Annotated in this window: 53 protein-coding genes and 4 pseudogenes (2 of these 57 only partly in view); 17 read left to right on the top strand and 40 right to left on the bottom strand. The window is 35.3% G+C overall.

What is annotated here, in order from left to right; all coding sequences use genetic code 11:
- The 3 genes from AAGD62_RS02355 to AAGD62_RS02345 all read left to right on the top strand — a co-directional run.
- Positions 1 to 623, top strand: partial view of a ribonuclease D gene (locus tag AAGD62_RS02355; protein WP_151808068.1) — the 3' portion only. The gene continues 556 nt to the left of window position 1, outside the view; only the last 623 of its 1,179 coding nucleotides appear in the window; the start codon falls outside the window, past its left edge; its stop codon occupies positions 621 to 623.
- A gap of 310 nt (positions 624 to 933) precedes the next feature.
- Positions 934 to 1,521: a dephospho-CoA kinase gene (gene coaE / locus AAGD62_RS02350; RefSeq protein ID WP_155968973.1), complete on the top strand. Its 588-nt coding sequence runs from the start codon at positions 934 to 936 to the stop codon at positions 1,519 to 1,521.
- A gap of 252 nt (positions 1,522 to 1,773) precedes the next feature.
- The gene (locus AAGD62_RS02345) at positions 1,774 to 3,177 is read left to right on the top strand and encodes an NAD(P)H-dependent flavin oxidoreductase (protein WP_213863474.1); all 1,404 of its coding nucleotides are present in this window, start codon (positions 1,774 to 1,776) and stop codon (positions 3,175 to 3,177) included.
- Positions 3,178 to 3,268: 91 nt separating this feature from the next.
- Here the strand turns inward: AAGD62_RS02345 and AAGD62_RS06855 are convergent, their stop codons facing one another.
- On the bottom strand, positions 3,269 to 3,433 hold the full coding sequence (locus AAGD62_RS06855) for an IS3 family transposase (RefSeq protein WP_010082072.1): 165 nt from the start codon (positions 3,431 to 3,433) through the stop codon (positions 3,269 to 3,271).
- Positions 3,426 to 3,587, bottom strand: a complete 162-nt coding sequence (locus AAGD62_RS02340; RefSeq protein WP_010082071.1) for a DDE-type integrase/transposase/recombinase — start codon at positions 3,585 to 3,587, stop codon at positions 3,426 to 3,428. The genes AAGD62_RS06855 and AAGD62_RS02340 overlap by 8 nt, the downstream gene beginning before the upstream one ends.
- Before the next feature lie 161 nt (positions 3,588 to 3,748).
- Here AAGD62_RS02340 and AAGD62_RS02335 point away from each other — a divergent pair, with 161 nt between their 5' ends.
- Positions 3,749 to 4,096 (top strand): IS630 transposase-related protein, encoded by a 348-nt coding sequence (locus AAGD62_RS02335; RefSeq protein ID WP_155968342.1) that lies wholly within the window; start codon positions 3,749 to 3,751, stop codon positions 4,094 to 4,096.
- 19 nt (positions 4,097 to 4,115) lie between these two features.
- A complete protein-coding gene (locus tag AAGD62_RS02330; RefSeq protein WP_155968340.1) occupies positions 4,116 to 4,607 on the top strand; it encodes an IS630 family transposase in 492 nt (163 codons plus the stop codon).
- 6 nt (positions 4,608 to 4,613) lie between these two features.
- Here the strand turns inward: AAGD62_RS02330 and AAGD62_RS02325 are convergent, their stop codons facing one another.
- The 4 genes from AAGD62_RS02325 to AAGD62_RS02310 all read right to left on the bottom strand — a co-directional run bounded on the left by AAGD62_RS02325 (position 4,614) and on the right by AAGD62_RS02310 (position 7,446).
- On the bottom strand, positions 4,614 to 4,808 hold the full coding sequence (locus AAGD62_RS02325; RefSeq protein ID WP_341812774.1) for an IS3 family transposase: 195 nt from the start codon (positions 4,806 to 4,808) through the stop codon (positions 4,614 to 4,616).
- Positions 4,809 to 4,930: 122 nt separating this feature from the next.
- Positions 4,931 to 5,233, bottom strand: a complete 303-nt coding sequence (locus AAGD62_RS02320; RefSeq protein ID WP_213863658.1) for a transposase — start codon at positions 5,231 to 5,233, stop codon at positions 4,931 to 4,933.
- A 162-nt stretch (positions 5,234 to 5,395) separates the two neighbouring features.
- Positions 5,396 to 6,568, bottom strand: coding sequence for a porin (locus AAGD62_RS02315; RefSeq protein ID WP_155969591.1), 1,173 nt, complete (start codon positions 6,566 to 6,568; stop codon positions 5,396 to 5,398).
- A 62-nt stretch (positions 6,569 to 6,630) separates the two neighbouring features.
- Positions 6,631 to 7,446: a hypothetical protein gene (locus AAGD62_RS02310; RefSeq protein WP_065095129.1), complete on the bottom strand. Its 816-nt coding sequence runs from the start codon at positions 7,444 to 7,446 to the stop codon at positions 6,631 to 6,633.
- A gap of 233 nt (positions 7,447 to 7,679) precedes the next feature.
- Between AAGD62_RS02310 and AAGD62_RS02305 the strand changes: the two genes are divergently transcribed.
- Positions 7,680 to 8,465 carry an enoyl-ACP reductase gene (locus AAGD62_RS02305; protein ID WP_341812760.1) on the top strand — a complete coding sequence of 262 codons (786 nt, stop codon included), beginning with the start codon at positions 7,680 to 7,682 and terminating at the stop codon, positions 8,463 to 8,465.
- A gap of 16 nt (positions 8,466 to 8,481) precedes the next feature.
- Here the strand turns inward: AAGD62_RS02305 and secD are convergent, their stop codons facing one another.
- The 6 genes from secD to AAGD62_RS02280 all read right to left on the bottom strand — a co-directional run bounded on the left by secD (position 8,482) and on the right by AAGD62_RS02280 (position 12,271).
- Positions 8,482 to 9,987, bottom strand: coding sequence for a protein translocase subunit SecD (secD, locus tag AAGD62_RS02300; protein WP_155968978.1), 1,506 nt, complete (start codon positions 9,985 to 9,987; stop codon positions 8,482 to 8,484).
- A 247-nt stretch (positions 9,988 to 10,234) separates the two neighbouring features.
- Entirely contained in the window at positions 10,235 to 10,405 is a 171-nt protein-coding gene (locus AAGD62_RS06850) for a DDE-type integrase/transposase/recombinase (RefSeq protein WP_080717647.1), read from the bottom strand.
- 255 nt (positions 10,406 to 10,660) lie between these two features.
- Entirely contained in the window at positions 10,661 to 10,801 is a 141-nt protein-coding gene (locus tag AAGD62_RS02295) for an IS3 family transposase (RefSeq protein ID WP_160142645.1), read from the bottom strand.
- Between the two features lie 65 nt (positions 10,802 to 10,866).
- Positions 10,867 to 11,001: a hypothetical protein gene (locus AAGD62_RS02290; protein WP_259349141.1), complete on the bottom strand. Its 135-nt coding sequence runs from the start codon at positions 10,999 to 11,001 to the stop codon at positions 10,867 to 10,869.
- Positions 10,998 to 11,132, bottom strand: a complete 135-nt coding sequence (locus tag AAGD62_RS02285) for an IS3 family transposase (protein WP_007548354.1) — start codon at positions 11,130 to 11,132, stop codon at positions 10,998 to 11,000. The genes AAGD62_RS02290 and AAGD62_RS02285 overlap by 4 nt, the downstream gene beginning before the upstream one ends.
- Positions 11,133 to 11,341: 209 nt before the next feature.
- Positions 11,342 to 12,271, bottom strand: a complete 930-nt coding sequence (locus AAGD62_RS02280; RefSeq protein WP_006279391.1) for an AEC family transporter — start codon at positions 12,269 to 12,271, stop codon at positions 11,342 to 11,344.
- A gap of 593 nt (positions 12,272 to 12,864) precedes the next feature.
- On the opposite strand from AAGD62_RS02280, the gene AAGD62_RS02275 reads away from it, so the two are divergent.
- A protein-coding gene (locus tag AAGD62_RS02275) for an IS5-like element ISWpi1 family transposase (protein WP_094189578.1) occupies positions 12,865 to 13,697 on the top strand; the annotation gives its coding sequence in 2 pieces (ribosomal slippage) (positions 12,865 to 13,234 and positions 13,234 to 13,697; 834 coding nt in all).
- A gap of 5 nt (positions 13,698 to 13,702) precedes the next feature.
- Here AAGD62_RS02275 and AAGD62_RS02270 read toward each other — a convergent pair.
- From AAGD62_RS02270 to ispH, 5 genes are all read right to left on the bottom strand, one after another.
- Positions 13,703 to 14,080, bottom strand: a complete 378-nt coding sequence (locus tag AAGD62_RS02270) for a hypothetical protein (protein ID WP_341812759.1) — start codon at positions 14,078 to 14,080, stop codon at positions 13,703 to 13,705.
- Positions 14,081 to 14,118: 38 nt separating this feature from the next.
- The gene (locus AAGD62_RS02265) at positions 14,119 to 15,819 is read right to left on the bottom strand and encodes a hypothetical protein (RefSeq protein WP_341812758.1); all 1,701 of its coding nucleotides are present in this window, start codon (positions 15,817 to 15,819) and stop codon (positions 14,119 to 14,121) included.
- Between the two features lie 38 nt (positions 15,820 to 15,857).
- A complete protein-coding gene (gene htpG / locus AAGD62_RS02260) occupies positions 15,858 to 17,753 on the bottom strand; it encodes a molecular chaperone HtpG (protein WP_155969111.1) in 1,896 nt (631 codons plus the stop codon).
- A 608-nt stretch (positions 17,754 to 18,361) separates the two neighbouring features.
- A complete protein-coding gene (locus AAGD62_RS02255) occupies positions 18,362 to 18,565 on the bottom strand; it encodes a hypothetical protein (RefSeq protein WP_231115829.1) in 204 nt (67 codons plus the stop codon).
- 726 nt (positions 18,566 to 19,291) lie between these two features.
- A complete protein-coding gene (gene ispH / locus AAGD62_RS02250; protein ID WP_010963148.1) occupies positions 19,292 to 20,221 on the bottom strand; it encodes a 4-hydroxy-3-methylbut-2-enyl diphosphate reductase in 930 nt (309 codons plus the stop codon).
- Between the two features lie 20 nt (positions 20,222 to 20,241).
- On the opposite strand from ispH, the gene AAGD62_RS02245 reads away from it, so the two are divergent.
- Complete coding sequence (locus AAGD62_RS02245; RefSeq protein ID WP_155969114.1) at positions 20,242 to 21,789, top strand: peptidoglycan D,D-transpeptidase FtsI family protein; 1,548 nt, start codon at positions 20,242 to 20,244, stop codon at positions 21,787 to 21,789.
- A gap of 2 nt (positions 21,790 to 21,791) precedes the next feature.
- Here AAGD62_RS02245 and AAGD62_RS02240 read toward each other — a convergent pair whose 3' ends face one another.
- The 7 genes and pseudogenes from AAGD62_RS02240 to AAGD62_RS02210 all read right to left on the bottom strand — a co-directional run bounded on the left by AAGD62_RS02240 (position 21,792) and on the right by AAGD62_RS02210 (position 26,138).
- Positions 21,792 to 22,100, bottom strand: coding sequence for a hypothetical protein (locus AAGD62_RS02240; protein WP_010081942.1), 309 nt, complete (start codon positions 22,098 to 22,100; stop codon positions 21,792 to 21,794).
- Between the two features lie 146 nt (positions 22,101 to 22,246).
- Positions 22,247 to 22,954, bottom strand: coding sequence for an isoprenoid biosynthesis glyoxalase ElbB (gene elbB, locus AAGD62_RS02235; protein WP_039963711.1), 708 nt, complete (start codon positions 22,952 to 22,954; stop codon positions 22,247 to 22,249).
- A 195-nt stretch (positions 22,955 to 23,149) separates the two neighbouring features.
- A pseudogene (locus tag AAGD62_RS02230) lies at positions 23,150 to 23,982 on the bottom strand (IS5 family transposase).
- A gap of 60 nt (positions 23,983 to 24,042) precedes the next feature.
- Positions 24,043 to 25,125, bottom strand: a pseudogene (locus AAGD62_RS02225) (phage tail tape measure protein); the annotation flags it as partial.
- Between the two features lie 115 nt (positions 25,126 to 25,240).
- Positions 25,241 to 25,495, bottom strand: a complete 255-nt coding sequence (locus AAGD62_RS02220) for a phage tail assembly protein (RefSeq protein WP_341812757.1) — start codon at positions 25,493 to 25,495, stop codon at positions 25,241 to 25,243.
- A gap of 140 nt (positions 25,496 to 25,635) precedes the next feature.
- Positions 25,636 to 25,926: a type II toxin-antitoxin system RelE family toxin gene (locus tag AAGD62_RS02215; RefSeq protein WP_155969103.1), complete on the bottom strand. Its 291-nt coding sequence runs from the start codon at positions 25,924 to 25,926 to the stop codon at positions 25,636 to 25,638.
- Complete coding sequence (locus AAGD62_RS02210) at positions 25,902 to 26,138, bottom strand: hypothetical protein (RefSeq protein ID WP_155969101.1); 237 nt, start codon at positions 26,136 to 26,138, stop codon at positions 25,902 to 25,904. Before AAGD62_RS02210 ends, AAGD62_RS02215 begins: the two co-directional genes overlap by 25 nt.
- 176 nt (positions 26,139 to 26,314) lie before the next feature.
- On the opposite strand from AAGD62_RS02210, the gene AAGD62_RS02205 reads away from it, so the two are divergent.
- Positions 26,315 to 27,147 (top strand): IS5-like element ISWpi1 family transposase gene (locus tag AAGD62_RS02205; RefSeq protein WP_094189578.1). Its coding sequence is split into 2 segments (ribosomal slippage): positions 26,315 to 26,684 and positions 26,684 to 27,147, totalling 834 coding nucleotides; the frame shifts between segments, so codons are not numbered across the junction.
- Positions 27,144 to 28,166 (top strand): hypothetical protein, encoded by a 1,023-nt coding sequence (locus tag AAGD62_RS02200; RefSeq protein WP_155969183.1) that lies wholly within the window; start codon positions 27,144 to 27,146, stop codon positions 28,164 to 28,166. The genes AAGD62_RS02205 and AAGD62_RS02200 overlap by 4 nt, the downstream gene beginning before the upstream one ends.
- Positions 28,167 to 28,346: 180 nt before the next feature.
- Here the strand turns inward: AAGD62_RS02200 and uvrB are convergent, their stop codons facing one another.
- Complete coding sequence (uvrB, locus tag AAGD62_RS02195) at positions 28,347 to 30,254, bottom strand: excinuclease ABC subunit UvrB (RefSeq protein WP_155969180.1); 1,908 nt, start codon at positions 30,252 to 30,254, stop codon at positions 28,347 to 28,349.
- A gap of 395 nt (positions 30,255 to 30,649) precedes the next feature.
- A pseudogene (locus tag AAGD62_RS02190) lies at positions 30,650 to 30,928 on the bottom strand (transposase); the annotation flags it as partial.
- Between the two features lie 127 nt (positions 30,929 to 31,055).
- Here AAGD62_RS02190 and AAGD62_RS02185 point away from each other — a divergent pair.
- Positions 31,056 to 31,869 (top strand): annotated as a pseudogene (locus tag AAGD62_RS02185) (IS982 family transposase).
- Between the two features lie 11 nt (positions 31,870 to 31,880).
- Entirely contained in the window at positions 31,881 to 32,129 is a 249-nt protein-coding gene (locus AAGD62_RS06845) for a transposase (protein WP_182309100.1), read from the top strand.
- Positions 32,130 to 32,473: 344 nt separating this feature from the next.
- Here the strand turns inward: AAGD62_RS06845 and AAGD62_RS02180 are convergent, their stop codons facing one another.
- From AAGD62_RS02180 to AAGD62_RS02165, 4 genes are all read right to left on the bottom strand, one after another.
- Complete coding sequence (locus AAGD62_RS02180) at positions 32,474 to 32,860, bottom strand: cytochrome c-type biogenesis protein CcmH (RefSeq protein WP_015589263.1); 387 nt, start codon at positions 32,858 to 32,860, stop codon at positions 32,474 to 32,476.
- Complete coding sequence (locus AAGD62_RS02175) at positions 32,844 to 33,884, bottom strand: hypothetical protein (protein WP_155969178.1); 1,041 nt, start codon at positions 33,882 to 33,884, stop codon at positions 32,844 to 32,846. The genes AAGD62_RS02180 and AAGD62_RS02175 overlap by 17 nt, the downstream gene beginning before the upstream one ends.
- 2 nt (positions 33,885 to 33,886) lie before the next feature.
- A complete protein-coding gene (locus AAGD62_RS02170; protein WP_155969176.1) occupies positions 33,887 to 34,246 on the bottom strand; it encodes a ferredoxin family 2Fe-2S iron-sulfur cluster binding protein in 360 nt (119 codons plus the stop codon).
- Positions 34,247 to 34,342: 96 nt separating this feature from the next.
- The gene (locus tag AAGD62_RS02165) at positions 34,343 to 34,465 is read right to left on the bottom strand and encodes a hypothetical protein (RefSeq protein WP_007549233.1); all 123 of its coding nucleotides are present in this window, start codon (positions 34,463 to 34,465) and stop codon (positions 34,343 to 34,345) included.
- Positions 34,466 to 35,217: 752 nt separating this feature from the next.
- Here AAGD62_RS02165 and AAGD62_RS02160 point away from each other — a divergent pair.
- From AAGD62_RS02160 to AAGD62_RS02150, 3 genes are read left to right on the top strand one after another with little or no spacing between them, the layout of a single operon-like run.
- Positions 35,218 to 36,771 carry a Mur ligase family protein gene (locus AAGD62_RS02160; RefSeq protein WP_155969174.1) on the top strand — a complete coding sequence of 518 codons (1,554 nt, stop codon included), beginning with the start codon at positions 35,218 to 35,220 and terminating at the stop codon, positions 36,769 to 36,771.
- Between the two features lie 6 nt (positions 36,772 to 36,777).
- A complete protein-coding gene (locus tag AAGD62_RS02155; protein ID WP_155969172.1) occupies positions 36,778 to 37,368 on the top strand; it encodes a COQ9 family protein in 591 nt (196 codons plus the stop codon).
- Between the two features lie 4 nt (positions 37,369 to 37,372).
- The gene (locus AAGD62_RS02150; protein ID WP_006279274.1) at positions 37,373 to 37,705 is read left to right on the top strand and encodes a hypothetical protein; all 333 of its coding nucleotides are present in this window, start codon (positions 37,373 to 37,375) and stop codon (positions 37,703 to 37,705) included.
- Here the strand turns inward: AAGD62_RS02150 and rsmD are convergent.
- The 8 genes from rsmD to AAGD62_RS02110 form a co-directional block, all read right to left on the bottom strand.
- Positions 37,663 to 38,211 carry a 16S rRNA (guanine(966)-N(2))-methyltransferase RsmD gene (gene rsmD / locus AAGD62_RS02145; RefSeq protein WP_006280837.1) on the bottom strand — a complete coding sequence of 183 codons (549 nt, stop codon included), beginning with the start codon at positions 38,209 to 38,211 and terminating at the stop codon, positions 37,663 to 37,665. The two genes, AAGD62_RS02150 and rsmD, sit on opposite strands and share 43 nt — an antisense overlap.
- Before the next feature lie 122 nt (positions 38,212 to 38,333).
- Positions 38,334 to 38,966: a hypothetical protein gene (locus tag AAGD62_RS02140; protein ID WP_010082417.1), complete on the bottom strand. Its 633-nt coding sequence runs from the start codon at positions 38,964 to 38,966 to the stop codon at positions 38,334 to 38,336.
- Complete coding sequence (locus AAGD62_RS02135) at positions 38,956 to 42,660, bottom strand: type IV secretion system protein (RefSeq protein ID WP_155969170.1); 3,705 nt, start codon at positions 42,658 to 42,660, stop codon at positions 38,956 to 38,958. Before AAGD62_RS02135 ends, AAGD62_RS02140 begins: the two co-directional genes overlap by 11 nt.
- A gap of 89 nt (positions 42,661 to 42,749) precedes the next feature.
- Positions 42,750 to 45,695, bottom strand: coding sequence for a type IV secretion system protein (locus AAGD62_RS02130; protein WP_155969168.1), 2,946 nt, complete (start codon positions 45,693 to 45,695; stop codon positions 42,750 to 42,752).
- Positions 45,692 to 48,079, bottom strand: coding sequence for a type IV secretion system protein (locus tag AAGD62_RS02125; RefSeq protein ID WP_155969165.1), 2,388 nt, complete (start codon positions 48,077 to 48,079; stop codon positions 45,692 to 45,694). The genes AAGD62_RS02130 and AAGD62_RS02125 overlap by 4 nt, the downstream gene beginning before the upstream one ends.
- Positions 48,080 to 48,088: 9 nt before the next feature.
- Complete coding sequence (locus tag AAGD62_RS02120) at positions 48,089 to 50,653, bottom strand: type IV secretion system protein (protein ID WP_213863603.1); 2,565 nt, start codon at positions 50,651 to 50,653, stop codon at positions 48,089 to 48,091.
- On the bottom strand, positions 50,646 to 53,051 hold the full coding sequence (locus AAGD62_RS02115; RefSeq protein WP_155969161.1) for a VirB4 family type IV secretion/conjugal transfer ATPase: 2,406 nt from the start codon (positions 53,049 to 53,051) through the stop codon (positions 50,646 to 50,648). Before AAGD62_RS02115 ends, AAGD62_RS02120 begins: the two co-directional genes overlap by 8 nt.
- Before the next feature lie 9 nt (positions 53,052 to 53,060).
- Positions 53,061 to 53,357 (bottom strand): type IV secretion system protein VirB3, encoded by a 297-nt coding sequence (locus AAGD62_RS02110; RefSeq protein ID WP_007548615.1) that lies wholly within the window; start codon positions 53,355 to 53,357, stop codon positions 53,061 to 53,063.
- Positions 53,358 to 53,465: 108 nt separating this feature from the next.
- Here AAGD62_RS02110 and AAGD62_RS02105 point away from each other — a divergent pair, with 108 nt between their 5' ends.
- Positions 53,466 to 55,001 (top strand): lysine--tRNA ligase, encoded by a 1,536-nt coding sequence (locus AAGD62_RS02105; protein WP_155969159.1) that lies wholly within the window; start codon positions 53,466 to 53,468, stop codon positions 54,999 to 55,001.
- Between the two features lie 301 nt (positions 55,002 to 55,302).
- Here the strand turns inward: AAGD62_RS02105 and AAGD62_RS02100 are convergent, their stop codons facing one another.
- Positions 55,303 to 55,479 (bottom strand): hypothetical protein, encoded by a 177-nt coding sequence (locus AAGD62_RS02100; protein ID WP_179945715.1) that lies wholly within the window; start codon positions 55,477 to 55,479, stop codon positions 55,303 to 55,305.
- Between the two features lie 156 nt (positions 55,480 to 55,635).
- On the opposite strand from AAGD62_RS02100, the gene AAGD62_RS06840 reads away from it, so the two are divergent.
- Complete coding sequence (locus tag AAGD62_RS06840; RefSeq protein WP_410529788.1) at positions 55,636 to 55,782, top strand: hypothetical protein; 147 nt, start codon at positions 55,636 to 55,638, stop codon at positions 55,780 to 55,782.
- A 280-nt stretch (positions 55,783 to 56,062) separates the two neighbouring features.
- Here AAGD62_RS06840 and alaS read toward each other — a convergent pair whose 3' ends face one another.
- Positions 56,063 to 57,671 carry the 3' portion of an alanine--tRNA ligase gene (gene alaS, locus AAGD62_RS02090; protein ID WP_155969157.1) on the bottom strand. 1,034 nt of this gene lie beyond the right edge of the window, so the window shows 1,609 of its 2,643 coding nt (coding positions 1,035-2,643); its start codon lies beyond the right edge, outside the window — the gene reads right to left on this strand; its stop codon occupies positions 56,063 to 56,065.

Below are 57,671 nucleotides of genomic sequence, written 5' to 3'. Positions count from 1 at the left end.
TGGAATCAATAGTTGATATAAATAAGTATTTACATAGCCCAAAAGATGCATGGAAGAGGATTAAATTTAATTATGAAGTAAATCCAAGATTGATACTAACTGTTAAAGCAGTTAGTGAGTGGCAAGAAACCTTAGCACAGCGCTATAATATGAACCGTAATAAAATAATCAATAATGCTGTAATAGCTGATTTTATTGAAAAAAATATAGAGCATGTTGATGAAATTTTAGATGATCTCAAGAGGAATGCAAAAAATATAAAAGATGCAGATTTACTAGAGTTTGTGAATATTTTTAATGAAAATGAGAGAAATTGGATGCAGCAAAACAACACCTTATCGAGTAATTATGACAAATCTGTACTTGATATACTCTCAATTATTTTAGATAGTAAATGTAAAGAAAGTAACATATCAAGGAAATTAGTTTCTTCAAAAGATGAGTTAACCGGGTCAATATCTGGACAGACAGATAAATTATTCAAGGGATGGAGATATGATTTTTTTGGCAGGTCAGTTGAATCATTTTTGAACACAAGCTCAAAATTTGAGATTTCAGCAGTGAAATCCGCAAATAATATAACCAAAATTCAGAGTAATTTAGTGGAGAATAACTGTTGCTAAAGTAACTTAGATTTATCGACAATCGTCATCCCGCTACGTGTTAGTGGCTAAGAGATACCGCGGCGGTATGACGGTTAAGTAGGGTGTCATTCCAGTGCTTGACACTGGAATCCAGGAAAATTGATTGTAAACGAGCAAACATTTTCGATAAAATTACCAAAAAGCTAGATCCCAGACTGGAATGACACCACCTACAAATTGCAATGTTCGTATAGTTATGTGCTTGACACTGGGATCTAGAAAATCTAGTTAATATATATAGAGAAACCTTAGCTATAGTTTCGAAAGAAGTCTAATGTGTTTTTGTTATATGATTATAGGTCTAACAGGCGGAATTGGGGTAGGAAAGAGCTTTGTAACTAATTGCTTTCAAGAGTTTGGTGCTGCTGTATTTGATGCTGATTCTGTTGTACACCAACTTTATAAAGTGGATAAAAGCATAATAAGTTATGCAGAGAAAAATTTTCCTGGAGTGGTAGTAAATGGTGAAATAGATAGAACAGTACTGTCTAAATATTTCTTAGCCTACGATGAAAATTGGAAACAATTTCAATCTTTGGTTCACTCTACTGTGCTGCGTGAATTAGAATTTTTTATTGCTAAGGAAAAAAAGATCGATAGAAAACTTTTAGTTTTAGATGTGCCACTTCTATTAGAAACAAAATTTTATTTATATTGCGACCTTATTGTTTTTGTTCATGCAGATAGCGTTGTGCAAGCTCAAAGACTTAACGAACGCAACATAGATAAAGAAAAGCTTAATCTAATCTCCGATGTTCAGTTATCTATTGAGGAGAAAAGGAAGATAAGTGACTTTATTATCGATACCAGTGTAAGCAAAGAGTATGTTTTTTCTCAAGTAAAAGATATAGTGGATTCATTAAACCTAAACACGTAGCTCTACGTCATACCGCCGCGGTATCTCTAGATCCCGCTAACAAGCAGCGGGATGACGGTTGTCAGGATCCCAGCAGCCTCCCTCCCCTGTCATCCCAGTGTCAAGCACTGGAATGACACCCTTCCGGTGGGAACTGCTCTCAAACTACAACAGCGTGAGTAGCTATAGAAGCTCTAATGATACAAGAAAAAATAAACAGCTATCATTTTTTTAGTAATTAAGTAAAATAGAGTGAAAGATTGCGAGGAAGTTTTGAAAAATAAGATAAAAAAGATAGTAATTTCAGGAAAGGAAGTGTGGCCAATCATCGAGGGCGGCAAAGGCATTGCAGTTAGTGATGGAAGATCAAGCGGAGCATTTGCTGCAGCAGATGCTGTGGGTACGTTTTCTGGTGCAAATGCTAAGCTTATTGATGATAACGGCGAGTTGGTGCCGCTGATTTACAAAGGCAGAACAAGAAATGAAAAACACAGCGAATTGATTGAATATAGTATTAAAGCTGGAATTAGTCAGGCAAGAATAGCAAATGAAATATCAAAAGGTCATGGAAGAGTACATATGAATGTACTTTGGGAGATGGGAGCAGCAGAACGCGTGCTTCATGGCATATTAGAAGGAGCGAAAGGTTTGATTCATGGTATTACCTGCGGTGCTGGTATGCCTTATAGGCTTGGAGAAATTGCAGCTAAATATCAGGTTTATTATTACCCTATTATCTCATCGGTGCGTGCTTTTAAAGCATTATGGAAGCGTGCTTACCAAAGAATATCTTCCTATTTGCTTGGTGGAGTAGTGTATGAAGATCCATGGCTTGCTGGAGGGCACAATGGACTGAGTAACAGTGAAGACCCAGAGCTACCACAGGCTCCATTTGAAAGAGTTGCAGAGCTTAGATCTTTCATGAACGAGATCGGTCTTTCAGAAACACCAATTGTTATGGCAGGAGGAGTGTGGCATTTGAAAGATTGGGAACATTGGTTTGACAATCTGCAAATTGGACCAATAGCTTTTCAGTTTGGCACTCGTCCACTTTTGACGAAAGAAAGCCCAATTTCTGCAGAGTGGAAAAAGAAGCTACTCACTTTAGAAGAAGGTGATGTATTTTTAAATAAATTCAGTCCAACAGGGTTTTACTCATCTGCAGTAAAAAATAACTTCATACGTGAGTTGCAGGAACGGAATTCACGTCAAATAAAGTTTTCAGAAAATGCTAGCGAAGAATTTAATAATGAATTTGCAATGGGTAGCAGAGGTAGAAAGATCTACCTTACTGCAAAAGACAAAGAACTGGCAAATACATGGACTAAAGCAGGGTATACAGAAGCAATGAAAACTCCAGATACAACTGTTATTTTTGTGACGCCAGGCAGGTTTGCAGAGATAAGACAAGATCAAATCAATTGTATGGGATGCTTAAGTCATTGTTTGTTTAGCAATTGGAAAGATCATGGTGACCATTCAACAGGACGAAAGCCAGATCCGCGTAGTTTTTGCATACAAAAAACACTGCAAAACGTTATACACGATGGTGATATTGAGAACGAACTCATGTTTTCCGGGCACAATGTGTACAAATTTAAGCAAGATCCATTTTATGAGAATGGCTACGTACCGGCAGTAAAAGAACTGGTGGAAAGGATATTGACTGGGTATTGAGTCAGTGACCTTACCCAGAAAAAGTGGAGAGAAAGTTTGGGATGTTTTTTACAAAAAGAATGATGCATCAAATTGTTCTGGAATGCAATAGTTAATAGTGACGTTGTTTGTTATAAAAAATTTCTATGTATTCAAATATTGCAGTTCTAGTTTGTTGAGCAGAGTGTTGTGAAGTATCAATAAGTATTTCTCTTTTCAATGAGCTAAAGAAGCTTTCTGCAACAGAATTGTCGTAACAACAGCCTTTATTACTCATCTATATTCTTTACAGCTAAGAGATATTGATACCCTTGCGCAGTATATTGTGAACCTTGGTCACTGTGCAGCAGTAGATTTTTAACAGGTTTACGCCTATTAATGGCCATTAATAAAGAGTTCATAACCAATTGTTTATTTATTGCACTACTCATTAACTACCATACGTGAGAATTATTGCTGCCAAATATAGCCATCCCTCCTTGGTTTTGATGTAAGTAATCCCATACTTTATTTGGTTGATCAACAATAAAGTTTTGATCTATAGTACTTCCCAAAGTAAATGATAAAGGTATAATAAGCTATTTGAGTTATAATGGCGTATAGTGTGGATTTAAGGGAAAGGGCAGTATCGATGATAGAAAAAGGGAAGTCAAAGGTTGAGGTGGCAGAGCTTTTGGAGATAGGAATAGCAACTCTGTACCGCTGGTTAAGAAAGAAAGCCGCTGGTGAAAGCCTAAGGCCATCGAAAAACGGCAGCTTTATTCGAAAAATAGACCCAAAAATACTCGAAGAATATGTTAAAAAGAATCCAGATCATACGCTGGCAGAGATGAAACAAAATCTTGGATTTGGAATAAATTCAATTTGGTATAGGCTGAAACAGCTAAGAATTACTTTAAAAAAAAGTTACACTATATCAAGAGCGCAATCAAGAAGATAGGCAGCGATTTACCGATAAAATCTCAAAAATAGACCATTCCAGCATCTTATATATAGATGAAGCAGGAGTTGATAATAGGTTATACCGAGAGTATGGACGTGCTCCAATAGGAAAGAAAATTTATGCAGATATTCCAGGAAGAAAACGAGAGAGAATCAGTATAATAGGCGGGTGGATTGGAAAGAGATTTATTGCACCAATGACTTTCAAAGGTGGGTGTGACAAAGAGGTATTCAATACATGGTTAGAGAAGATGTTATTACCTAAATTGCCACATGGTACTACAATAGTTATGGACAATGCCACATTCCATAAAACTCCCAAAACAAAGGAGTTAATAGATAATGCTAGATGCCGTTTGCTCTATCTACCAACATATTCACCAGATTTGAACCCTATAGAGCATTGTTGGAATACCATCAAAAGCCGCCTCAGACCTTTAATGCATAAATATACAGACTTACAACTTTTGGTTGGTAATACCATAATGGAAATTTATCATTCATTTTAGAAAATACTATAGTATATTGGGAGCTACAGCTCTATTATCTGTTTGTTGTTTTTTAATTTTAAACTTTCTTCTCAGTATAGCCCTGATGTCATTTTTCTGCATAATACTTTGCACCGTTTTCAAATTGCAACTTTTACCCAAAGCCTTCAATTCAGCATGAATTTTAGGAGCTCCATATCTACATTTAGAAACTTGATATATTTTTTGAATAGCTTCGAGTAGCTCTTTATTTGCTGATTCTCTACTGCTTATTTTTCTTGTGGTCCACTTATAGTAGCCACTAGCAGAAAATCCTACATAATTCCTGTACTTTATAGCAGTTACTATATAAAAAAATATTTTACTCTTTTTGACTGGCCAGGGCTTTTTTTTAAATGTCTCTTTCCCTTGTTACTCTTGCTTTGTAAATCAAACCTCTCTTTGTCGTAAGGAGCCATGTTACCTCTACCTGGAAATGCATCTGCTGCCGACTTTTTTTCGTTGTGTTTCTTTATCCATTTTCCTAATACACTATCCCTTATTCCTAGATCTCTTGCTACTTTTGCAACTGGTTGACCTACCTTTCTTTGTTCATTTGCCAGTTTAACAGCTTCCAATTTGAATTCTGCTGTATATTCTCTTACCATTTCTAATCCTCCAAAATTTTATTTTACCCAAAAAAACTCTTTTCTTTCTCTCCACTTTTTCTGGGTAAGGTCAGTTTACTGGCCTCTCCATGAGTGAGATTGAAAAATTAAGTGTGAACGGTTACCTTGGATGACAGAAAAGAGTGTTGGAAGGAGGCAATATTAAAAACTTAATTTCAGTCCAGCCAAGAACACATAACCAGAGTTGTTATTTTCTATTTTAGGCTCTTTTGTACTAAACTTTACAATATCGAAATAGTATGAAGTACCTAAAAAAAGAGAATTTTCAAGACTTAAAGCATATGATGTTAACTCGTTTGTACCTTCGCCTGCAATATCCCTACCACTACTAAAATATGTTAAGCTCGATTTGTAAGAATCAGAACGGTAAGCGATACCTGCATTCATATAATACGTATTATTTGTTTCAGGATTACGCTTCTCACCAGATTTACCACCATTACCATACGAAAAAATGCAATCAAGATCGAACAATTTTAGCTTCAAACCAAAATTCCAGTGTAGTAATTGATTGCGGCATTCATAATTTTTAGAAGTCCAATCTGAGCAATCAGTTAAATTTTCTCTTGCAAATTCACCAGTTAAGGCAGTAGTAAAACCTATATCATCTGACAAGCTGTTTTTATAGGAAAGGCCAGCAGCAATTAAATTGCTGTACTGTAAGTTATTTTTTCCTGGAACATAACTGAATCCGAGTTGAAAGTTATAGATTTCAGGGGAGATGTAGTTAATTGATGATTGTTTTAACCCTAGTTCGAGTTCATTATAATCGCTATAAATATTGGGCTTGACCCAGAACACCTTGTCTTGATCATATCCAGGGTCACCATCCTTTTTATGATCACCGCGCAAATTTGCATAGTTTGTCCAATGACCATTTACTCCTCCAGCAGGTGCATAAATTTTTGAAGTGTTAATTAACATGCTCTGACTAACTAAACTTCTTTTACCATATTCAATTGATCCAAGTTCCTGGTTTTTTATGATAAAATACCATTCCTCCATGTCTAACTTTTCTATGTCTAACGCTTTTAGGTTTGCAATACCAGAAACCCCTGCCTTAACATTAACCCCCATTTGAGTATTTGGATAAACTTGCTGTAAATAAAGAAAGCGCAAGTATGAATAACTTGAAGTTTTATCCTTAGGCTTAGCATTGAAAGAATCTCTGTTGAAGGCGTAGCCGAATCTCAAATCTATTTTTCCGTCTAGTTCTGCATAAAATATTTCCTTATCCAAAATTGTTTTAGAGCTAGCACTATTCTGCAAAAACAATGATGAAAGCAGTGCTACCAGGTAGTACTTTAACTTCATAAATAAACTAAAATCTTTATAAAAATTTAAGTTTAAACTCAATATAAATAAAAAACAACTTTTCAGAAGGCACCGCTGGTAGATTTTGCTGCCTGTTTTTGAGCTATATTCCCATAAATTATTGATACACTTGGTAATTTTTGCATTAATAACTGCTTATTAATGGCAGAATGTATACGATTAATTATTTTAGATGTACTTTTTACATCGCAGTTAATCAAAACAAAAAGCACTTTATTCTCATCAATATACCCTAGAAAATCATCACTACGGCAATTTTTATAAAAATGTTCTATGATAACTTTCAGTGCATTATTTGTCTCACTACAGCTACTATTTAAGCCAATCACTCCTATAGCTGCATTAATTTGATGTTGAAAGGCAAAATTTAATATAACGTATAACTCTAGAATAGTGGACTCATTGCCCGGTATATCGAATAAGTCATGGTTTTTATATTTTTTACCCATTAGATATTTATCTCTAAAGATTCCTAGTTTATGGGACAAACTGATATCACGTATTAATAGCTCATAATTTATTTTATTACTGGCAAATTGTGCAGTGCGGAAAACTTTTACTTTTGTCCTGATATCTTCTCCTTTAGCATCAGTTAAGGAAAAATCTATCACTTTAGGTAATATATCAAGTAAATCGTGCCCATTTTCGGTATACTCTAAATAATTCTTCATGTCGTCAGCTGCTCTTGCACTTAAAATATTGATTAACGGCTTATTAAGTAAATTCCCTTCCTCGTATTTTAACAAATTCCTTGCGGCTTGATTGAGCCCTAAAATTAACACGTTTTTTTTCTTATTATCCTGACAAACAGATACCACAGCATCATCTTTTCTTCTTGCAGTTATGAAATCATCCATACTTTCATTCTATACAGCGTATTTATAAGTATAATAAGATTATATTAAGATTTACTTACTTATTAATATGCTTGATTGGGTATAGGTAAAATGTCATATGGGATGGCTTTGTTGTAGAAGAATCAAGATTACTGTTTATAGACTTCAAGTTACTGCAAAAAATATTTTAAAACATAGTGATATCTTGACTTTACCTAGTTAATATTCCAAATTATAAAAAAACAGATAGTTCTATGACGACAAGTCTATTACAAGGCAAAAAGGGATTAATAACCGGAATAATAAATAAGAGATCAATAGCATACGGTATAGCAAAAACTCTCTCAGAGCACGGAGCAGAACTTGCAATCACCTACCAGAATGAAATAATAAAAGAAAAACTATCACCAATAGCAGATGAACTAAATGTGGAGCTAATATTACACTGCGACGTTTCAAATGAAAAAATCATAGATAACGCTTTCGAAATAATAGAGAAAAAATGGGGTACTCTTGACTTTTTGGTGCATGGAATAGCATTCTCCGATAAAAATGAGTTAGATGGTAAATATGTCAATACTTCACTGGATAACTTCCTCAATGCAATGCATATATCGTGCTATTCTTTTACTGCTTTAGTGCAAAGGGCTGAAAAAATGATGTCAAATGGTGGTAGTTTACTTACTTTATCTTATTATGGCGCTGAAAAAGTTATGCCAAATTATAACGTTATGGGTTTATGTAAAGCAGCACTTGAAGCAAGTGTAAAATATATAGCATGTGATCTCGGGCCACAAAATATCAGAGTAAATGCAATTTCCGCTGGTCCAATCAGAACTTTAGCATCTTCTGGAATAAGCGATTTTCACTTCATATCAGAATGGAATAGAAATAATTCTCCGCTCAGACGCAATGTTACAATAGAGGATGTTGGCAAGGCAGCGCTATACTTATTAAGCGATTTAAGTAGTGGCACTACTGGAGAAATTTTGCACGTCGATTCAGGATATAACGTTGTGGGAATGAAGGTGGTTGACTGAGATCTAAATCCTTAATTCAAAGCGCTAGTTCCTTCGGGTTCATACACAACTCTATCAGGAGTTTTGTGACTGTGATTGCAGAAAACATCGAACATAAAATTCCTATTGATAAAGTGACAGAAAAGCCTCTAATTGCTCCGCTGCCAATAATGAACATTATTCCTGCAGCAATTAATGTAGTGATATTTGAATCCAGTATTGTCTTTATAGCGTTTTTAAACCCTTCTTCAATAGCACGTTCCACTCTCTTGCCAGATTTTATTTCCTCACGAATTCGCTCAAATATTAAAACATTTGCATCCACCGCCATACCGACAGTGAGTGCAATACCGGCAATTCCAGGTAAAGTTAGAGTTGCTTCAAGCAGAGTGAGAATTGATAATATAAGAACTACATTAGAAAAAAGTGCAACAGAGGCCAATACACCTAATTTGCCGTAAGTGATGATTATAAATAAAGCCACGGCTATAATAGAGATTGTTGCTGCCATTTCCCCTGCCTTTATTGATTCTTCTCCAAGACTTGGGCCAATGTTTTTTTCTTCAATTATTTTAAGTGGTGCTGGCAGTGCTCCAGATTTTAAAAGTATTGCAAGTTCGCTTGCTTGTTTTTCAGTGAAATTACCGCTAATTTCTCCCTCTCCATTTAAAATTGGCTCACGTATTGTAGGTACTGTTAAGACTGTGTTATCCAGAACAATTGCAAAAGGTTTTCCCACATTTTCTTTAGTGATTTTCGCGAATCTTTTACTCGCTATGCTGTCAAATTTAAAATGCACTGTCGGTTTACCTAAATTGCCGAATCTAACTGATGCGTTAACCAGCGAATCGCCACCTATTTCAGTTTTGCGGAATATTGGATAAGAATTACCTAAAGAATCCTTGAGCATGACAGTGGTTTCATGGTCTATATCCTGCACCTTGGCTATGTTAGTGTTTGCCAAATGAAAAGCTAGCTTAGCAGTTTTGCCAAGCAGAGATTTTATCTGCTTGGTATCTTCTACTCCAGGCACCTGCACTAATATTTTATTCTGCCCTTGTTTTTGAACGCTGACTTCCTTTGTGCCAAGTTTGTCCAAACGGCACTGGACATTGTTTATTGATTCTGCAGCTACTTCACTGATCAAAGAATTTTTATAATGGGGTTTATACGAAATGAGAATTGAAGAATCTTTTCTATTTAGCTCTAAATTTGGATTTATCGCATTAATCAACACAGATGCTTTTTTATAATCATCAATATTATTTAAAGTTATAACGCTATTTTGTACGTTAGATTCAATATTTTTTGTTAGCAATGTCTCTTTTATTTCGTTAGCTAGCATGCTTAGCTTTTCCTTAAAATAGAAGTCTAAGTCTATGTTTAAAAGCAAAGATGCCCCTCCTTTCAGGTCAAGGCCTAAGTTTATTCTTTTTTTCGAAATAAAAAGCTTATTATCAAAGAAATTTGGCAGTGTTATGTATAAAGCAAATAAACAGATGCATAATACTGAAAAAGATTTGACTATAAGTCTGTTATACATAAGTTGTAGGTTTAAAATTGTAATAATTGATTGTAAGTTAAAAATAGATTTTTGTAAAATTCTCTATTTGACCTTACCCAGAAAAAGTAGAGAGAAAGTTAAGACGTTTTTATCATGAGAATAAATTGTGCAGGAATGCAATAGTTAATAGTAGAATGTCTACGTTATTTGTTATAAAAGATTTCTATGTATTCAAATATGGCAGTTCTGGTTTGTTGAGCGAGAAGTATCAATAAGCAGCTCCCTTTTAAGTGAACTTTTCTGCAACAGAGTTATCGTAACAACAGCCCTTATGGCTCATGCTGGAAATGATGTTTTTTGTATTCAATAGAAATTGGTAATTTTGAGAGGTATACTGTGACCCTTGATCGCTATGTAACAGCAGATTTTTATCGGGCTTGCGTTTATCAACGGCCATCAATAAAGAATCTATAACTAATTATCATGTTACTCATTAACCACCATGCGTGAATATAGGTCAATTATTGCCGCCAACAACCTTCTTTAGTTTTTATGTAGGTAATCCCAAACTTTATTTGGCTGATCAGTAGTAAAATTTTGATCCAATGTGTTCGGAGCCACAACTCGGTTGCTTATTTGCTGTTTTTTATTTTTGAACCTTCGTCTAAGCTTGGCTTTAATGCCATTTTCTTGCATAACACTTTGTACTGTTTTAATTTTTGCCTAAAGCTTTTAATTCAGCGTGAATTTTAGGGGCTCCATATCTGCATTTAGAAGCTTGATGTATTTTTTGAATATCTGCTAGAAGCCCTTCTTTTGCTAATTCTTTACTGCTTTTTTCCTTAGCAACCAATACCACCAGTACAAAACCCTACATAGTTCCTGTGTTTTATAGCAATTTCTATATAAAAGAATACTTTACTCTTTTTCTTTGCCCAGGGCTTTTTTTAAGATGTCTCTTTCTCTTGTTAGTTCTTTTTTTAGATCAAATCTTTCTTTGTCATAAGGAGCCTTTGCCTGGAAATGCGTATGCTCCAGACATTTTTCCATCATATTTTCTTACTTAACATACTGCCATCTATACCTAGATCTTTTGCTATTTTTGTACTTGCTTGACCTGTTTCTTTAACCAGCTTAACAGCTTCTAATTTGAATTCTGCTGTATATTCTCTTCTATTTGTCATATTTTGAAAAAACGTTTTATTTTACTCCAAAAACGTTTTAACTTTCTCTCTACTTTTTCTGGGTAAGGTCAATTTACCGCCGCGGCGCTAACTAGTAGCGGGATGACGGGTTACCAAATTGTAGAAGTTGCTTTAGCTATAAATTCAAGTTTTATCAATGTCTTGTGTTGTTACCCAAATAATGGTTGTGCAAGCGCTTAATTTTTTGATCAAAAAGGAACAAGTTTAGTAAAAAATAATGATATTATTAGTGGAACATAAAACAGTCCCACTGCAGTACTGATTAGAAGCAACAGAGTAGCTTTATCTGGTTGATAATTCAAAATATTAGCAAGTATTATACTGGACCCAGAAACTGGAATAATAGCCAGCAACATCAGTGCTTTATATATGCTCTCATCGTATATACCTATAACATGCTTGTCTAAAAGGACAATTCCTAAAACAAACAGTGGCCAGAATACGTACTTTGCTGTAATAGTGATCAAAGCAAGCTTCCAATCTATTTTAAAGCTTGCAATATTCGCAATGCTCACTCCAAGTAGCACCATTCCTAATGTGACAAATGTACTTCTAATGTTCATCATAACATCTGTTAAAAAAGTAGGTATTTGTATATCGTATATACTTAAAAAGAAGCCCAGAACCATCGCATAAAGCGAAGGAAGTTTGAACAACTTTAATATGCATTCTTTTGCGGTATAAATACCATTTGCAGCTATGTAAAATCCTAAGCTGTTTTCAAATAGCGCCATTCCTATATAACAAACAACATATACAGATACTGAATCTTCATCAAATAAAGCCATGGCAATCGGCAGGCCAAAATAACCCATACTTGTGCTGCCCGAGCTAAATGCTAATATGTTTCTTGTGTTATCCTTAAATAAAAAAGAAGAAAGATAATACACTGATAAGGACATAGTGCTACCTATAAACCATATCAAAATCGGCAGAGAAATTACTTTTAAGTTAACTTCTGTATGAGAGACTCCATATAAAATCACTATTGGATTAGCTATATAAAAAAGTATTTGAGATATAGTGTTTCTATCAATTTTAAGATATTTTCCTGCTAAGTAACCAATAAATATTGTAATATAAATAGGTAATATTTTGAGAAAAAGAGTAAGGAACATACTAGCCTATTGTAATATTTTTGATTGATAAAGTGACATTAGATCTTAAGGTGTTGTAAAAGTAAACAAAATTTATTTTCCAATTTATCCAGCTCATAGTTAATTACATTAGTGCCAAAATTCGTTTTTATATAGGACTTAAGAATGACATTTTTATGATAAAATTATGTTAAGTTTCTATAAAGCTTCTTGCATATTTTTAAATAATGACATATTTACTAAAAATTAAACTGCTTGTAGTAATTTAGACGAACTGTTGAAAAAGTAAGAGGAAATAAGTAAAGTTAGGGCAGAGAGGTAAGAGCTTTAACATAGTTGTCATATTTTTCTTTAATTAACCCTAGTGTCCAATTTATCCACCATTCCTTCACATGAGGTGTTTCTAACCATTTTAATAACAGTAAAAAATGTTTTCTTTCAACGCTTTAAATGTGATATTTTTATTCATTAATTAAAAATCTCAAATGTTACTACCATTTCTGTTAATCCTGTCTCTAATTGCTAAGTTCATTGAAATTGACATTTCCGTACCTAGAGGTTGTCCGGAAATAAGTAAAAGGCTATAATATCTGAAATTTTAGTACGGGGTAAAGATGAGAAAAAAGTATCCAACAGATCTAAGCGAAAGGGAATGGGCAAGAATAGAAAAACACTTCAGAGTATCATACAAGAAAGGAGGAAGGCCGCCAAAGTATAGCAAAAGAGAAATATTAGAAGCAATTTTCTATGTATTGCGTACAGGGTGTCAATGGCGGTATTTACCAAATGATTTTCCGCTATGGAAGACTGTGTATGAGCAGTTCAGGCAATGGAAGAAGCAGGGAATTTTTGAGAAAATGAATTATGAAATTACAAAATATAGTAGAAGAAAAATAGGAAGGAATGAGCAGCCGAGTGCCTGTATAGTAGATAGTCAATCTGTAAAGACTACAGAAAAGGGAGGATCAAAGGCTATGATGGAAGTAAAAAAGTAAAGGGTAGAAAAAGGCATATAATTACAGACACTCAGGGTTTTATACTAGGTTGTTACGTAGGCGCTGCTAACGAAAATGATAGAGATGGTATTAAAATAGCATTAAACAATATGAGAACAAAATATACTAAAGTTAAAAAAATGTGGGCTGACATGGGATACCAAGGAAGAAATTTAAAGAATCACATAAAGGAAGAATATGACATAGATATTGAAATTGTTAAAAGGCCTCCATGTAGATTTTGGGTGCACAAAGATACGCCACCTGAGCTACTACCAACAAGAGAACAAGGGTTTAAAGTACAGCCAAGAAGATGGGTTGTAGAAAGGACTTTTGCTTGGGTTAATAGGAATAGAAGGCTATCGAAGGAGTATGATTTACTCACAACATCCACTGAGAATTTCATATACCTAGCTATGAGTAGGGTTATGTTAAAGAGGGAATATGCTTGAATTTACTAGTTTCCGGACAACCTCTTACTGCCAGCACTTTCAAGTCCTGGATTTTCTGATAGAATGTCACTTGTTATAACTGGAATTTCTAATTCATCTGCAACGTTATTACTTCTTTTTCGTATTATAAAAGTTCCAGGAGTTTGGCACATTTCATCCCACAAATCTTGACGTTCATGGCAGGAATATTTTTGCACATCAATAGAAAATTGCAGAATATTTCTAATTTGCATTAAACTGAATATTAGATCAATATTCTTTTGACGTTTATTGTCTTTTGGATCTTTAGTGTATTCATCATACACTATGCAAGCAGTCTGAACTAATCCATTTACAATACCTGGAAGACGGCTGTTATATTCACGTAAAGCTTCAGATTGCAATAATTTGTTTTCCTTTTCCAGATCTTCTATGCGCTTTTCTATGCTAGATTTAAAATCTTACACTCCTCTTGAAAAATTACGTTAATTGCACCCTCTTCTGTGTATAAGTAACATACTTCCTTGACTAAGGAGTAATCTTCTTGGCCTATTGAGTAGTGTGTTGCATTTTTCAGTATATTCTGTATGACCGGCCTAATCACTTGCTCATTATGTGATACGTTTTGATGGATTTCTTTAGTGTAAAAAAGCACCTCGACTATAACGTCTGTGTTTGTGTATTCAACATTAGACAATGCAATGAGGATTGATTCGTGTATGTTATCAAATTCGTTATTTTTAAATTTTTGATTGAGATAGCCGATAACATCATTGCTGCATTTAGCACATTTTTCACACAAGTGCTCGATAAATGCAATATTACCAGCATCCAATGCAGTTTTCAGAATTAAATCATAAATTTCTTTTCTGCCACGAGCTCCTATGTTTTTCAGGATTTGTTGCCCTAGTATTGTAATAACTTTATCATCCGCAAATGCTTGTTCATATACATCGTAAATGGCATGATCTGCACTATTAGTGTATCGTTTGCACAGGTATTCAATGACAGATGTGTGTTCCTGGCTTATCGCAGTTTCTAATAAAGTAACAAAACTCTTTTTTAATAACTCTTCTGTTGAGGCTTTTTTAGTTAGCTTATTAATATATCTTTCAAATGCACCCAGCACTATCGTGATGAATTCTTCATTTTTGATCAGAGACGCTGTTTCAAGCACACCATACAAAGAATCAGGATTACTTGTTTTTAACACCTGTCCAAAATCTCTTAAAACGTATTCGACAAAAACTGCATTTAATAATTCTTGCTCTTTTCTTAATGCTATAACTGAGAAAAAACCAATCTTATTAGGTTCGACAAGTTGTAATTCTTGCTCTTTTCTTAATGCTATAACTGAGAAAAAACCAATCTTATTAGGTTCGACAAGTTGTATAGTTTGATCTTTTAATCTTCCATAAACTCCATCGGTACCATGGAATTTTTCTATAAAAGCTTCAATATATTTTTGATTACCAACAAGGAGAGGTAAAAGACTTAAGTTTTCTTCAGCAAAAAGAAAATCCTGATATTGCTCTACTAGCTTGTCATTAGCTGCAATTGCCAATAGTACCAATTCTTTTACTGAATAATCATACTTGAAACCCTCTTGATCAAATTTATATTGTGATAGTACATTTGAATATATATGTTGATGGTTGCTTCCGTTTTGTAACTCCAAATTAAGTTGATTTGAACAGAAATCTTTGAGATTTTCATTATCCAGCGTAATAGACCTGCCTTCATAATCTTCAATATTTTGTACAACCTTGTCTAATTCTTCACAATTATCTTCTTGTATAGCTTGATTTAAGATATTTATAATCTCAGCAAAAGTTAAGTTTTTAGGAATGATACCATATGAATCTTCATCTTTTAACTCTACAGTAAACGACCTATCACAACCATCAGGAAAGTTTGCAAGTATTGCATTCTCTAAACTTAGATCTTCAGGGGGTGTGCTACATGGAGTAGCTGGTATCTCTTGACTTTCGCTATCTAAAACTTCAAACTCTTCTTCAATACCTGAATCTTCAGAATCTGGTTTTTCAAAACCATGCCAACTTTTGATTAATCTTTCAGAATTTGATTGGCCCTGTGAAGTTGTATCTTGTGATACAAAGTCTCTAAAATTGGAACCAAACATGTTTTACCTCCTAACTAGCAGCTAAGCTGAGTATAGCATTAAACAGAAATCTTGCCAAGCAAATTATTCAGTCTCTTAGCAAAGCTGCTCGCGTCATCCATCTCTTCGCCTTCCACGATGCAAGCTTGGTAAAATAATAAATGAATCATGTCTTCCAATGTTGGGTTTTCACCACTTTCAGCATAAGATTTCATTATACTCTTTATTACAGGATGCTTAGTGTTAATTTCAAGCACCTTTGGCGTGCGGTAATTTAGCTGCTTTTGTTCACGCAAAAAACGCTCCATGCGAAGATCCATAGCACCTTCATCAACCGCTAGGCATACGGGACTATCAGTCAATTTTTTGGAAATTTTTACGCTTTTTACTGAATCTCCAAGCACTGTGGTAAAATATTGCAGTATAGTTTCCTCAGTTTTTTCTCCATTCGATTTATTTTCTTCATCTGTCTTATCTTCTTCTGAAGAGAATTTTTCCAAATCAACATCTGCACGGGTTACAGACTTGATTTTCTGATCTTTGTATTCATGAATTACACTAGTCCAAAAGTCATCAACTGGATCAACAAATAGGAGCACTTCTAGTCCTTTACTGACGAATCCCTCAAGTTGCGGACTGTTTTTCACTGAATCGAGGCTATTTCCGGTGAGATAATAGATATGCTCCTGCTCAGGCTTCATTCTGCTTATATAGTCATCAATGCTGACTAATTTCTCATCACCAGTACTATGAAATCTGCAAATTGAGAGTAGTGCTTCTCTCTCATCAGTTGGCATAGCTTCGCAAAGACCTTCCTTTAAAACTGCACCAAAATTGGTCCAGAATTTTGTATATTCCTCTAAATTCTCTTTTGCTTTTTTACCGAGCTCTGATATCACACGCTTAGTGAGAGATTTTCTGATCTGCTCAACAACACGATTATTCTGCAGCGTTTCTCTGCTGATATTAAGAGGCAAGTCCGGTGAATCAACCACGCCTTTCAGAAAACGCAAGTATTGTGGTATAATCTGTACGTTATCTTCAGTGATAAATACTTTATTTACATATAACTTCACAGAGCAACGTCTATCTGGATGGAATAAATCAAAAGGTTTTATAGAAGGAACATAAAGCAAATTTGTATATTCTATTGCACCTTCATTTTTATTATGCAATATCATCCAGGGCTCCCCGCCAACGTGAGCAACACTGCGAAAAAAATCGTTGTGCTCCTCTTGAGTAACGTCATTTTTTGGCTTAGTCCAAATTGCAGCCTTACTGTTTAACTTTTCACTTTTTCCTTCTTCGTCTATAAATTCAACAGGAAAATTTATGTGATCAGAGTAAGTAGTGACAATATTTTCAACACGAAATTTATCTAAAAACTCGTTTTCTTCAGGATGCATAATGAGCGTAATTTTGGTTCCGCGAGGGACTTGATTATCTGACTTGCTGATTGAATATTCCCCATCTCCTTTGGATTGCCAGATCCAAGACTCCTCTTCTCCAGCTTTTCTCGATTCTACTATTACTTCTGATGCAACCATAAAGCTTGAGTAAAAACCAACACCAAACTTCCCAATCAGCTCCACAGTTTGGCTTGAATCCTTGCTATTCTTAATCGCATCCAAGAACTTTTGCGTACCAGAGCTTGCAATTGTACCAAGATTGTCTATTAAATCCTGTCTATTCATTCCAATGCCATTATCAGTGATATATAGCTCGTTCTTATCTTTATTGGAGCTGATAGTGATTTTTAATTCGTCACTCAAATCTAGCAAATTAGGGTTTAGTTGAGATTCATAGCGCAACTTATCACATGCATCTGATGCATTTGATATTAATTCACGCAGAAAAATGTCTTTATTGGTGTAAAGTGAATGAATCACTATATTCAGTACTTTCCCTACCTCAGCGTCAAATTTTAAATTTTCAGTTTCTTGTACATTATGCATTTTGAGCTCCATTATTTGCCTACTACCCTAATAATTTAAGTATTGAATCACGATCTTTCAAGGTCACGTACACCAAAATTAATGTGGGTGTAGTTATTATGACACCCAATTTATGGGATCTCTTGCATAACAAACTTTTGGCAGCGCATTGGATGAAACGAAAAACTTCCTTGACACCCTTCGCCAGCCCCCTTATCATGAAACTGAAGCTATTTATTTATCTTCGCAATCTCTGCAGTGGATTAATGACAAAAAAACTTAATGTATTTGGCGTAAATCATGCTTAATTTTTTGCACTATGTGCACCTCATGTCTTTATCAAATTTCTAGCTACACAAGCTGAAATACGCTATTTAAAACATCAAAAAACGCCAACTTAAAAAATGGATAGTGAATAATTAGCTACCCTAGGGTTTCTTTGCCTTTTTTTCTGTTTAGTAAATTTCTCAACGTTTATAATTTAGATTAGTTGCGGCTTAAAAGCGGCTGAGTCACGGTTATTAAGCGTTTAGAATAAAAAAACGCCATACTTGAAAGTATAATGTAAGTAACTAGCCAACCATCGGGCTTTTTTTGCCTTTTTTTTCGCTTGGTAAATTTTTTAATACTTAGATTAGTTGCAATTTAAGAGACCAGAAATGGTCAGTGCTTGGCACTGGAATAACGTCCTCCTTTGTTATCCCAGTGCCCAGACACTGGGATCCAGGAAACTTAATTGCAAGTAATGCATTGGATTTGGTGAGTATGGGTTTTATGTTATAGAATGAAACACTTTTGGTGAATTTATAAAGAAAGCTGGATCCCAGTGTCAAGCACTGGGATGACAAGGTATAAACCTTATCGTCATGCCGCCGCGAACCGTCATACCGCGATTCATTCGCGGTATCTCAGCCGCTAACAAGAGATCCCGCTAACACGTAGCGGGATGACGGTTGTTGTTTAGCTATAAATATTAAGAAATTTACCAAACGAAAAAAAAGGCAAAAGAAGCCCTGGGGTTATTATCCGCTTTAAAATATTGGCGTTTTTTATGTTTTAAACGCTTGACAAGCGAGATTCAGCCGCTTTTAATTGCAACTAACTTACGCTGCAAATGTTTAAGAAATTTACTAAGCAGAAAAAAAGACAAAGAATCCCCGAGTTAGCTAGTCTTTTACTATCTCTGTCGAGTATTGGCATTTTTTGATGTCTTGTAACGCTTTATAAGCGCGTTCAGCTTATTTAGATAAAAATCTAGATGTAGATGAAGTTTTGTAAAGACATACAGTATCTATATACTGCAAAAAATTGAACATAAGACGCCGATACATTAAGTAATCCTTACCTTTTAATCTGCAGATTGGCGAAAGCAAATACAATAGCTTCAGTTTCATGATAAGGGGGCTGGCGGAGTTTGTCAAGCAAGTTTTTTCGTTTCTATTCCCAATAAAAGTTTGTTATATGGTTATGCAAGAAGTCTAATGAATCGCGGTATGACGTCTTAGCTATAGATGCTGGTTTGTGTGATTTCAAGAGAAGTTTAGTAGATAAGTTGTGTTTTAAACCAGATTCGGTATTTTAAACTGAACATTTTCAGTAATACCACCTGGCATAACTGAAATTTTTACACTCAGGTTTACTTTTAGGTAGTCTATTAATTCATCAACTAATATGTCAGGAGCGGAAGCACCTGCGGTGATTCCTATCTTTTCTACGCCCTGAAACCAGCTTTTATTCACACAGCTGTAATTATCAATCAAGTAGGCTCTTTTTCCTCTGGCAGTGCACAGATCTAATAAGCGGTTTGAATTTGAGCTATTTTTACTTCCTACAACTAATACCATGTCTACAATTTCAGCTAGCTTTTTAACAGCATTTTGTCTGTTTTGCGTTGCATAGCATATGTCCTTTAAATCTGGACCTGTTATGCCTGGAAACCTTAATTTCAAGGCAGCAATAATGTCACGGGTATCGTCGATGCTTAACGTAGTTTGTGTAACATAAGACAAATTATCTGGATCTTTAACCTTTAAATCATATACATCCTGCAAAGTTTGCACTAAAGTGATAGGATTGTTTACTCTTCCCCTAATTCCCTTAACTTCTGGATGGTTTTCATGCCCAATGAGAATTAATTCTTTACCACTGTTTTCATACCTTTTTGCTTCTTTATGCACTTTGTTGACTAAAGGACATGTTGCATCAATCACTTGAATACCCTTTCTTTTTGCCTCATCTTCTATATTTTTTGATACTCCGTGCGCGCTGAAGATCAGTATTCCTTCATTATCTTCAATTTCCTCGATACTGCTTACAAAAACCACTCCTTGTTTCTTAAAGTCCTCTACTATATATTTATTGTGAACAATTTCGTGTAGCACATAAACTTGGCGCTCGTTTTTGTATTTTTCTAAAGTAATAGCTAATATGTCCACAGCTCTTTTTACCCCGGCACAAAAACCTCGCGGCTCAGCTAAGATAATTTCCATTTTTGTCAAATCAAGTAAATATGCAAGCATTACTTAAAAATAAGCTCCGCTCACTGTGTTTTATAGTACCATTATTTATATTTTATATAATAATTATTTTTCGCATATTCTCTTTAACATTTGATCAACCTACTACTTCAGAAAATTTTAGAAAAGATAATATAGTACATAAACAACCTGATATTTTAGATAGAAATGGAGTGGTAATAGCAACAAATGTGCCCACAACATCACTATATATAGATGCAACCAAAGTAAAGAATCCGGAAAGTATAGCAGCACAACTGTGTTCTACTTTGCATGACCTCGAATACAAGAACTTATATAGAGTACTTACTTCAGAAAAGAAATTTGCTTGGATAAAGCGGCACTTGACTCCAAAAGAATTACTAGCGATCAAAAACGCTGGTGTACCAGGAGTAAATTTTTATGACGACATAAAGCGTATATATCCTCACAGTAATTTATTTTCACACGTGCTTGGTTACACTGACATAGATGGCAACGGTATTGCAGGAGTTGAGGCATATATAAGTAAAAATAATGAGCAAGAAAAGCCCATAATACTATCCTTAGATACACGAGTGCAAAGCATAGTGCATGAAGAGCTAACTAAAGCTGTAAGCAGATATCAGGCACTTGGCGGAGTAGGAATTGTTTTAAATGTGAGAAATAGTGAAGTTATCTCGATGGTCAGCCTACCTGATTTTAATCCCAACTTACAGAATAAGGCAGAAGACGTACAAAAGTTTAATCGCGCCAGTCTTGGGGTATATGAGATGGGGTCGGTATTAAAATACTTTACAATAGCCGCAGCGCTTGATGCGAACGCTACAAAAACTAGCGATTTATATGACGTATCAACACCAATCACCATTGGAAAGTATAAAATTCAGGATTTTCATAAATCTAAAATTCCAAAAATTACTGTGCAAGATATATTTGTAAAATCATCCAACATTGGTGCAGCAAAAATTGCAGTCAAACTAGGTATTGAAAAACAGGTAGAATACTTTAAAGCTATGAAGCTATTTTCTCCTTTGAAAATAGAAATACCAGAAAAATCCACACCGATAATCCCGGATAAATGGAGTGAAAACACTTTAATAACAGCATCTTATGGTTATGGCATAGCTGTAACTCCTATACATCTTGCACAAACTGCAGCAGCATTAATCAACAATGGGATATTTCATAACGCAACCTTGATGTTGAATAAAAGAAGTATAGGAGAGCAAATTATCTCAAGAAGAACTTCCAGGGAAATGAGAAAATTATTACGTGCAGCAGTAACAGATGGCACTGGCAGAAAAGCAAAAATAAAGGCATATTCAATAGGAGGAAAAACTGGATCGGCGGAAAAAGTTGTAGATGGTAAATATAGCAAAGATGCAAACATAGCATCATTTATAGGAGTGCTAACTATGCTTGACCCAAGGTACATAGTGCTAATTGCTATTGATGAGCCTCAAGGGATGCACCATACCGGGGGAATAATTGCTGCGCCTATAGTAAAGAACATTATAAATAGAATAGCGCCTATACTAAATGTTACACCTGAGATGTAAAATTATGATTGCTTTACTACAACTTCAAATTTATCATCACCAAAATCCTTATTAATATACCAAGAACCATCATCTTTAGTTACAAATTCAAGACCTTTAAGGTCTTTTTTTATTGTCTTTCCATTTTGACCATCAATAGCGATATTAATATCGAATGTAATAATGTCTAGATTTATCATAGCTTCTTTCCCGCTGCACGAATTTAGACTGAACTTGCCTAACATGACATCATTAAAACTCACTTCCCCTGTATAGACATCACACTGACCGTCCACACAACACGTAGTTTCAATATAGAAAAGGTCTGACATATAAAACACCTTACGTTTATAAAAAAAGAGCTAAAGCCCTACGCCATACCGTTATAGTCAGTAAACCTAGAGCACTTTAGCTATAATACAGCTAAGAATGTAAAATTCAACAGTTAATTGTGTAAGGAAGTCTAAATTACTATATCTTAGAGGAATGGCTGTTTAGTTTTTTTGTTAATCTTTTTTACCATGCTGTCAATCATATGCTTTATCCCTTGATATACAGAGTATGTACTTTCGTCGCTACGCATATAAGCAGAACAGGAAAATACATTATGTTCTTCGTCTTCTATTGATAACTCTGTATCGCATTTTATGTGCTCGCCGCCAAGCCTTTCTATCAACTGTTCTCTGTCATCTCCTATAGTTACCTTAACCTTACTTTCTTCTTTACCTATCTTGCTACTTAAAATTGAAACAATGATGGCTGGAGATATGCATATCGCTCCTATTGGCTTTTTTGTAACAAAAAATTCTGAAACTAATCTTTCAAATTCAGGCATTACTGTCACCATGTCTTTACTTTCAGCTAAGTCAGATAAATTTTTCGCAACCCCGTATCCACCAGGTACAACTAGCATGTCAAAATTTTCAGCTTTGGCTTCTTTTAAGTCATATATTTCGCCTCTTGCGATTCTTGCTGCTTCCACAAGTACATTCCTTTTTTCTTTTGTTGCCTCTTTTGTTCTATGATTCATAACTTGTGTGATATTGATATCAGGTGCAAAGCATTTAACATCCACTTCCTGCTGATCAAGCACAAGCAAACTTAAAACCGCTTCTCTTACCTCTACACCGTCAAGGTGACCACACCCTGATAAGACCACAGCAGCTTTTAATTTTTTTTCACCCATAAAGTACCTTGATTTCATATAATCTAGATATTTTAATACAAATTCTATATTTGGAAAGGGGTATGTTATATCAATTATAATATAATTAATGATTAGTATGTATAATTAGGCATATTTATAATCAACGAAGCTGAATATGGAATCTAGCAATAGTATGTTTTTTGACACTGAGAGGTTGTCCGGAAACTAGTAAATTCAAGCATATTCCCTCTTTAACATAACCCTACTCATAGCTAGGTATATGAAATTCTCAGTGGATGTTGTGAGTAAATCATACTCCTTCGATAGCCTTCTATTCCTATTAACCCAAGCAAAAGTCCTTTCTACAACCCATCTTCTTGGCTGTACTTTAAACCCTTGTTCTCTTGTTGGTAGTAGCTCAGGTGGCGTATCTTTGTGCACCCAAAATCTACATGGAGGCCTTTTAACAATTTCAATATCTATGTCATATTCTTCCTTTATGTGATTCTTTAAATTTCTTCCTTGGTATCCCATGTCAGCCCACATTTTTTTAACTTTAGTATATTTTGTTCTCATATTGTTTAATGCTATTTTAATACCATCTCTATCATTTTCGTTAGCAGCGCCTACGTAACAACCTAGTATAAAACCCTGAGTGTCTGTAATTATATGCCTTTTTCTACCCTTTACTTTTTTACTTCCATCATAGCCTTTGATCCTCCCTTTTCTGTAGTCTTTACAGATTGACTATCTACTATACAGGCACTCGGCTGCTCATTCCTTCCTATTTTTCTTCTACTATATTTTGTAATTTCATAATTCATTTTCTCAAAAATTCCCTGCTTCTTCCATTGCCTGAACTGCTCATACACAGTCTTCCATAGCGGAAAATCATTTGGTAAATACCGCCATTGACACCCTGTACGCAATACATAGAAAATTGCTTCTAATATTTCTCTTTTGCTATACTTTGGCGGCCTTCCTCCTTTCTTGTATGATACTCTGAAGTGTTTTTCTATTCTTGCCCATTCCCTTTCGCTTAGATCTGTTGGATACTTTTTTCTCATCTTTACCCCGTACTAAAATTTCAGATATTATAGCCTTTTACTTATTTCCGGACAACCTCTAAGTAGAGCATTTATTGCAGTAGCAGCTTTTGCCGGTTGTTTGCCTAAACTAATAAAGGCATTTACTAAACTACTTGTTTCCTTAATATCAAGACCAAACTGTTTTGCACTACCACCAACTATAGCTAATGCTTTAACCATATCTCCTGCTTTAGCAGCGCTATTATCTGAAAGGTGATTTATAATATTACCTACCCTTTCCATGCCTTCTACTTCAATTCCATAAACATTAGCAAGTTTAGCTATGGAATCACCTGCTTCTTCTGCAGACATATCGAATGCTGTAGACATTTTAGCTACTGTTTCTGTGAATGAAAGCAGTTTCTCTTTTTTAATACCAAGTTGTCCACCACTTGCAGCTATTTGTGCTAACTCTGCAGCCGATAATGGTATTGTACGGGATAATTCCTTTAATTTCTGGCCAAATTCCACGGCTCCTTGGTTATGGGCTGCATCATCCTCAGCGAATCTCACTACTTTTTTAACATCAGCCATGGCAGATTCAAAGTCAATTGCAACTTTAATTGGCGCTGCAAGTGAAAGCCCTAGCCCTATAGTCTCCATTACTTGTGATCTATAATGCGCCTTTTTTGCCAAGGCATTTTGCTGTTTTTGTATCACAGATCCTAGTTTACTGTATTTCCCTTTTAGTACTTCAATAGATGAACCAAGTTTAGTTTGATCCCTCACTAAGGATTTAATATCTTTTCCACTTTTCCTTACTTCTTCATTTAATGTGTGAAGTGCATCTCTCTTTTTAATATAAGCCTCTTTTGCCTTTGATGCCGATGCTTTCAATTTTTCAAATTCATTTTTTAGTGCTTTGCTTGGTTCTTTTTTTTCCTTCTTTTCTTTAGCAATTGCTGCGGCTGATTCTTTCGCTTTCTTCTCCGCTTCTTTCCAATTCTTCATGGCTTCAAGGGCATCATGATTTAATTGCTTAAATTTGGAGACTGATTTCATTGACGAATCAAGCTGCCTTATACTATCACCCAGCTTAGAAAGCTTAGCTGTACTACCTATCATTGCGCTATTAAAGCTACCATCTAATGCAGCACCTATCTTTATTGAAAGCATTGACATTTCTTTGTTACTCCTTCACTTACTTCTAACCATTTTAGAAATTCTTTTATACCCATATTAATAATCTGCTCAATTCCACTTCCTGTTATTGAACTAAGCTTTAAGACATTGAATCTTAAGTCCTCTGTTCTAAAGGCGACAAAAAATCCCTGAGTACCTTTTGTATTTTTACGTAGTCTTTGATAAGTAATTTCTCTATTACCTCCCTTGGCATAGATGTCAGGTCAGCAGCTAAAGCTACTTCTTTTCTGGCTTCACCTTCTACACATTCAATAGCCAGCAGATCTCCCACTGTAGGCTCACGCATAGGTAATTCTGAAACAGAAATACCATCAACTGTTATTGGATTATCAAGTTTTACTGTTGTCATGTTTCCCCCTAAAAGTTAATTAAATAAAAGTCCTCATGGCTTTTACATAACTAATTTTTTTACTTGAATTGCAGAAGTTGTGTTTTATTGAAGTGACCACACCTTTTCTAAACTTTTTCAACAAAAAAGTGAAAATATATTTAGTGTATATTAAGTATCTTTTTAGCCTTCTTGTAAATGGTATCTCTATGTCCTATTGTAACTATGGTTACTTCATACTTTAAAGTTTCTGCATAATATAGAACACGATAATCGCCAACTCTTAGTCCTTTATACCCTTTAAGGCTATGGTCTAGCGCTTTACCAAGATTAATAGGGTCAACTGTAAGCCGCTCGTTTATTGCTTTTATAACCCTTTTCCTTACTGTTTTCGGAAGACTTGGAAGATCTTTCTCGAGAACATTGTCTAGGAAGATAATAGTGTATCCCAATCTACATCCTCACTTTTAGTCTTTTTTGCACCTTCAATATCATACTCGTCAGCAACTGCAGACAAAAAAATGTCTTCCTCTTCAAGCTCAACCGCTTCTCTGATTAGCCTTTCTGCTAATTCTTGAGCAGGCTGCTTAGTGAGCTTGGCCAGTTCAGCAAGATGCTGTGAAGTTTCTTTGCTAAGAGCTACATTAGTTCCCAAGTTTGCCATATACTTTACCAGAATCCACCACTGTAATTTTATAATGTTTTTCTAAACTTTTCAATAAAAAAGGTGTTCAACATATATACTTTATATTTTAACATTTTTATGTAATTTTGTCAACTAGAGGTTGTCCGGAAATAAGTAAAAGGCTATAATATCTGAAATTTTAGTACGGGGTAAAGATGAGAAAAAAGTATCCAACAGATCTAAGCGAAAGGGAATGGGCAAGAATAGAAAAACACTTCAGAGTATCATACAAGAAAGGAGGAAGGCCGCCAAAGTATAGCAAAAGAGAAATATTAGAAGCAATTTTCTATGTATTGCGTACAGGGTGTCAATGGCGGTATTTACCAAATGATTTTCCGCTATGGAAGACTGTGTATGAGCAGTTCAGGCAATGGAAGAAGCAGGGAATTTTTGAGAAAATGAATTATGAAATTACAAAATATAGTAGAAGAAAAATAGGAAGGAATGAGCAGCCGAGTGCCTGTATAGTAGATAGTCAATCTGTAAAGACTACAGAAAAGGGAGGATCAAAGGCTATGATGGAAGTAAAAAAGTAAAGGGTAGAAAAAGGCATATAATTACAGACACTCAGGGTTTTATACTAGGTTGTTACGTAGGCGCTGCTAACGAAAATGATAGAGATGGTATTAAAATAGCATTAAACAATATGAGAACAAAATATACTAAAGTTAAAAAAATGTGGGCTGACATGGGATACCAAGGAAGAAATTTAAAGAATCACATAAAGGAAGAATATGACATAGATATTGAAATTGTTAAAAGGCCTCCATGTAGATTTTGGGTGCACAAAGATACGCCACCTGAGCTACTACCAACAAGAGAACAAGGGTTTAAAGTACAGCCAAGAAGATGGGTTGTAGAAAGGACTTTTGCTTGGGTTAATAGGAATAGAAGGCTATCGAAGGAGTATGATTTACTCACAACATCCACTGAGAATTTCATATACCTAGCTATGAGTAGGGTTATGTTAAAGAGGGAATATGCTTGAATTTACTAGTTTCCGGACAACCTCTTACTGATGAAAGTGATCGAAAAAGTAGTGATGAGTGTTCTGAAGCAAAGCCACAGAGTGAATCTCCGAGTAGCCGGAAAGGGTCAGAAAGTAATTCGTTTTCAGGTAGTAGTACTTTATCAAAAAAATCTATTATGCCAGAGCTAGAGAAGTTGTTTATATTAGAGCTAGAAAAGTGGTTCCTATATTTTCAGCAAAATGGCAAAAAACTTGACTCGACGCGTTCAACTCATGAGCTTTCAAGTAAAAAAACAGCTACTTCATCAGAAAGAAAAGTAAAAAGTAATTCACCCTCAAAAGTGACTCCTGTTACTGAAGTACATACCGAAAACAAGCCTACTGAATTAAATGATAGTATTACAGAACTCCCGTCACAAGGTACCGTAGGCAAACTAAACATGCCCGGGGACCGTAGTTCTAAAATTTCTGTAGATAGTGGTTTAGGGTCGCTTGAGCGGGGACAGTCACCGTCGCTTATTGAAGAGTTTAGTGATTCACTTCAGCAGACACCGTTAATAGTTGATAAACTTGAAAATATATTTAGTAAATTATTAAGTGTTGTTCACAATCTATTAAAAAACCCGGCTTCTCCTACGCATAAAGATGTGTCGGGTGGACTAAAGTTGCAACAACATCTTGATTCTGATCAGAGAGAGAAACTATACAAAGCTCTTTCTTCTAAGATGAAGAAGAAGCTAGATTCCGAACTTTTTCTCCCTGAGTACGAGAAGTTACTATACCTACTTTATGTTGATAAGAGGGAGGTGCGTTTGCTTCTTTCTCCTCCTGGGGAAGTAGAGCAAGTGTGCTCAGTTCTTCCTTCTGAGGAGAAGGAGCAAGCACAATCAAGTTCTTCTGAGGAGGTAGTACGCTTATTTCAGGAGTTCTTTAGTAATCAAAAAGTTAGTGATAACTATCTTACAAGTTCTAAGATAGATTCTCCTGAGATCGAGACATGCTTGAAAAAAGAAATTTCTCAAGCGGTTTGTACCTAATCCACTGCTCTCAGCCACCCAAGCGTTTTATTAGCTGACCCTGAGAGCACTGGTGTTAGTTTTTCTCATCCATTGCAGATATTGCACCGTACTAAATATTTAAAAAGTATTAATATAAAGATATCAATAAAATTATTTACATTTTTATACTATGCCCATAGCATCATATATTACTTAACCTTACAATAATTTTTTTATTCTTGCTGCTTCTTCAAACTCCAAATTTTTAGCATGCTCTATCATTTGCTTTCTCAAATCATCCTTATTAGTATTTACTTTCGGTTCTGCTATTGCCCTCTCCTGTAAGGTGTTTGATATAGGTTTTATTATAGTCTTTGGGACAATATTGTGCAATATATTATGTTCTTCTTGTTTTTTTCTTCTTCTTTCGGTCTCTCTTAATGCACGGTCCAGAGAACCAGTGATTTTATCTGCATACAAAATTACTCTACCTTCAGCATTACGCGCAGCACGACCGATCGTTTGAATTAATGAAGTTTCTGATCGCAAAAATCCTTCTTTATCAGCATCCAAAATTGCAACCAACCCACACTCTGGAATATCAAGACCTTCCCTCAGCAAGTTAACACCTACTAAAACATCGATTTCTTTAGATCTCAATTTGTATATAATTTCTATTCTCTCCAGCGCAGCAATATCAGAATGCAAATAACTCACTTTCATATTCAATTCACTCATATATTCAGCTAAATTTTCAGCCATTTTTTTCGTCAATGTAGTGATTAAAACACAAAATCCCTTCCCTATTGTCACTTGTGCCTCATGAATTACATCATCAATTTGACTCTCTATTGGTTTTACAATGCAGATTGGGTCTGTAAGCCCTGTTGGACGGATAACTTGCTCTATAAATACATTATTGGTCTTTGCCAACTCATACTTTCCTGGAGTGGCTGAAATGTAAACAGTCTGCGGCCTAACTCCCTCCCACTCTTCAAATTTTAATGGACGATTATCAAAAGCGGAAGGGAGCCTGAAGCCATAGTCGATCAATTTCTTTTTACGCGCCTCATTACCACTGTACATCGCACCAACCTGAGGAACGGTGACATGACTCTCATCAACAAATAAAATTACGTCTTTGGGTAAATATTCAAACAAAGTAGGTGGTGGATCCCCAGCTTCCATTCCATAGAGATAACGCGAATAATTTTCAATACCTTTACATATTCCTGTTGTTCTCATCATTTCGATATCAAAATTAGTGCGTTGCTCGAGGCGCTTTGCTTCAACAATCTTGTTTTGCGAGTAGTAATAATCCAAGCGTTCATGCAGCTCTTTTTTGACTAGTTCAATTGCCTGCAACAAAGCCTCACTCGGGGTTATGTAATAGCTATTTGGAAAAATGGTGATTTTATTTACGCCTTTGGTAACATTGCCCGTTATAGCATCAACTTCAGAAATTTCTTCTATTTCATCGCCAAATAACGATAAACGCCAAGCTTTATTTTCATAATGGGAAGGAAATATATCAACAATATCGCCGCGCACTCTGAAATATCCTCTCTCAAACCTGGCATCAGAGCGCTTGTATTGAAGATCAGTTAAGTTGCTCAGGAAATCATTAATACGAATTTTATTTCCAACACTAAGCGGTATGATCATGCTGCGGTAGCTCTCAGGCGAACCAAGACCGTATATGCAGGAAACACTGGCAACTACGATCGTATCCCTGCGCTCCAAAAGGGAGCAGACGGTGGAATAACGCAGCATCTCAATTCTTTCGTTAATTGCAGAATCTTTTTCGATATAAGTATCAGTTTGTGGTAAATAGGCTTCAGGTTGATAATAATCATAATAAGAAATGAAGTATTCAACAGCATTATGGGGAAACAATCCTTTCATTTCCTCATAAAGCTGTGCTGCTAAAGTTTTATTGTGTGCCATAATTAATGCAGGCCTGTTTGTCCTTGCAATAACATTTGCCATAGTAAAAGTTTTCCCAGAACCAGTAACTCCAAGCAAAACCTGATCTCTTTTATTGCTATTTAGCCCTGCAATTAAGCTATCGATTGCCTGTGGTTGATCCCCAGCCGGTTGAAAATGTGTAGCGATTTGAAATTTCATAGACTTTACTTACTATCTTTGATTCATTGTATAGTAAACACTATATTGCTTTTAAGATAAGTTGTATAGCTATCGTAAAGCCATAAAACATTAACCAACAATGTCATGCAAGTAGCTGACACTGGAATCTTGTTTCAATGTTAAACAAAATACCATAGAATTCAAGAAGACAATTCCTAAAAAATTCCTACATCCAAAAAAAGGCAAAATGCTGCTTGAATAAGCTAAATTTTTTTAGATGCAAAAACAATAAAACATAGTTGATACTAAAGTTATAGTACTCCTATGACAACGTTACAAAAATTAAGGAAATGGATAGCTCTGATCAATTGGAATAGTATTTTCAGGTACCGGTGGTCAATATGACATTTTTAAAATAAAGATTTAGAACCTGTTTAAAATCTTCTCAATAGAAGAGAAATGAAGGAAAGAACGACCATTTGTAGGCTAGTGTTAAGTTTTCGCTCGCAATTTTTCCACAATCGTCTGCATTTTTCTAACCAAGCGAAAGATCGCTCTACAACCCATCTTTGTGGCAATACAGCAAAGGAATGTAATTCACTTCGTTTTATTACTTCTACAGTTGCTCCAATAATCGTTTTTATTTTAGTTGCAAAATTTTCTCCTGTATAACCTGCATCGACCAGTATATTTTTAACTTCCGAGAGGTTTTCTTTTGCGCTTTCAACCATTCTCACAACACTGCTAACCCCAGTTGTAAATTAGAAAAAATAGAAAAGGTAAGGAAATAGGGTAAACTCCGAGGTATTTGATATTCATTCCTAAAATAGGAGGTTACCAATGAAAGAAAAAGTAACAGAAATCTTTTGTATAGTCGATGATTTTTGCAATACAGTCGATGAAAATTTTGCAGAAAAACTTCTACCAAGTGGCAAAAAACCAACCAGGACGCCAGAGATTACGCATTCAGAGATTTTTACCATAATATTGCTATATCAAGTGCGACAATTTTAAAATTTTCTATGTGCATTATTTGAAATTATTATACGAATCAGCGTTTCCAAAATTGCCATCCTATAGTAGGTTTATCAGGTTAAAATCGCGGGTTTTATGGTATTTAGCGCTCTTAATGCAATGGTTTTGCGAACAGTCAAAAGTGACAGGGATTTCGTACATAATCTATCGCTGTTTGCCATCCAAAAAGGACCTCGAGAAACAAAGTTTTCAAAGGGTTGGCAAAGATTGGAAAGACTACTTATGGGTGGTTTTTCGGTACATCTAGTAATCAACGAAACTGGCGAAATTCAAGGGGTTACGGTGACAAAAGGCAACGTTGATACCTGTGCCAAATTTAACTCAGAAATTGACTGGATTATTGTTTAGAGATAAAGGATATATCAAAAAAGATCTTTTTCACGAATTATTCGATAGAGGGTTAAAGCTTGTAACCAGTATAAAAAAGGGTATGAAAAACTCATTAATGGCGCTAAATGAGAAGATTTTGTTAAGAAAAAGATCGATTATTGAGACAGTTTTTGGCTCTCTGAAAAACAAATTTGAGATTGAGCATACTCGCCACAGATCACCGATAAATTTTTTGGTACACATTTTTTCTACGCTTGTTTCATATTCCATACAGCCGCTGCATTTCTAAGCTTTACTTCGTTGGCTAATCCGCAACTGGGGTATATAGGGTTGACACCAAGGCAATATTCTTCTGGAGAAGTTGATCGGCATGGCAGCATATCAAAGATGGGACCAGCGGAATGTAGAAGTATGTTATATGAAGCTGCACAAACAATGCTTACAGTTACCAAGAGGACATTTAAATTAAAAAACTGGGGTTGCGAAGAAAAAAGGAATGAAAAAAGCAATTGTAGCAGTAGCAAGAAAATTAGCTGTAATTATGCATAGGATGTTGGTTGATAAAACAGAATTTTATTATCAATAAACATCAAAAGAGCATAGGACAATAATTTTATTGAAAATAAAGATAGCAATGCCGATGGAAGGGACAAGCAAGAACTTAGTTAGACTTCGTGGTAAATATGTTGCCGTCCACTTCCGCCTAACAAGTATAATGCGGCTTGACAAATTTATTGTCATCTCAGACCGCGGAGAGAACCATATGCTACTTTTAACTTATGTAAAATTACCAAGGATTATGGAGAAGATATGCTGTTTTGATTTGTGTGAAAATTATTGTTGACTTATGTGCAATTAGAGAACCTAAGTCACTTTAGCTATATATAAAAGGTTTAAGTGGTTGTATTGATGTATCTTTGTATTAAAAAACACCCAATAAGCAGAGTTGTAAGTGGAATAAACCACAAAATGTAAGTGCTAGATTTTATAGGCGGTACGATTATAATTGAATTGCCGTAAGAATTTTTTAACTCTGAGATTATCTCTTCATCTGTGTATCCATCATTGATTTTTTTACGAATTGCTTCTCGCATATCATACGCGATCTGAGATCCAGATTCAGACAATGATTCGCCAGAACATATTGGACACCTTATTATTTCAAATAAACTGGTTGCTCGTTTTTCCATGCTTTTATCTCTGAGTTTATTATCCAGAGTAAAAGCGTTTACGCCTGAGTGGAATATCAATATGAAAAGTAAACTAACTACTGCTCTCATCCTTGGTTAATTGGGTTATTTTACTGAGCTGGTTCATAAAATCAGTGGTGGATAACTTTCCAATAAAGCTTGACCCTACATCATCATCGTACTTTATTGAAAATTGAATGCCATCATCAGTTGTTTTTTCTGATAAGGAAGACATTAATTTTTCAAACGCATCTGAAGTTTTTGAGTCACCAATCATAAACGAGATTAATTCTTTATAATTTGATATAGCCACGTTGATTTTGTCTTTAAATGAAGACGTAACCAAATTATAATTTCGCACTCCACCATCTGCAGCAAGAGAAAAATTATTACTTTGAATTAAAAATTTCTCTATGTTGAAATTAATTCTGGAAGCTGAGATGTGGTTTACAAATTCGTAATCAAATTTAGTGTCGATACTAAGGTAACTTTCAGGACTTGCAGTATTTTTATACCGATAAGTATAAAAATCAAATCCTAGTTTAGTATTTCCACTTGGTTCTTTATCGAGGTGAAATTGAATGTAATTGCTTTTATCATTCACTTCAGTTATAACACTTTGCTGATTTTCTAAAACATCACATTTTAATCCATAATCTTCGTAACGAAGTGTATCTATATAGTCTATCACGGTACTATTTTTGTTGAATCGCAATGAAGATGGTAAATCGTTTAGTCTAACAACAAAGTGGCTGCTATCGTTTGTGTGGCATTTTATATTCTTTTTCTCATCACCATGAACAGCAATATTGACTTCATTGCTTGGTATGTAGATATATACTGATTTATCAAACAATCTATTTTTTATCAATAAAGCATCAGATGAGATGGTTAATTGCTCATTGGAAAATTTTGGGTTTGTCACACGAAAAATTAGGTTAGAAGGAAATCCACTAAAATCATGTGAAATATCAAATTTTTCGTCGTTAATGTATAGTATTGTTTCAGCTAAAAGATTTTTTACCTTACATGCAGAAAAATACCAAAAACCACTATACGCTACAGGAATAAACAAAAGTAAAGAGATGATAATATAGATAAAAATCTTACGCATAGCTAATCACTCCCCTGTTTATCCAATGATATATTTCTTGTACCCCTTGGTATGGTTACACACAAGCCGTCGATATCTTTTGTGATTTTTATTTGGCACCCAAGTCTTGATGTCTCTGTTAAGCCGAAAGCTAGGTCTAACATATCATTTTCCTCATCAGATATGGGATTATGCGTTTCTACAGCATCATAAGATTTTGGATCAACAATCACGTGGCATGTAGAACAAGCAAGAGAGCCTTCACATGCACCTTCAAGCAGATCTGGATCACTTCTATGGGCTAAATTGAGCAGAGTTTCTCCCTCTGCAGCTTCATAACTTTTCTTACTCCCATCAGGTAAAATAAAAGTAACAGATGGCATATTATTCCTATTAAAATCCTTACTAATTTCTCTATATCCTACAGGTAATAACTAATATTTGCAAACTCTTTGCAATTCCAGTGCCTATATTTCTTGTTATCCAAGTAGCTCTTTGTTGTCATCCGAGTAGCTGACACTGGTTCCTTTATGACGGCAGTGCCCTCTTCTTGTCATCCCAGTGCCCTGATTACTTGGATCCAGAAAAAAGAATGGTGTCATGCAAGTAGCCTCCTTCTCCTGTCATCCGAGTAGCTGACACTGGGATGACACCCCACTTAACCGTCATACTGCCGCGGTATCTCTTAGCCGCTAACAAGCAGCGGGATAACGAGCTTATCGTCACGCCGTCGCGAACCGTCATACCGCGATTCATTCGCGGTATCTCAGCCGCTAACAAGAGATCCCGCTAACAAGCAGCGGGATGACGATTGTCGTTTAGCCATAAATATTAAGAAATTTACCAAATGAAAAAAAGGCAAAAGAAGCCCCGTGGTTGGCTAATTACTTACATTATACTTTCAAGTATGGCGTTTTTTTATTCTAAACGTTTAATAACCGCGATTCAGTTGCTTTTAAGCCGCAACTAATCTAAATTATAAACATTAAGAAATTTACTAAACAGAAAAAAAGGCAAAAGAAACCCTAGGGTAGCTAATTATTCACTATCCATTTTTTAAGTTGGCGTTTTTTTATGTTTTAAATGCTTTATAAGCGCATTTTAGCTTATATTAGGTAAAAACCTAGAAATTTTATAAAGACATAAGGTGCACATAGTGCAAAAAATTAAACATGAGACGCCAGATACGTGAGTTTTTTTGTCATTTAATCTGTACAGAGAAGATAAATAAATAGCTTCAGTTTCATGATAAGGGGACTGGCGGAGGGTGTCAAGTAAGTTTTTTCGTTTCTATTGAATGACAGTTGTAACCTATGCAAGAAGTCTGTTGTAGTTTGTACGATATCTTTATAAAATGGTTCACATAAGTTATCTAGCAGTGCAACTAAACAAATACAAAAATCAAAACGTCGCGGTTTTTGGTCTTGGTAAAACTGGTTTATCCGCCATTAACGCTCTAACAAAGAGTGGTGCAAGAATATATGCATGGGATGATCATGAAGAGCAAATAGCAAATGCAAAAATGATGTATAAAAAATGTAATTTTATTCATCCCAAGGAATACAATTGGCATGAGATCAGTGCATTGGTTTTAAGCCCTGGAGTGCCAACAGAGCCACATTGGATAGTAAAACTTGCAAGGAGATTTGATTGCAAAATAAAATCAGACATTGAGCTATTTCTTGAAGCTAAAACTACGAACCAGAAGGTAATAGGCATCACAGGAACAAATGGTAAATCAACCACTACATCACTAATAGGGCACATATTAAAATCTGCAGGGAAAAAAGTAGCTATTGGTGGAAATTTAGGCGTTCCTGTTTTGGATCTAGAAAGAGATGCAGAAATTTATGTAATTGAATTTTCCTCTTTTCAATTGGAGTTGATGAATGAAATTAACGTGGACATTTCAGCACTGCTCAATATTACACCAGATCACATAGATAGGCATGGAAGTATGGAGAACTACATAGCAACTAAATTAAAACTGATAAACGGTAGTGAGGTTGCCGTAATAGGATGTGACAATGAGATTACTGCTGATATATTCAACAAATTCACTGGAGACAAAATTCCAATCTCAGTAACATATTCCCCGATGTCATTCCAGCGCGTGACGCTGGAATCCAGAAAAGAAAAACCATTGCCAACTACTCAGATGACAGAGGGTGGTGCAAGAGATCTAATATCATTGGCAGGTAACAATTTGCTTGATTATAGTGAACAGATTACTGGTATAGATCGAAATTATCTGGATCCCAGTGTCAGCTACTTGGATGACAAAAGGGGCACTGGGATCCAGAAGATCTCGTTAAAACTAGAGAATCATAGCTTATCAGTAAGCGACGTGAAAATAAACCTAATATCCAACGCAGAAAACATAGCAGCCACATATGCCGTATGTAAGGTACTTGGAGTAGATAGCAACACTATTATCAATGGAATCAAGTCCTTTTCAGGACTGAGGCATAGGAATGAACTGCTTGGCAAAATAAGAAATGTGTTTTTCGTGAACGATAGCAAAGCAACTAATGCAAAATCGAGCGAAAAGGCGATCTTATCTTATGAAAACATAAATTGGATCGCTGGTGGAAGAAGCAAAAAAGGTGGAATAGAATCATTAAGCAAGCATTTTACAAGGGTTAGAAAAGCTTTTCTTATTGGAGAATCAACCGAAGCTTTTGCAAATGTTATGGAGAATAAAGTAGATTATGTTAAATGTTGCAATCTAGAAGATGCATTCAGATTGGCTTTTGAAGAGGCCTTAAATAGCGCAGAAGAAGTAACAATATTACTTTCTCCCGCGTGTGCTTCTTTTGATCAATGGAAAAATTTCGAGGAACGTGGTGAAGCATTTTGTAGAATGTTTGAAAATCTCAGGTACAATCACACATGCTGTTTAGTATGATGTTGCGTGGAACAAAAGTTAATAATAGATAAGCTAATTAGGGTTATTCCATTTGAAGGGATAAGCGATGAAACCCTATTAAAGGTGTGCACTGACCTTAATCTAGCTAATAGCTTTTGCAAATTTCAGAATGGAATATATAGCGCTTTGGAGCACATAGCAGAGGACTTAAATAGCTCAATGGAAGCTGAACTAAGGAATTCTAATTTAGAAGATATGAAAGTGCGAGAGCGAGTAAAGTTAGCCATTCAAATATACCTTTCAAACTATGCTAAGCTACCGAATTATAGAGAACTTTTAAAAAATGTTTTATCATTCTCCGTATCACCAAAAAATACATATTTTTCTAGTAAACTTTTATACAGAACTATTAGTGCGATTTGGTATGGCATTCATGACCAATCAACAGATTTTAACTACTATACAAAAAGAGCAATATTAGCTGGAGTGTACTTAAGTACGATACTTTTTTTTATCAATGATTATTCAGAAGATTTTGCGGATACTTTATCGTTTCTTGATAACCGTATCAACAATGTCATGACATTTCAAAAATTCAAAACTCGCTTAAAAGGAATCATAGGAAATTTCTTATAAGCTATTGATTGTTGGTAGAAAAGTACTTGAGCACGATCCTGAAAAGGTTTGTGAAAATAAAAATATTCATGCTGATCATAAAGAACATTTAGTTTATCGTGAGGATAATAATGGTACAACAAAATACACCAGTTACGAAGAAAAAGAAAATAAATTTATTGAAGAAGCACATGAATATTTAATAGACTCTGAATTTAATAAAAATTTTGATCTAGGGCAGTACAGAATAAGTAATTTCTCCGGAAACTTGACGAAAATAGAACTGGAACTCATCAATGAAAAGTATATGCAAGTTCAAGTTAATAGAGAAAGAAAAATTATTCTCGCTATACCGTAGGTGCGTTCCAAGATTATACTGAAGTTTTTATTGCACTCAAAATCTTCGTTTTTCCTAATCTCTAGAATTATCAATGCATCATCACTTAACCAGCCTGAGTGAGCTAGTCCATTCAACGTTGATTCAACTAGATTGCTATTGTAAGGTGGGTCTATAAAAACTATGTCACATTTTGAAATAGGTTGTGGTAAGCAGTTAGCACTGCAGCAAATTAGCGTAACATTGTCCGTAATTCCAAAATCTTTTGCTGTTTTTTTAGGCAATTGCAAATTGTAATAATCTGAATCTACCATAAATGCATGTTTAGCGCCGCGAGAAAGCGCTTCAAATGAAAAAGAACCACTACCACAGAATAAATCAAGTACATTCAAGTTATAAATAGGTTTTCTTGAGGAAAGCATATTAAATATTGCTTCTCGGACAATACTCATAGTTGGCCGTGCAGCTAAATGCTTACCTGTAGTTATTTTTCTTCCGCGATATTTGCCTGCAATGATGCGTAGCATATTAAATAAGCTCCAAAATAATTAATTATTTATACTATATGATTAATGTCAATATGGCTTTAGCAGTTTAATAGAGAGAAGCTATCGAGTCGCTTGTAAGAAAAACACAAACACAAGACTCATCAGTTATCTTTTTCTGATTTGCCTGCTGCATTAATTGCTTGACCAATCTCATCTTGTAAATCATCATGATCATTTTTTTCATCATGATTTAGCCCTTCAATTCTGCTTTCTAACTCTAACTTAATTATAGTATTGATTTTATCTATATTATCAAGAAAGCCTCTACATTCTTCTTCACTATACTCTTCACCAGATGCTTTTTTTTCAATAAATAGGTTTTTAAATCCTGCTAGATCAGAATTCTGATCGGTATTTAGTACAACATTTCTCTCTATGAAGCTAAGATCTGACAGCAGTAAGCTAACCTCTAACAGATCTTCACTTTTCACGCTTTTAAGGTCTTCAAGACTTTCTAAAATACTAAACACCTTAATCCTTTCTTGTACAATCTCTTTGTCTTCCTTATCAAATTCAGACAATAAACTATGATTATCTACAAATTTCTCACTCAAAGCTTTATTCAATTTAGCAAAATTGACATCCTTGTCAAGTGATGTGTTATCCCGCAACAAGTCTACCCTTGCCCTACGCGCATTTAAAATGTCGTCGTAGTCATTTAACTTTATGTTGCCATCTTTGTCTTGCTGCAATTTATAATAATCAAGGCCTTTGAAATTTTTATTAGTCTTCATCTTCAATCCTCTTCTCATCTCCTTTTGCATCTGGTTTCCTCATTGGTTCCGGTAATTTCCTTTTACTGTCTTCTCGATTTCTTTTTTCCTCTCTTTCAGCACGTTTTTTTATAGCTTCCTGGGTATTCATTTCAAAAAGTGCCTTAACGTACTCTTCTGGATTTTTTGGTTCTTTAAATAAAGGCTTAAGATTATAAACTTCGTCTTTTCGATCTCTTTCTTCTTTTCTTCTAGCTCTTTCAGCACGTTTTTCTACAGCTTCTGGAGTGTTCATTTCAAAAAGTGGTGAGAGGTTGTAAACTTTATCTTGATTTCTTCTGCCTTCTCTTTCAGCACGTTTTTCCATACCTTCAAAAGCAGATCCAAAATCATCAATTTCATCTGAACCTTTTGGTTCCGTGCCTAAATTTCGTGTCACTTCATTTGATTGATCAGGCTTATCTTCTTCTGTTGGCTGATCATGCTGTAGTTGATTAGGCTTGTCTTCTTGTTCTGTGCTTAGTTCTCGTACTACCTTATCTGGCTGACCTCCCCCTCGTAGTCGAAGAGGGTCGCCTTCTTCTAGTGGCTGATCATGGTTATCTCTTACTAGTTCCGTGCCTAACTCTCGTTCTACCTTATTTGATTGATCAGGATTGTCTTTTTCTGGTTCTCTCTTACGGCCTATGGTGTCATCATGAAGCTTATTCAAGAAATCTTGCCTATGCGATTTTGCTCTAAAAAGTAAGTTATTTGGATAACCATCTTTTTCTCCTGTACGGCGGCTAACTCCTATAGAATCAAGGCCATGCTCCCAAGTAAACTTCATAGCATCTTCTATTGTATAGCCCAAATGTGATCCTACGTATCCTTTATAATAATCTAAATATTTACCGATCCTTCTGTGTGTAATATCTTCCTTATCAACTCCAAATGCCCTGTAGATCTTTTCCTCAAGTTTATCAACGTCATTTTTAGGTGATGTTGCAAATTTTGTTGCTTCAATAGTAGCACCTACAAATTTACGTGGCACATCAATAGCGTATTTCAGCACTCCTCCAACTCTTGGTACTCTCCCCAGCAGATTAGCTGCACCTCCGGCTAATCTATCCGGTAAATGAGTAGCCCAACTGCCTAAAGACTCAAGTCCTCTACCAGCAAAATTTTGCCACTGCTGTTTGAATCCTTCCATTATCCCAGTCAAAGGCGATGCCTGATACATACTAGATATATTGTAAACGCTGAATCCACCACCAGCGATACTTGAGCCCATTTGTTGTACGAACGTGCGTAAGGAGAACATTAAAAATGAAAGCAAGAATAGTATAAAGATTTCCCCTGCATTGATTAAATAACCTCTCTGTATGTCTTGCACCCTTTGGTAATCACTATTTTCTTGATAGTTTCTATTTACCTTATAAAAATTCTGTGATTGGCAGCTCCCATCTTGTCTAATTATATCTTGCACTAAAGACTTTATTTCACTTTTTAAACTTGGCTGTAGAATTACTTTTTCTATGATTTCCTTGTAATTAGTACACCTGCTTTCATTTCCTGGCTGCTTACAATAGATTTCTGTCTTTTTACTTATATTATTAATCAATAATAAGATATCAGCTTTTTCTGATGCATGGGATAAACTATTTGTTAAACGCACTAAATCTTTTACACTACAGCTATTATCTACTACCATATCACTTTCTGCAATATAATGGTCTGCTGGATTCTCTTTAGTACCAGGAATTGGGTTAAAGAAAGGATAATCTATATAACGAAACCCTTTTTCAATGTAATCCGGTGGAAGAGGGATATACCCAGCACCGCCAGTAAATTTTATTGTACCACCTTCTCTGCTTATCTTTTCTATACCTTCTATGTTCTTATCTACGTTCAGCGGAGAAGCTTCTCCAAGAGTGTAAGGTACGAAAATTTGCCCTGGGGTCCAACCAAAGTACTGCTTATCAACGATACAAAAACCACCAAACACCCATTTTGGAGCACATAACCTTACCTCAAACCATTTATTGTAGCATACAGTAAAACCTAACTGCCTATAAAAGGTATTCATTATAATGGAAGCCAGTAATGACAAGAGAGCAAATATCATAATCGACTGTAAACAAAAGCTGATGCAGAATTTTATCCAACCTTCAAATAGACTTTTCAGCGGTGAAAATAAAATAGAAATTAGAAACAGTGGCATAATGGCTATAAGAAAAGCTATACCCATAAAACCAGAGAGAAATATTATGTAAGCATATAAGCACAGCAAGAAGTATAGCACAATCCCTATGAAAATTGCCGGTATCATAAGAAGGCTTGCCCACATTTGGTAATGTAAAAACGCTGCAAACTTTTTCCAAACAGAATAAGCAAAAAACTTATTGAACATGTCCTCCATGAAGCTAAACAACTTAGCTTCATCTCCTTGAGCAATACTTCCGGTGTTCATGTTGGGAGCAAAATTAGTAATTATACTTATCAATTGTTCAAGACCTTTAACGAATAAAACAAGAAAATGATCATAGAAAAATCTAAAACTTCCAGGAGATATAAGCACTATTACTAGAGTGATTTTCATCATTCTGATGAGCATATCATGCTTAGTTTCTTGTATCATGCCAAAAAGATAAAGAAGCGATGAAATCATTACAAATAGAACAAGCAAGGAAAGAACAAAATTGTGAAAGCTCGTACTTTTTTCAGCTATATTTTCGAACATAGCTTGTGCAACTGCAGGATCATTGCTATTAAAATGTTCTTTGCAATTTTCGTTAATCAATAATACACATTTTAGATAGTTATAAATGTAATCAAAAAACCCAAAACTACTTGGCTGCTGCACTCCACTTAAGAACTCAAAAGAGTAGCCACCTACATTATCTAAGTAATATCTATCTAATATTTTTACATATATTTTCCATCCCTTTTTTAACTTCAACTCATTACAATTTCTGTCTTTTAATTTAGTGCTATCTCTGTCTAAAGTAAAAAGACCGCTCCCATTTTCTGCCACGGAGTTGTAACCTAGATGTACAGTAGGATATTGAGGATCGCGCATTAACTTTAGATTTTCGTTAGGATCATCTTTCCCCGTTTGAAACAAAAGATAAGCACCATGACCATTGGTAAACCAACATGGAGCACCACGTGATACTGTATTTGCGCTATCATCTTCATTAATGCACTTGCAATTTACAGTGCAACTTGTATCAGACTTACTTGAAAATTTTTGTATGCTAGGTTTATAATCATTACAAACTAAGTGAAAATTAGGTAAACTATTATCACTTTGTTTACCTTCAAATTTAGTTGCATATTTTAACTGCTCCAAGCTTTGTAAGGTATAACTGCCTTTTTTAGATTCCTTCTTGTTATTATTACTCCAAGATGTCCATGCACCATTTACTCGCACTATTAAGCTATCTCCATTGGTTTCTAATCCAGTATCTTTCCACTTCACCACTTGGTTATGGTGAAAACCAGAATTAATTTCACCAGTGTCAGGATCAATAACGCTTTCATCTTCACCTTCTGGAATAAAAGCATCATGATCGCTTGAAAAATGAGCGCTTACTGCAATAGGTTCAGGACCAAAATAGTCAGCAGATATGCACCTTGGAAAAGGCATATCGTTCTTACTACAACCTGTGATCAGCACATAAGCTGCAAGAAGTAATACCCTAAACCAACATTTGCCTAAACGTGATTGCATATCTAAACTTTTTCCAAATACAGAATAAATTTCTAAAACTTTACTTAAAATATCTTTTTAATTAGTTACTCCATAACATCATTCATATCTTACTCCTCTCCATTTTCTTCCTTGTTTTTAGCTTTAGCACTAGGATCACTTCTTATTGTTTCATCAGAATTTTTTTGCTGATCTGATTGTTTTAATGTTTTAGGTCTATCACTCGTTGTTTTATCAGAACTTCCTTTAGAATCTTCTTTTTTGTCTGGTTGCTTTGGTGTGTTAGGTAATTTAGCCTCAATTTTTCCCCGATCTTTACTCATTTTCTGCTTGATACTCTGTATCATACTTTGGGTCTTATCATCAAGGCCAACGGTTGACAGCATAGCTTGCGATGCGCTCTTAGCAACTGTACCAACACCGCCAGTAACTCCATAACCAGAGCTAAATAGTGTTTGTACCATAGTTTCCGATATAGAAACAAAAGCTTCCATTGCACCGGCAATAATGAGGTATGTAAACGCCTGGATTAGGTCTATAGGTAATGCTGCAAAGTGTCCACCAGCCCTTTCTCCGGTACTGAGTGCAACATCAACGCTAGTGCCAGGACTGTATCCAAGAGGCAGTATTGATTTCATCAAGCACAGATCATACGATAAGAAATTTACGCTAATTAAACATTGATAGCATGCAGAAAAATTTGTGAGGTTATATAAAACTGAATACATCAACTGATTTAAAAGAGATAAAAATGAAAATAAAATGACTGGTTCTAATGAAACATGAGCCAACGTTTTTATCCAATTATCAAACAAGGGTTTAGTCTTTTGAAATAGAATAAATACGATAAATAAAGGTGTTAATGACAGTAAAAACGCTACTAGAACAGTAGATATTACATATTTCAATGTAGCACTAATAATGCATTTTAAAAACGCATAAGTAGCGCAGAGTATTGCCAAAAATGCAATAACGCCAAAAGGACCAGAAAGCATCAACGATAAAAACTTTAGCCAAGTTTCTGCTGTGAATAATACTCCTGCTGTCAAGTCTAAGAATGCAAATTTTCTCTCCCCTTCTCCTACATAGCCAGAAAAACTATCAACTAAATAAGTGCTACCATCTATAAAAAGTCTGGATAAAGTTGTACCAAAAAGTTCCCAGCTTCTATCGCTAAAGGCAAAAGCTATAAATGCTATCTTGAACATTCTTACAATGAAATCAAATTTACTTAGCTGTATTGTTCCAAGCATATAGCCAACGACAGTAAATATAACGTATAGAGTAAGCAAAGCTCTTACCCCTTGAAGAAGACCTCTTACATATCCTTTGTATGAATCTTTAACGCTGTCCCCAATTACTTCTTCTTTTATAAGTTTAAATACCCCGTTTACATTCGATGAAATAAAATCATTAATTTTTCTTTTAACAAATAAAGTTACTGTGTACTTATTATTTTCATAATATTTGCCATTTTTATCTGTAATGTCATCTCTCTCTACGTTGCTTACATTGATGCCGAAATATATCTTCTTAGATTCTTTGTTCTGAAAGTGTTCTCCGCTTATTACATCTAATATGGTGTACTCATCTTTTCCGTTTACTCTTTCTCTCACTCCTACCACTTTAAAATCATTAGTTCCCACACCATGCAAATCTTTAGGTGGCTCATCACCTAAATATACATATAATTTTTCGCCATTAATATATTCACATGATCTAGTCACTTTAACATGGTACCCTCCTCTATTATAGTAATAATGACCATAATCTGCGATAGCGAGCATCACACTACTACCGGGCGTTACCTCGTCATTTACTGGATAATCATTGTTCAATTCCAGAGAAAAATCCTCGAATTTATTGTTATCGCCAATTTGCGAACACATATTATCCCCTTTTGCACCCTCTTTCTTTGGAAGACATTGAATACCTTTAGCGGTATTTTTATCATCAGGATCACCAATTTTTGCAACAAGAGCCTCAGCCCAAGATTTATCATCTTCAGTAAAACTACCTGCTTTAACATTCCCTTCCATTTTTTCTAGATAAGAATACATATCACATTTATTTCCTTTATCGTACTTCTTATACCTTATAGAGGAGACACAGTTCCGTTCTCCTGCTTGACCTAAACCATAGTTCCATATACCCTTCTCAGTATAGCATATATTTTGATGGTAGCAGTTAAGCTCATAGGAGGAGTACTTTTTTCTCTCATCAAGACTACAGTTTTTTCCATCACATAACTCGTTCAATCCTATTTTAGCGCGGCGTAAATCAAGTAGTGAACCATATACCCATGGTTCGTTGTCTTGAATATAACCTTTATTAAAATGCACCTTATTATCATATGGGGTATACCCATTGCCAACTAGCACTTTGCTTTCCTTTGCTTTTGTTTTATCAAGAGGTAAAAATTGTATTTTATTTTTTGTACCATCTTTACCATCACAAAAAAACTCTCCCCCCTGATGTACTTCACTCACTGTAGCTTTCTTATATACAGTTTCCTTACGATCATTTTCTACAGCTTTATAACAATTGTCATCAAAATTGATGCCTTTCCCTTCTGGATTGTCGTAATCAATTGTTATTTTTCTGGGAACTAAGCTGAAGCTTAACTTGTCACCAGGATTTACTTTAATTCCAGTGTCCACATAACGTCTATTGCTGCCAAATCCTTTGCCACCACATAGTTCGTTTTTACTTTCATTAACACCATAATTGTTAGGTACACTATTAATATCCGCAGCCTTACTATAATTTGGTTCTGAGCCATCAGCACAAAAGCTAGCTGGCACAAGTACTTTCCTTGGATTTTTGTCTTCTTTAAAAGGGCAAAAATTTACTGATCCATCGAGGGTGAATTTGATTTTCTCACCCTGACTAATTACCTGACCAGAATCAACCCAATGAATTTTATCGGCTTTACGAACTGGAACATCCACATTAACGCTGGTGTTTTTGCTCTGCAACCCAGGCTCGACACAATCCATATTACAACCAGTGATTGCAAGACACAGTATCAATAATAGTGATCTTTTACTTATCATTGCTGTCTTCCTGGTTGTGGTATCTGAGGCGTTGACCTTTGAGTCCCTTGTGGTATTTGAGGTCTTGACGTACCTGACTGTTGAGAGGCATCTCCTCTTTCTCTTCTTTGAACGCTTTGTTCATCTAACCCTACTGTTCCCATTAAGCTTTGTTGATACTGTCTTCCAGGTTCGCTTGCTACATAAGCACCAAACAACGAGTCAGATATTGCCGAAGAAGCTTCAACTAAAGCTTTCATAGCGTGTCCCAAAATAACAAAAGCCATCATAGCGGTAATATTAGGTGTATATTTGGAAGCATAACCATAAAAAATACAAGGGTTAAAAATCTTTAGGTTAATATTAAATATACATGTAGAGCAGACCTCAAAATCAAATACTGAATACACAATATAATCCATAACCTGACTTATCAGTGATATAAAAATTAAAAGGACCACTGGATGAATTGCAAATCTTGCTAAATTTTTAACCCAGTTTTGAAACATCTGCCTAGTATACGCAAATAAAAGACAAATAATAAAAATAGGTGCTAAAGAAAGTAATAACGCAACTATTGCTATAGATGTAATAAAAGAAAATAAGGCATTAAAAATAGATAAGCTCACTGTGATTAAACCCCAAATCACCAAGCAAAAAGATACAATGCCCAAAGGGCCAGAAAATATAAGAGATACTATTAACAATACTGAATGCGATGACAAGAACCTATTGAACGGCAAATCAAGAAACTCAAAAACATTTGAAGTAGTGCCTCTAAAATTTGCTATTTCTATTAGTTGTTTTGGAGTGTTAATAAATATAGAGAATGCGTTGTTATAAAAAAAGTCCCAGCTATTATCCTGCAATAGCTGAGCGATGATTCCTATCTTTACGCATATAATTAAAAACTCATATATAGAAATATGAGTTAATCCAAAAAAGTAATAAAGAGTATATAAGATTATATATAGTACTAATAGTGATATTATAGTAGATCTAATGGTATTTGTTCTGCTTGATTTTATAAAACTTTCGTAAAGAGACTTTACAGGACTAGTATCAGAGTGAATTGCGTTAGGGTCTTTATAATTAGAGCCGAAAAATGCAGTTTTCACTTTTTCATCAAAGAAATTATATATTGCACTAAAAGTTTTTGTAGGTGGCTCTTGAGTTGTTAGGTTAATGCTAAACTGACCTTCATTTTTGTAATCGCAGCCATGGTCTCTTATTCCGTAATATATGGTGCCTGTTTTGTCTTTTAATTTTCCTTTCAAGTTTTCCATGTCATGAACTTTGCTGATATCTACAGATATATCCGCTTGATTTTCACCAGGCTTATGCTCAGGGAATTTATCGGAAACACTTATATACAAGCTATTTTCCAGACTATGGTTCTTCGTTACTCTTATGTTGAACCCGCCTTTGTCATTTGTATTGTAGCAGCTCTTGTCATTTCTGCTACATAGACTAAAAGTTAAACTTGGTATTTGATGGTCATTCTCCATCTTATGATCACAACTAGTACATAAACCACCACCTGGAATGTGTTCAAGAGTTTCATTATCCATACCAACTTTTAGAAATGTAATGTCAGTTTTTACCTGTTTTCCCTTTAATACGTTACTAATAATTTCAGCAACAACAGATTCACCACTAGAATTTAAAGCATTGAATAGCTCAATTTCTATATTATTATATTCAATATACACGCAATCCTCGCCTCTACGACCAGAAGAAAATTTACATATACGTCTACAGAGTGAATTTAAAATGTGCGTATCTATCTTACTTGCACTGCTCTCTGAAAGCTTGCTGCAATCTATATTCTCTCCTTGTTTTATAGAGTTAATAATATTTTCAATTTCCTTTTTTCTTTCATCTTGATCTAACTTCGAAAACCAGTACTCTCTTCCACTCAACCATTGCGCATCGCCTATTATATATTTATTAGGACATATCCCATCCTTGCCACCTTGGCATTTCTCTTGATTTAAAACATGTGCAAAATGTTCCGTTTCTTGCTCGCTACACTTTTCGTCGATTTTCAAATACCTGATTTTTGTCTCACTCTCTTTATCTTTACACACTTTACTTCCAATCACACTAAAGCTTATCGTATCGCCTTTTTTAAGTGTAAATGGTAATGCAACGTCATTTCTCCCAGGCCCAATTGCAAAATCTGCATACTGCTTAGGACAAAAATTAACCTTACTAGGCACTATATCAATCTCTGTTACTCTTATTCTATCTGAGATATTAACACCAGAATCAACCCATTTCTGCTCTGTTGACACTATATCTAGTTTTTCACGCAAACCTGATAAATTTTCTGGCTTAATACAGTGATGTTCCCCGCAGCCTGACAGAAAAAAAAACGGTATTATCAGCAAAAATTTTAGCATAAATCCAACTCATTCAGTGCTTTTGTTAACACTCTCGGAGCTACTAGAACCAGAACCTCGAGATTTACTCTTGTCTCCACCACTCAACTTCTTAGCAGCAGCACCAGCAACTCCAGCAACACCCCCAGCAGCAGCTTTGGCAGCAGATAAAGCTTTGCCCACCATTTGTCCAGGTGTCTGACCTGAGCCAAGTGCTGCTCTATGGTTACCAGCAAGTTCAGCAGCCATGCCAGGAAGAATGTTTAAAAAGTGGTAAAAGAGGAATAATACTAAACACAATTTTAATAATTCTCCGATGAGAGAGCTGCCAAACTCCATGTATGTAAAGTCGAATAGACCAAGTATGCTGCTCTTTTTAAAGCTATAATTTTGCATCATACATGCAAGAGTAGTTTCATTTTTATCACATTCCCCATCTTTCAATTTAAACCACTGTTTTTTCTTACTATATGAGATTTCTGCTTGTTTCTTTTCATATGACTTGTCCGGTTGTTCATTTTTATATGACTCGTCCAGTTCAAAATTTAAATTTTTAAAATAGATTTTATCACATGCTATGAACATAAAGGACAAAAACGCAAAAAGGATAACCGGGTATAAGCTATAGGTAATCAACTCTTTCACCCAGCCTTCAAAATATCCTTTGGTGTGTTGGAATAAAACCATAGGAATGAACAAAGGTGATAAAATGATGATTACACTTAAAGCAACTAGAGATAAAATAAATACATAGCACAGCCACAAAATAACCATCATCATCAGAACGGCCATAAATATACAGACAAGAGCTACTAAAATTTGTCCACCAGCAAAAATAATACCGATTACCGAACCTGCAACTAATAAGACAGGAGCAGCACCAAGCAAGACTGCTAACGTTGCAACACCTCCAGTACCAATTTTGCCACCAATTCCATCTAAAGGGGCACCTAAATAAAATAAAATTCTACAATCAAGCCTATCCCAAGGTGCAAGATAACTGTAAGATACCCTCTTTCCTGCACGAGTATATTCATAATCTGTACCTGCTTTATAATTACATATGCCTTTACTTTCAGATGATGCTTTTAGCACTATCTCTGACAAACCATTTGAGAGACGAGTTAATTCTCCATAATAATGAGACATGGTACTGCCTGTTGTGAAGTAAATCACTAAAGCGAATTTTATGATCAACATATACATTTCTTGAGGCCTCTGAACTCCACCAGACATGGCTTTTATAGAGAACAGTATTAAAGCTAAAACTAAAACAGCAGTTACAGTGTTTTTCAGCCTTTTCTGTGCTACAGATATAAAACTCTCACCATTTGGTGCACCTTTACCTGCAACTAAATTATCTAACGATTCCTTAATGCATTGCACTATCATAGAAGTTACGGGAATAGGAGCTAATGATTTACTCCCTGCCTGGTTATAACAAGCTTCAGAAACATACGAGCTAAAACAGCCAGCATTATCATAACCTACAAAAATTTTCCCCCCTTGTCCGTTGAGTCTTTTTTCTTTAGATCTGATAATAGTTTTATAGTCATCATTATTACCAATAGGAACTTTTTCCTCTCCTGTACCATCTTTATTTTTGAATATCATCACAGATTTTTCACACATAGGAGCAAGTGGGTCAGGTGGCAATTCCGTGCACCCCATATCAACCCCTTGCGGCCAAGGAGTCATTTCGATACCAAGCATGCTAACACTGGCTAACTCCACACATAATCTGCCCGTTTTTCTCACTGCTTTGAATGTAGCTCCATGTATGGGTTCGCTCTGTCCTGCTTTGAGAACTCTACATTCCAGACCACCATCAACCTTCGAGGACCATGACCCATCTACGTATCCAGTGTCTTTCTCCCTGACATCAAAGTCTATGTATCCAGGTTTTCCTCTGGAATTAAAGTCTACCTTATTAAAAAGATTACCAAAAGTTAAAGGGTTTCGATGACATACTTCTATATATTCACTGTATTGCACACCATTTTTTGGCCAGTAATAACTCTCTGTACTCTCCTGAACGTTAGAATTTAAGGCTTCTTTTTCTGCTCTTTTCCCGTCATAATCTTTTTTGTTCACGTCTTCCCGAGCTTTATTTTGCAAACAAGAAAAATATTCCTCTTCTGTTTGGTAATTTTCATTGGTGCAGCCACTATAACCTGTGTCTTCTAATTTAAAATTTTTGTATTTTCCATCATGATCACGTGCAACTGGGTGTTTAACAAAACTATGTTCACAAACAACAAGCCCTCCTATCGCTTTCCAGACTCCAACAATTGCAGCTATCATTCCAACAATAACAAGAGCGGTAAACAAACCAGCAGAAGAAACGATCAAAACAATGCCAGTAAATATTGCGCCAACAGCAATCGCTATTCCAGCAAGTGCTGCAGCTGTTTTAAACGCTCCACAATCAGGATTAGAGGCACGACTAAAACTGCCAGTGGAATTAAATCTGCTAACAAATTCTGTCTTGTCAGTACCACTTACTCCATCTGCAAGCACTGGATATGAGAGTAAAAAGTCTATATTTAGTAAAAATATCGCAATTAATAGCAATGACAGCTTAGTCTTAAACATTTTTTACCTTCTGATAAAATATAGGCAACCATACTTTTGGGTTGTCCCCAACTTCATTTAATATATCGTGTAACAATAGAACACTTTCTGCACGTCCGGATAATACGTTGATTATATCATCCAGGCCTTTTAAGTCTATTCTAGCTACTACAGCATTGACTCCTTGTTTCACCAAAAAGAATCTAGTACTCGGATCTGTGTGCTTAATTAATATATATTCACGTTCAGTTAACATAAAAACATCCCGATAGACACTAGTAGCTTTCAGATTTGGTAAAAAAATCTGTGTCGCTGTTTGTTGTACAAGCGTATCGCTAATAGTACTTTTACTTGCATCCTCAACACTCTGAGTAGCAAAAATCACAAAAGCATTTAGTTTTCTCAGTACCTTCAACCAGTCTTTTATCTTGGGTGCAAAAACTGGATTATCTATTAACGCCCATGCCTCATCAAGAACGATAATAGATGGAGTGCCATCAAGAGATATACTAATCCTATGAAATAAATAAATCAAGACCGGTCCAAGAGCAACAGGATCTTTGAGCAAGCTAGCCATCTCAAAACCAAATACTCTTGCTCGTGAAAAATCTAGCAAATCTTCTTTATTGTCAAATATTGCAGCATGAGAACCATTATCATGCCACATAGATATTGCCCCAGCTAGAGTATCAGGACCTGCAAGCCCTAAAAACGGTACGAGGTTTCTCAAGAATCTGTCTTCTTTTCTTAATTTAAAATTTCCTTCAATTGCATCATTAATTCGTGCAATATCTTCTGAAGTAAATTTATCATTATATACCGAAATTAAAGACTTTATCCACTCCATTAAAAATGTTCTATTATCAGAGGTATCATCAAGTTGTAAAGGATTAAAATTTGTTTTAGTTCTTGGTTCTATTACAGTATAGATACCACTAAGTGCTCTTAAGAAAATCTCTGCACCGCGATCTTTATCAAAAAAGAATATCCTTGGAGAAAACTTCATCGCTTGGGCACACAGGAAATTCATTAAAACAGTTTTACCAGCACCAGTTGGGCCAATTATCATAGTGTGTCCAACATCCCTTATATGAAAGTTGAAAAAAAATGGAGTACCAGATGTCGTGTCAAAAACTGTAACGGCATCTCCCCAGTGGTTATTGAATTTATTACCAGTAGGATAATTATGTTGAGATGCAAATCCAGCCAAATTAAGACTACTTATTGTAGCTTTTCTCACTATATAATCGAAATTACCAGGAATTTGCGCCCAAAATGCTGGTTCAAGGTTAACTCTCTCACGTATAGGGTAAACACCGCAATTAGAAAGCTCTGATTCTACCAACGACAGAGCGTTATCCAATGATTTAGGACTTTTTTCTATACATAAAATAGTCAGGTGATGTTGACCAAACGCAATCTTACCACTCATTGCGTCATCAAGCGCTTGAGAAATTTCTGCTATTTGAGAAATAGCTTTATCTGCAGACTGTATCATTCGATTTTGCTGTATCTGCATTTTTCCAATCGCCATTTGCCTGTTTATAAATTGAAAAGATTGCGTAATTATAAACTCGTAAGGAAGTTGTAAAAACGAATCAAGCATTCCTGCAGAAGTATGATTTCCATATTCTTTGATACTAATTATTCCAGCATATTTACTCTCATTATGAGTCACAACCTGTATCATCTTACGGCCAAAGAATAACCTATGTACTGGTAAGTATCTTGATATTTCAGTTCTTAGCGGAAAAAGCGTATTTGTAACGAAGCCACAATTTACGATTCTAGATAGAAACTCCATTATTTCGCAGAACAAACCATCTGGAGTTTCTTTTACTCCAAGAATTTTAGGCGAATAATTTCTAAGGCTTGTCACTACACGATTTGTCGTTTCCTCTAAATCTTCATACGTGGCACGTATATCACTTTCCCAAGCATGTTTTGAAGTTACATGTCCGAATTTTTGTAGTAGATGTGACAAAAATTCTACTCCTTTTGTGTCCGCTCTACGGATAATCGTAATGTATAGGTCATTAATAAATGATTGCCTTGTTGCGTGTTTTTCTCTCCATTTTAGATTTACGTGATTAGCGAAAAAATTCGGCAAACCTTGACTTGCAAATTCATCAGAAAAAATATTTTTCTTACGTCTGATAGTATGAAAATACAAACTAAATGCCGGAGATGAAATGCTTCTTAGCATCTGATTCCTGATGTTGTTCTGTATGACTAAATCCTCGTCATCGGCAGTTTCAAATGCAAAACCACTTAATTTTATAACCTTAACCAACCAATTTTCTTTTGTCATCAAGGTTGTGCTATTCCAATAGCAAGAATAAGGAATAAATTCAGCAGCATGAACTTCCCTGTTCAGAGTAGATTTATTCTTTGATTGAATAGCCCTAAACCTCAGCATCACACAACGTTAAGCAATATCATAAGAATTGGCTCCATGGTAAAAACGATTTAAACATTTCGAGCACTTTCCCAATTTTACCATAAATAATTCAATAAACAACGGTTCTTTTGCAGAAGCTATATAACCAAGTCCATGTATACCTGGTAACATTAAGAGAATCACTCTTAAATCATTTGAATTAATGAAAATTAGCATGCAAATCAGGACGTTTAATATTGCAAACATATAACTCACACCAAAGAGCATTGCAGGTCTTGTAAGACCTTTAAATAATTGATCTGTTTGTATACTACCTGTGGACATATCTTTAACCTTCTAATAATAGCTCTAACACTAATACTATATCATTATATTAAAAATCCATTGAAACTAGTAGCACTTTAAGTTAAGATACATTATTTAATCTCGATAATGACAAGTTGGCCATTTCAAGAAGCAGAAAAAATATTGCAAGAGTTTCCTAATAAAAAAGAAATAATATTTGAAACTGGTTATGGACCCTCTGGTTTACCCCACATAGGAACCTTTGGAGAGGTTTTCCGCACTACAGTTATTGTAAATGCATTAAAAAAAATAGCTCCTGGTATAAAAACCAAAATCATTGCAGTTTCAGATGATATGGATGGTTTGCGAAAAATACCAGATAATGTGCCAAATCAAGAGATGCTAAGAGAGCACTTAAATAAACCATTGACTATGATACCTGATCCATTTGGCACTCATCAGAGTTATGGTCATCATATGAATTCATTGTTGTGTAAATTTCTTGATATGTTTGAATTTGAATACGAGTTCAGGAGTGCAACAGAGTGTTATAAATCTGGCGTTTACGATGAAAAACTTTTACTCTTACTGAAAAATTATGATAAAGTAATGGACGTAATGCTTCCATCATTTCGGGAAGAAAGACAGCAGACTTATAGTCCATTCTTGCCAATATGCCCAAAAACTTCTCAAGTTTTACAAGTTCCAGTAATTGAAACAAATACAGAGAAAGGAACAATCACATATGAAGACCCAAACGGGGAAAAAATAGAAGTTCCAGTGACAAAAGGAAAATGTAAACTGCAATGGAAACCTGATTGGGGAATGAGGTGGGCCGCATTTGGAGTAAATTACGAAGCTCACGGAAAAGATTTAACTCCATCTGCTGTGCTTTCAAGTCAAATATGTGAAATACTTGGAGAAAAGCCACCACTTCTGTTTTGCTACGAGTTTTTCCTTGATAAAGAAGGAAAGAAAATATCAAAATCAAAAGGAAATGGCATTTCAATTGAAGAGTGGCTAACTTACGCACCAACAGAGAGCTTAGCATTGTACATTTTTCAGAGTCCTAAAAAAGCTAAACGTTTATATTTTGATGTGATACCAAAATCAACTGATGAATATTTAGAATTTGTAAAGCGTTATCATGAGAACAAAGAAAAGGATATAAATAATCCTGCTTGGCACATTCACCAGGGCAATGTTCCCAGTATAGAAACTTCAGGCATAAATTTCTCACTACTTTTAAACCTAGCAGCAGCTTGTAATGCTGAAAACAAAGAGATCCTATGGGGTTTTATATCCTCTTATGCACCAAACGTTACACCAGAAAATAATAAAATGCTTGATAGACTTTCAGACTTTGCAGTAAAGTATTATCACGATTTTATCAAGCCAACAAAATCATATAAAACTCCAAATGAAAAAGAAAAAGCAGCGTTACTAGATTTGAAGGACACTTTACATTCTCTATCTACAACTGCTACTGCTGAAGAAATTCAATCTCAGGTATTTTCTATTGGAAAAAAATATGATTACACCAACTTACGTGACTGGTTTCAGCTATTATATGAAACGTTACTTGGCCAAAAAACCGGTCCAAGAATGGGATCTTTCATAAAGCTTTACGGAATAGGTAATACGATTTCTCTCATAGAAAGCGCTACTAAATGTATACTTTAGAGTTTACCTCCTTTCATTTGAGCTCTTTAGTTTTAATAAGAATTCCTTGACAAACTCCGCTAGCCCCCTTATCATGAAAGTGAAGCTATTGTATTTGCTTTCGCCAATCTGCAGATTAAAAGGTAAGGATTACTTAATGTATCGGCGTCTTATGTTCAATTTTTTGCAGTATATAGATACTGTATGTCTTTACAAAACTTCATCTACATCTAGATTTTTATCTAAATAAGCTGAACGCGCTTATAAAGCGTTACAAGACATCAAAAAATGCCAATACTCGACAGAGATAGTAAAAGACTAGCTAACTCGGGGATTCTTTGTCTTTTTTTCTGCTTAGTAAATTTCTTAAACGTTTGCAGCGTAAGTTAGTTGCAATTAAAAGCAGCTGAATTTCGCTTGTCAAGCGTTTAAAACATAAAAAACGCCAATATTTTAAAGCGGATAATAACCACGGGGCTTCTTTTGCCTTTTTTTTCATTTGGTAAATTTCTTAATGTTTGTGGCTGAACGACAACCGTCATCCCGCTACTTGTTAGCGGGATCTCTTGTTAGCGGCTGAGATACCGCGAATGAATCGCGGTATGACGGTTCGCGGCGGCATGACGATAAGGTTTATACCTTGTCATCCCAGTGCTTGACACTGGGATCCAGCTTTCTTTATAAATTCACCAAAAGTGCTTCATTCTATAACGCAAAACCCATACTCACCAAATCCAATGCATTACTTGCAATTAAGTTTCCTGGATCCCAGTGTCTGGGCACTGGGATGACACCATCATAAAGGAATCAGTGTCAGCTACTTTCATGACACCATTCTTTTTCCTGGATCCAAGTAGTCGAGCTACTTGGATGACAGCTAGCCTGACAACCGTCATCCCGCTAACAGGTAGCGGGATCTATGCTAAGAGATACCGCGAATGAATCGCGGTATGACGGTTTGCAACGGTATGACGGTTCGCGGCGGCATAGTAATTCGTCATCCCGCTGCTTGTTAGCGGGATCTCTTGTTAGCGGCTAAGAGATACCGCGAATGAATCGCGGTATGACGGTGTAGACGATGGTTAAGTATCCCGCTGCTTGTTAGCGCCGCGGCGGTATGACGGTTCGTGGTGGTATGACGTAGAGTGCTTAGAAGCTGCTATTTTGCTATAAATGGCTGTAATGGCATCATCTATTTTATTGCTATCACAGCCTGTTTGTGCAAATTCAGCATTCCCACCACAGTTCTTTTCAACTGCTATGGATATTAGTTCTTTTGCGCTAATCTTATTGATTAAGTCTTTACTTACTTTAATAATCAAGACTGTTTTATCTTTTTCTGTTGCCGTGAAAGCTATTATCGTTTTTGGTTTTTGTTGCTGCAAAACAAACTCTCTTATTACATTTGCTGGAATATCAGTGAAAGTGTGGCTTATAAAATTTATTCCATTTATTTCGGTGCTTTTTATATTCTCTGCACTCACAAGCTTTTTATATAGGTTTTTTATTTTGGTTTCGGATTTTTTGTGTTCTTGACTTAAAATACTTAATCTGCTTGTTATTTCACTCACTGGCGCTTTTACGAATTCTGCAACTTTTTTTAAGTTAATTTCATTATCACGTACATAATTGATTGCTTCCTGACCAGTTAAAGCTTCAATTCTCCTCACTCCAAAAGCAACAGAACTCTCTGTTACTATCTTAAATAAACCGATTTCTCCAGTATGTTCAACGTGTGTGCCACCACACAGTTCCCTTGAATCTCCAATCTTCACTACTCTTACTTGGTTGCCATATTTTTCACCGAATAACGCCATAGCTCCTTCGTCTATTGCCTGATTCATGCTCTGAATTTTTGTAGACGTAGAAAGGTTTTCTCTGATTAGAGAGTTTACCATATCTTCTACTAAGAATAGCTGATCCTGAGTAACTTGAGTGTTATGACTAAAGTCAAATCGTAACTTATCCGGTGCAACTAGGGAACCTTTTTGAGTGACATGATCACCCAAGATTTTTCTCAATACAAAGTGCAAAAGGTGTGTAGCTGAATGATTTCTTCTTAAGGTTTGCCTTCTTTCCTTATCTATGCTTGCTGTAACTGTGTCACCTTTACAAATTGAACCGAATTTAACTATGCATCTGTGCAAACATAGGTCATTAACCTTATTGGTATTCTCGACTATAATAATACTTCTACCAGGTTTGATCAGACTGCCAGTATCTCCCACCTGTCCACCTGACTCGCCATAAAAAGGTGTTTTATCAAGTATAATGGTTATCTTTTCTCCCTCCTTTGCAGAATCAATTACTTCATTTTTGGAGGAAACTATAGCTAGTATTTTCGCATCACTTACTTCATTGAACTCATAACCAACAAATTTTGTTTTGCCAAATTTATCAATCAAATCAAACCACACTTGCTCAACAGATTTTTCACCAGATCCAGCCCATTTAGCACGTGCTCTCTCTTTTTGTTCTTCCATTGCATCATCAAAACCCTTCTGGTCAAAATTTATTTTTTTCTCTTTTAAAATATCAAGTGTAATATCCAAAGGAAATCCGTAGGTGTCATATAGCTTAAACGCTGATTCTCCAGGCAAAGTATCGCCTGGTTTTAAATCTGCAGTGAATTTCTCCAGGAGATTGATACCTTTCATCAAAGTGTCTTTAAAGTTTTCTTCCTCTGATTTT

It is taken from the genome of Wolbachia endosymbiont (group A) of Eristalinus aeneus (genome assembly GCF_964026915.1).
GTDB classification, from domain to species: Bacteria; Pseudomonadota; Alphaproteobacteria; order Rickettsiales; family Anaplasmataceae; genus Wolbachia; species Wolbachia pipientis.
The sequence above is the reverse complement of the archived record's forward strand: the minus strand, read 5'-3'. Positions and strand labels throughout refer to the sequence as shown.

Excerpts from the sequence above, each read along its gene's own strand:
- coaE (WP_155968973.1), top strand. The coding sequence starts at position 934 with ATGATTATAGGTCTAACAGGCGGAATTGGGGTAGGAAAGAGCTTTGTA.
- AAGD62_RS06855 (WP_010082072.1), bottom strand. The coding sequence starts at position 3,433 with ATGAGTAATAAAGGCTGTTGTTACGACAATTCTGTTGCAGAAAGCTTC.
- AAGD62_RS02340 (WP_010082071.1), bottom strand. The coding sequence starts at position 3,587 with ATGAGTAGTGCAATAAATAAACAATTGGTTATGAACTCTTTATTAATG.
- AAGD62_RS02335 (WP_155968342.1), top strand. The coding sequence starts at position 3,749 with ATGGCGTATAGTGTGGATTTAAGGGAAAGGGCAGTATCGATGATAGAA.
- AAGD62_RS02320 (WP_213863658.1), bottom strand. The coding sequence starts at position 5,233 with ATGGTAAGAGAATATACAGCAGAATTCAAATTGGAAGCTGTTAAACTG.
- AAGD62_RS02315 (WP_155969591.1), bottom strand. The coding sequence starts at position 6,568 with ATGAAGTTAAAGTACTACCTGGTAGCACTGCTTTCATCATTGTTTTTG.
- AAGD62_RS02310 (WP_065095129.1), bottom strand. The coding sequence starts at position 7,446 with ATGGATGATTTCATAACTGCAAGAAGAAAAGATGATGCTGTGGTATCT.
- AAGD62_RS02305 (WP_341812760.1), top strand. The coding sequence starts at position 7,680 with ATGACGACAAGTCTATTACAAGGCAAAAAGGGATTAATAACCGGAATA.
- secD (WP_155968978.1), bottom strand. The coding sequence starts at position 9,987 with ATGTATAACAGACTTATAGTCAAATCTTTTTCAGTATTATGCATCTGT.
- AAGD62_RS06850 (WP_080717647.1), bottom strand. The coding sequence starts at position 10,405 with ATGGCCGTTGATAAACGCAAGCCCGATAAAAATCTGCTGTTACATAGC.
- AAGD62_RS02290 (WP_259349141.1), bottom strand. The coding sequence starts at position 11,001 with ATGATGGAAAAATGTCTGGAGCATACGCATTTCCAGGCAAAGGCTCCT.
- AAGD62_RS02285 (WP_007548354.1), bottom strand. The coding sequence starts at position 11,132 with ATGACAAATAGAAGAGAATATACAGCAGAATTCAAATTAGAAGCTGTT.
- AAGD62_RS02280 (WP_006279391.1), bottom strand. The coding sequence starts at position 12,271 with ATGTTCCTTACTCTTTTTCTCAAAATATTACCTATTTATATTACAATA.
- AAGD62_RS02265 (WP_341812758.1), bottom strand. The coding sequence starts at position 15,819 with ATGTTTGGTTCCAATTTTAGAGACTTTGTATCACAAGATACAACTTCA.
- htpG (WP_155969111.1), bottom strand. The coding sequence starts at position 17,753 with ATGCATAATGTACAAGAAACTGAAAATTTAAAATTTGACGCTGAGGTA.
- ispH (WP_010963148.1), bottom strand. The coding sequence starts at position 20,221 with ATGGAAATTATCTTAGCTGAGCCGCGAGGTTTTTGTGCCGGGGTAAAA.
- AAGD62_RS02245 (WP_155969114.1), top strand. The coding sequence starts at position 20,242 with ATGCAAGCATTACTTAAAAATAAGCTCCGCTCACTGTGTTTTATAGTA.
- AAGD62_RS02240 (WP_010081942.1), bottom strand. The coding sequence starts at position 22,100 with ATGTCAGACCTTTTCTATATTGAAACTACGTGTTGTGTGGACGGTCAG.
- elbB (WP_039963711.1), bottom strand. The coding sequence starts at position 22,954 with ATGGGTGAAAAAAAATTAAAAGCTGCTGTGGTCTTATCAGGGTGTGGT.
- AAGD62_RS02220 (WP_341812757.1), bottom strand. The coding sequence starts at position 25,495 with ATGACAACAGTAAAACTTGATAATCCAATAACAGTTGATGGTATTTCT.
- AAGD62_RS02210 (WP_155969101.1), bottom strand. The coding sequence starts at position 26,138 with ATGGCAAACTTGGGAACTAATGTAGCTCTTAGCAAAGAAACTTCACAG.
- uvrB (WP_155969180.1), bottom strand. The coding sequence starts at position 30,254 with ATGAAATTTCAAATCGCTACACATTTTCAACCGGCTGGGGATCAACCA.
- AAGD62_RS02180 (WP_015589263.1), bottom strand. The coding sequence starts at position 32,860 with ATGAGAGCAGTAGTTAGTTTACTTTTCATATTGATATTCCACTCAGGC.
- AAGD62_RS02175 (WP_155969178.1), bottom strand. The coding sequence starts at position 33,884 with ATGCGTAAGATTTTTATCTATATTATCATCTCTTTACTTTTGTTTATT.
- AAGD62_RS02170 (WP_155969176.1), bottom strand. The coding sequence starts at position 34,246 with ATGCCATCTGTTACTTTTATTTTACCTGATGGGAGTAAGAAAAGTTAT.
- AAGD62_RS02165 (WP_007549233.1), bottom strand. The coding sequence starts at position 34,465 with ATGACACCATTCTTTTTTCTGGATCCAAGTAATCAGGGCACTGGGATG.
- AAGD62_RS02160 (WP_155969174.1), top strand. The coding sequence starts at position 35,218 with ATGGTTCACATAAGTTATCTAGCAGTGCAACTAAACAAATACAAAAAT.
- rsmD (WP_006280837.1), bottom strand. The coding sequence starts at position 38,211 with ATGCTACGCATCATTGCAGGCAAATATCGCGGAAGAAAAATAACTACA.
- AAGD62_RS02140 (WP_010082417.1), bottom strand. The coding sequence starts at position 38,966 with ATGAAGACTAATAAAAATTTCAAAGGCCTTGATTATTATAAATTGCAG.
- AAGD62_RS02135 (WP_155969170.1), bottom strand. The coding sequence starts at position 42,660 with ATGCAATCACGTTTAGGCAAATGTTGGTTTAGGGTATTACTTCTTGCA.
- AAGD62_RS02130 (WP_155969168.1), bottom strand. The coding sequence starts at position 45,695 with ATGATAAGTAAAAGATCACTATTATTGATACTGTGTCTTGCAATCACT.
- AAGD62_RS02125 (WP_155969165.1), bottom strand. The coding sequence starts at position 48,079 with ATGCTAAAATTTTTGCTGATAATACCGTTTTTTTTTCTGTCAGGCTGC.
- AAGD62_RS02120 (WP_213863603.1), bottom strand. The coding sequence starts at position 50,653 with ATGTTTAAGACTAAGCTGTCATTGCTATTAATTGCGATATTTTTACTA.
- AAGD62_RS02115 (WP_155969161.1), bottom strand. The coding sequence starts at position 53,051 with ATGCTGAGGTTTAGGGCTATTCAATCAAAGAATAAATCTACTCTGAAC.
- AAGD62_RS02110 (WP_007548615.1), bottom strand. The coding sequence starts at position 53,357 with ATGTCCACAGGTAGTATACAAACAGATCAATTATTTAAAGGTCTTACA.
- AAGD62_RS02105 (WP_155969159.1), top strand. The coding sequence starts at position 53,466 with ATGACAAGTTGGCCATTTCAAGAAGCAGAAAAAATATTGCAAGAGTTT.
- AAGD62_RS02100 (WP_179945715.1), bottom strand. The coding sequence starts at position 55,479 with ATGAAAAAAAAGGCAAAAGAAGCCCCGTGGTTATTATCCGCTTTAAAA.